54 protein-coding genes and 1 other annotated feature (2 of these 55 only partly in view) are annotated in these 56,133 nt (G+C 59.9%); of the genes, 32 read left to right on the top strand and 22 right to left on the bottom strand.

From position 1 onward, the window contains the following. The 3 genes from ACQZ6J_RS15120 to ACQZ6J_RS15110 all read left to right on the top strand — a co-directional run. Window positions 1-202: the final stretch of an ABC transporter substrate-binding protein gene (locus tag ACQZ6J_RS15120; RefSeq protein ID WP_163987158.1), read on the top strand. The gene continues 812 nt to the left of window position 1, outside the view; 202 of the gene's 1,014 nt are visible here — the last part of the coding sequence; its start codon lies beyond the left edge, outside the window; it ends in the stop codon at window positions 200-202. A gap of 109 nt (window positions 203-311) precedes the next feature. Further along, window positions 312-1,130 carry an ABC transporter ATP-binding protein gene (locus ACQZ6J_RS15115; RefSeq protein ID WP_163987157.1) on the top strand — a complete coding sequence of 273 codons (819 nt, stop codon included), beginning with the start codon at window positions 312-314 and terminating at the stop codon, window positions 1,128-1,130. 13 nt (window positions 1,131-1,143) lie between these two features. Further along, window positions 1,144-2,025: an ABC transporter permease gene (locus ACQZ6J_RS15110; protein WP_163987156.1), complete on the top strand. Its 882-nt coding sequence runs from the start codon at window positions 1,144-1,146 to the stop codon at window positions 2,023-2,025. A gap of 182 nt (window positions 2,026-2,207) precedes the next feature. Here ACQZ6J_RS15110 and ACQZ6J_RS15105 read toward each other — a convergent pair whose 3' ends face one another. The 4 genes from ACQZ6J_RS15105 to ACQZ6J_RS15090 form a co-directional block, all read right to left on the bottom strand. Continuing rightward, complete coding sequence (locus tag ACQZ6J_RS15105) at window positions 2,208-3,623, bottom strand: sensor histidine kinase (protein WP_449084647.1); 1,416 nt, start codon at window positions 3,621-3,623, stop codon at window positions 2,208-2,210. After that, window positions 3,613-4,281, bottom strand: a complete 669-nt coding sequence (locus ACQZ6J_RS15100) for a response regulator (protein ID WP_163987154.1) — start codon at window positions 4,279-4,281, stop codon at window positions 3,613-3,615. Before ACQZ6J_RS15100 ends, ACQZ6J_RS15105 begins: the two co-directional genes overlap by 11 nt. A 63-nt stretch (window positions 4,282-4,344) precedes the next feature. After that, window positions 4,345-6,138 (bottom strand): alpha/beta fold hydrolase, encoded by a 1,794-nt coding sequence (locus ACQZ6J_RS15095; RefSeq protein WP_449084646.1) that lies wholly within the window; start codon window positions 6,136-6,138, stop codon window positions 4,345-4,347. Window positions 6,139-6,148: 10 nt separating this feature from the next. Next, entirely contained in the window at window positions 6,149-7,663 is a 1,515-nt protein-coding gene (locus ACQZ6J_RS15090; protein WP_163987152.1) for a lipopolysaccharide biosynthesis protein, read from the bottom strand. Between the two features lie 189 nt (window positions 7,664-7,852). Between ACQZ6J_RS15090 and ACQZ6J_RS15085 the strand changes: the two genes are divergently transcribed. Then, window positions 7,853-8,707, top strand: a complete 855-nt coding sequence (locus ACQZ6J_RS15085; protein ID WP_449084645.1) for a glycosyltransferase family 2 protein — start codon at window positions 7,853-7,855, stop codon at window positions 8,705-8,707. On the opposite strand, the gene ACQZ6J_RS15080 is transcribed toward ACQZ6J_RS15085, so the two are convergent. Next, the gene (locus ACQZ6J_RS15080) at window positions 8,674-9,876 is read right to left on the bottom strand and encodes a glycosyltransferase family 4 protein (RefSeq protein WP_449084644.1); all 1,203 of its coding nucleotides are present in this window, start codon (window positions 9,874-9,876) and stop codon (window positions 8,674-8,676) included. The genes ACQZ6J_RS15085 and ACQZ6J_RS15080 overlap by 34 nt on opposite strands. 366 nt (window positions 9,877-10,242) lie before the next feature. Then, window positions 10,243-10,479, bottom strand: coding sequence for an Lrp/AsnC ligand binding domain-containing protein (locus ACQZ6J_RS15075; RefSeq protein ID WP_004125824.1), 237 nt, complete (start codon window positions 10,477-10,479; stop codon window positions 10,243-10,245). 207 nt (window positions 10,480-10,686) lie between these two features. On the opposite strand from ACQZ6J_RS15075, the gene ACQZ6J_RS15070 reads away from it, so the two are divergent. From ACQZ6J_RS15070 to ACQZ6J_RS15060, 3 genes are all read left to right on the top strand, one after another. Continuing rightward, on the top strand, window positions 10,687-11,970 hold the full coding sequence (locus ACQZ6J_RS15070; protein ID WP_449084643.1) for an NAD(P)/FAD-dependent oxidoreductase: 1,284 nt from the start codon (window positions 10,687-10,689) through the stop codon (window positions 11,968-11,970). A 52-nt stretch (window positions 11,971-12,022) separates the two neighbouring features. Beyond that, on the top strand, window positions 12,023-13,558 hold the full coding sequence (amaB, locus tag ACQZ6J_RS15065) for an L-piperidine-6-carboxylate dehydrogenase (RefSeq protein WP_449084642.1): 1,536 nt from the start codon (window positions 12,023-12,025) through the stop codon (window positions 13,556-13,558). Between the two features lie 85 nt (window positions 13,559-13,643). Further along, entirely contained in the window at window positions 13,644-14,633 is a 990-nt protein-coding gene (locus ACQZ6J_RS15060; protein WP_449084641.1) for an Ldh family oxidoreductase, read from the top strand. Between the two features lie 147 nt (window positions 14,634-14,780). On the opposite strand, the gene ACQZ6J_RS15055 is transcribed toward ACQZ6J_RS15060, so the two are convergent. The 4 genes from ACQZ6J_RS15055 to ACQZ6J_RS15040 all read right to left on the bottom strand — a co-directional run bounded on the left by ACQZ6J_RS15055 (window position 14,781) and on the right by ACQZ6J_RS15040 (window position 18,340). Further along, window positions 14,781-16,106 (bottom strand): glucoamylase family protein, encoded by a 1,326-nt coding sequence (locus tag ACQZ6J_RS15055; protein WP_449084640.1) that lies wholly within the window; start codon window positions 16,104-16,106, stop codon window positions 14,781-14,783. A 256-nt stretch (window positions 16,107-16,362) separates the two neighbouring features. After that, a complete protein-coding gene (locus tag ACQZ6J_RS15050; protein ID WP_449084639.1) occupies window positions 16,363-16,926 on the bottom strand; it encodes a TetR/AcrR family transcriptional regulator in 564 nt (187 codons plus the stop codon). Between the two features lies 1 nt (window position 16,927). Continuing rightward, window positions 16,928-17,392, bottom strand: coding sequence for a nuclear transport factor 2 family protein (locus ACQZ6J_RS15045; protein WP_449084638.1), 465 nt, complete (start codon window positions 17,390-17,392; stop codon window positions 16,928-16,930). A gap of 84 nt (window positions 17,393-17,476) precedes the next feature. Beyond that, complete coding sequence (locus tag ACQZ6J_RS15040) at window positions 17,477-18,340, bottom strand: DMT family transporter (RefSeq protein ID WP_163987143.1); 864 nt, start codon at window positions 18,338-18,340, stop codon at window positions 17,477-17,479. Window positions 18,341-18,463: 123 nt separating this feature from the next. Between ACQZ6J_RS15040 and ACQZ6J_RS15035 the strand changes: the two genes are divergently transcribed. The 12 genes from ACQZ6J_RS15035 (at window position 18,464) to ACQZ6J_RS14980 (ending at window position 30,148) form a co-directional block, all read left to right on the top strand. Then, complete coding sequence (locus ACQZ6J_RS15035; RefSeq protein ID WP_163987366.1) at window positions 18,464-19,858, top strand: aminotransferase-like domain-containing protein; 1,395 nt, start codon at window positions 18,464-18,466, stop codon at window positions 19,856-19,858. A 162-nt stretch (window positions 19,859-20,020) separates the two neighbouring features. After that, window positions 20,021-20,677 (top strand): response regulator, encoded by a 657-nt coding sequence (locus ACQZ6J_RS15030; protein WP_163987365.1) that lies wholly within the window; start codon window positions 20,021-20,023, stop codon window positions 20,675-20,677. Further along, on the top strand, window positions 20,674-22,050 hold the full coding sequence (locus tag ACQZ6J_RS15025; RefSeq protein WP_163987142.1) for a sensor histidine kinase: 1,377 nt from the start codon (window positions 20,674-20,676) through the stop codon (window positions 22,048-22,050). Before ACQZ6J_RS15030 ends, ACQZ6J_RS15025 begins: the two co-directional genes overlap by 4 nt. 102 nt (window positions 22,051-22,152) lie before the next feature. After that, window positions 22,153-22,836 (top strand): MtnX-like HAD-IB family phosphatase, encoded by a 684-nt coding sequence (locus ACQZ6J_RS15020; protein WP_163987141.1) that lies wholly within the window; start codon window positions 22,153-22,155, stop codon window positions 22,834-22,836. 20 nt (window positions 22,837-22,856) lie between these two features. Further along, a complete protein-coding gene (locus ACQZ6J_RS15015; RefSeq protein WP_163987140.1) occupies window positions 22,857-24,275 on the top strand; it encodes an aspartate aminotransferase family protein in 1,419 nt (472 codons plus the stop codon). A 4-nt stretch (window positions 24,276-24,279) separates the two neighbouring features. Further along, window positions 24,280-25,233, top strand: coding sequence for an arginase family protein (locus tag ACQZ6J_RS15010; protein ID WP_449084637.1), 954 nt, complete (start codon window positions 24,280-24,282; stop codon window positions 25,231-25,233). After that, window positions 25,230-25,583, top strand: a complete 354-nt coding sequence (locus ACQZ6J_RS15005; protein WP_163987138.1) for a DMT family transporter — start codon at window positions 25,230-25,232, stop codon at window positions 25,581-25,583. Before ACQZ6J_RS15010 ends, ACQZ6J_RS15005 begins: the two co-directional genes overlap by 4 nt. Further along, window positions 25,580-26,452 carry a fatty acid desaturase family protein gene (locus tag ACQZ6J_RS15000; protein WP_163987137.1) on the top strand — a complete coding sequence of 291 codons (873 nt, stop codon included), beginning with the start codon at window positions 25,580-25,582 and terminating at the stop codon, window positions 26,450-26,452. The genes ACQZ6J_RS15005 and ACQZ6J_RS15000 overlap by 4 nt, the downstream gene beginning before the upstream one ends. Next, window positions 26,442-27,254: an alpha/beta hydrolase gene (locus tag ACQZ6J_RS14995; protein ID WP_449084636.1), complete on the top strand. Its 813-nt coding sequence runs from the start codon at window positions 26,442-26,444 to the stop codon at window positions 27,252-27,254. The genes ACQZ6J_RS15000 and ACQZ6J_RS14995 overlap by 11 nt, the downstream gene beginning before the upstream one ends. Next, a complete protein-coding gene (locus ACQZ6J_RS14990) occupies window positions 27,235-28,383 on the top strand; it encodes a GNAT family N-acetyltransferase (protein ID WP_449084635.1) in 1,149 nt (382 codons plus the stop codon). The genes ACQZ6J_RS14995 and ACQZ6J_RS14990 overlap by 20 nt, the downstream gene beginning before the upstream one ends. Then, window positions 28,383-28,808 (top strand): EamA family transporter, encoded by a 426-nt coding sequence (locus tag ACQZ6J_RS14985; protein WP_204326570.1) that lies wholly within the window; start codon window positions 28,383-28,385, stop codon window positions 28,806-28,808. Before ACQZ6J_RS14990 ends, ACQZ6J_RS14985 begins: the two co-directional genes overlap by 1 nt. Continuing rightward, the gene (locus tag ACQZ6J_RS14980; protein ID WP_449084634.1) at window positions 28,808-30,148 is read left to right on the top strand and encodes a class I SAM-dependent methyltransferase; all 1,341 of its coding nucleotides are present in this window, start codon (window positions 28,808-28,810) and stop codon (window positions 30,146-30,148) included. The genes ACQZ6J_RS14985 and ACQZ6J_RS14980 overlap by 1 nt, the downstream gene beginning before the upstream one ends. On the opposite strand, the gene ACQZ6J_RS14975 is transcribed toward ACQZ6J_RS14980, so the two are convergent. After that, window positions 30,089-30,937 carry a MipA/OmpV family protein gene (locus ACQZ6J_RS14975; RefSeq protein ID WP_449084633.1) on the bottom strand — a complete coding sequence of 283 codons (849 nt, stop codon included), beginning with the start codon at window positions 30,935-30,937 and terminating at the stop codon, window positions 30,089-30,091. The two genes, ACQZ6J_RS14980 and ACQZ6J_RS14975, sit on opposite strands and share 60 nt — an antisense overlap. 426 nt (window positions 30,938-31,363) lie before the next feature. Here ACQZ6J_RS14975 and ACQZ6J_RS14970 point away from each other — a divergent pair, with 426 nt between their 5' ends. Further along, window positions 31,364-32,110 (top strand): phosphatase PAP2 family protein, encoded by a 747-nt coding sequence (locus ACQZ6J_RS14970; protein WP_449084632.1) that lies wholly within the window; start codon window positions 31,364-31,366, stop codon window positions 32,108-32,110. 36 nt (window positions 32,111-32,146) lie between these two features. On the opposite strand, the gene ACQZ6J_RS14965 is transcribed toward ACQZ6J_RS14970, so the two are convergent. After that, entirely contained in the window at window positions 32,147-32,788 is a 642-nt protein-coding gene (locus tag ACQZ6J_RS14965) for a DUF1007 family protein (protein ID WP_163987132.1), read from the bottom strand. 209 nt (window positions 32,789-32,997) lie between these two features. Beyond that, complete coding sequence (locus tag ACQZ6J_RS14960) at window positions 32,998-34,785, bottom strand: ATP-dependent nuclease (RefSeq protein WP_449084631.1); 1,788 nt, start codon at window positions 34,783-34,785, stop codon at window positions 32,998-33,000. A 429-nt stretch (window positions 34,786-35,214) separates the two neighbouring features. Here ACQZ6J_RS14960 and ACQZ6J_RS14955 point away from each other — a divergent pair, with 429 nt between their 5' ends. Together ACQZ6J_RS14955 and ACQZ6J_RS14950 are read left to right on the top strand one after the other, a co-directional pair. Further along, entirely contained in the window at window positions 35,215-36,666 is a 1,452-nt protein-coding gene (locus ACQZ6J_RS14955) for a tyrosine-type recombinase/integrase (RefSeq protein WP_449084630.1), read from the top strand. 109 nt (window positions 36,667-36,775) lie between these two features. Then, entirely contained in the window at window positions 36,776-37,354 is a 579-nt protein-coding gene (locus ACQZ6J_RS14950; RefSeq protein WP_449084629.1) for an SH3 domain-containing protein, read from the top strand. A gap of 828 nt (window positions 37,355-38,182) precedes the next feature. On the opposite strand, the gene cynS is transcribed toward ACQZ6J_RS14950, so the two are convergent. Next, window positions 38,183-38,623, bottom strand: a complete 441-nt coding sequence (gene cynS, locus ACQZ6J_RS14945) for a cyanase (RefSeq protein WP_449084628.1) — start codon at window positions 38,621-38,623, stop codon at window positions 38,183-38,185. A gap of 66 nt (window positions 38,624-38,689) precedes the next feature. Further along, window positions 38,690-39,532: a formate/nitrite transporter family protein gene (locus ACQZ6J_RS14940; RefSeq protein WP_449084627.1), complete on the bottom strand. Its 843-nt coding sequence runs from the start codon at window positions 39,530-39,532 to the stop codon at window positions 38,690-38,692. 1,029 nt (window positions 39,533-40,561) lie between these two features. Here ACQZ6J_RS14940 and ACQZ6J_RS14935 point away from each other — a divergent pair. The 4 genes from ACQZ6J_RS14935 to ACQZ6J_RS14920 all read left to right on the top strand — a co-directional run bounded on the left by ACQZ6J_RS14935 (window position 40,562) and on the right by ACQZ6J_RS14920 (window position 44,938). Beyond that, window positions 40,562-41,128: a sigma-70 family RNA polymerase sigma factor gene (locus tag ACQZ6J_RS14935; RefSeq protein WP_449084626.1), complete on the top strand. Its 567-nt coding sequence runs from the start codon at window positions 40,562-40,564 to the stop codon at window positions 41,126-41,128. After that, window positions 41,115-41,750 (top strand): NrsF family protein, encoded by a 636-nt coding sequence (locus tag ACQZ6J_RS14930; RefSeq protein ID WP_449084625.1) that lies wholly within the window; start codon window positions 41,115-41,117, stop codon window positions 41,748-41,750. The genes ACQZ6J_RS14935 and ACQZ6J_RS14930 overlap by 14 nt, the downstream gene beginning before the upstream one ends. 225 nt (window positions 41,751-41,975) lie before the next feature. Next, a complete protein-coding gene (gene nhaA / locus ACQZ6J_RS14925) occupies window positions 41,976-43,157 on the top strand; it encodes a Na+/H+ antiporter NhaA (protein ID WP_449084624.1) in 1,182 nt (393 codons plus the stop codon). Between the two features lie 192 nt (window positions 43,158-43,349). Further along, window positions 43,350-43,405, top strand: a sequence feature (sul1 is cis-regulatory element that is thought to sense ions involved in sulfur or methionine metabolism; They are found in Alphaproteobacteria). A 66-nt stretch (window positions 43,406-43,471) separates the two neighbouring features. Then, the gene (locus ACQZ6J_RS14920; protein ID WP_449084623.1) at window positions 43,472-44,938 is read left to right on the top strand and encodes a SulP family inorganic anion transporter; all 1,467 of its coding nucleotides are present in this window, start codon (window positions 43,472-43,474) and stop codon (window positions 44,936-44,938) included. Window positions 44,939-45,089: 151 nt separating this feature from the next. Here ACQZ6J_RS14920 and ACQZ6J_RS14915 read toward each other — a convergent pair whose 3' ends face one another. From ACQZ6J_RS14915 to ACQZ6J_RS14905, 3 genes are read right to left on the bottom strand one after another with little or no spacing between them, the layout of a single operon-like run. Continuing rightward, on the bottom strand, window positions 45,090-45,356 hold the full coding sequence (locus tag ACQZ6J_RS14915) for a hypothetical protein (RefSeq protein WP_400675312.1): 267 nt from the start codon (window positions 45,354-45,356) through the stop codon (window positions 45,090-45,092). A 54-nt stretch (window positions 45,357-45,410) separates the two neighbouring features. Beyond that, entirely contained in the window at window positions 45,411-46,187 is a 777-nt protein-coding gene (locus ACQZ6J_RS14910) for a molybdopterin-binding protein (protein WP_449084622.1), read from the bottom strand. Then, window positions 46,184-47,044, bottom strand: a complete 861-nt coding sequence (locus ACQZ6J_RS14905; protein ID WP_449084621.1) for a cytochrome b/b6 domain-containing protein — start codon at window positions 47,042-47,044, stop codon at window positions 46,184-46,186. The genes ACQZ6J_RS14910 and ACQZ6J_RS14905 overlap by 4 nt, the downstream gene beginning before the upstream one ends. Window positions 47,045-47,278: 234 nt before the next feature. Between ACQZ6J_RS14905 and ACQZ6J_RS14900 the strand changes: the two genes are divergently transcribed. The 3 genes from ACQZ6J_RS14900 to ACQZ6J_RS14890 all read left to right on the top strand — a co-directional run bounded on the left by ACQZ6J_RS14900 (window position 47,279) and on the right by ACQZ6J_RS14890 (window position 49,275). Beyond that, window positions 47,279-47,980 carry a DUF1223 domain-containing protein gene (locus ACQZ6J_RS14900; RefSeq protein ID WP_449084620.1) on the top strand — a complete coding sequence of 234 codons (702 nt, stop codon included), beginning with the start codon at window positions 47,279-47,281 and terminating at the stop codon, window positions 47,978-47,980. Between the two features lie 545 nt (window positions 47,981-48,525). Then, a complete protein-coding gene (locus ACQZ6J_RS14895) occupies window positions 48,526-48,846 on the top strand; it encodes a hypothetical protein (RefSeq protein ID WP_449084619.1) in 321 nt (106 codons plus the stop codon). A gap of 120 nt (window positions 48,847-48,966) precedes the next feature. Then, window positions 48,967-49,275 carry a hypothetical protein gene (locus tag ACQZ6J_RS14890; protein ID WP_449084618.1) on the top strand — a complete coding sequence of 103 codons (309 nt, stop codon included), beginning with the start codon at window positions 48,967-48,969 and terminating at the stop codon, window positions 49,273-49,275. A 268-nt stretch (window positions 49,276-49,543) separates the two neighbouring features. On the opposite strand, the gene ACQZ6J_RS14885 is transcribed toward ACQZ6J_RS14890, so the two are convergent. The 3 genes from ACQZ6J_RS14885 to ACQZ6J_RS14875 are packed head-to-tail and all read right to left on the bottom strand — an operon-like array spanning window position 49,544 to window position 52,597. After that, window positions 49,544-50,497, bottom strand: coding sequence for an ABC transporter permease (locus ACQZ6J_RS14885; RefSeq protein WP_449084617.1), 954 nt, complete (start codon window positions 50,495-50,497; stop codon window positions 49,544-49,546). Then, window positions 50,487-51,419, bottom strand: a complete 933-nt coding sequence (locus ACQZ6J_RS14880) for an ABC transporter ATP-binding protein (protein WP_449084616.1) — start codon at window positions 51,417-51,419, stop codon at window positions 50,487-50,489. Before ACQZ6J_RS14880 ends, ACQZ6J_RS14885 begins: the two co-directional genes overlap by 11 nt. Then, window positions 51,416-52,597: a COG1470 family protein gene (locus tag ACQZ6J_RS14875; RefSeq protein ID WP_449084615.1), complete on the bottom strand. Its 1,182-nt coding sequence runs from the start codon at window positions 52,595-52,597 to the stop codon at window positions 51,416-51,418. The genes ACQZ6J_RS14880 and ACQZ6J_RS14875 overlap by 4 nt, the downstream gene beginning before the upstream one ends. A 542-nt stretch (window positions 52,598-53,139) precedes the next feature. Between ACQZ6J_RS14875 and ACQZ6J_RS14870 the strand changes: the two genes are divergently transcribed. Continuing rightward, entirely contained in the window at window positions 53,140-53,553 is a 414-nt protein-coding gene (locus tag ACQZ6J_RS14870) for a response regulator (protein WP_449084614.1), read from the top strand. A 14-nt stretch (window positions 53,554-53,567) separates the two neighbouring features. Then, window positions 53,568-53,864 (top strand): hypothetical protein, encoded by a 297-nt coding sequence (locus tag ACQZ6J_RS14865; protein WP_449084613.1) that lies wholly within the window; start codon window positions 53,568-53,570, stop codon window positions 53,862-53,864. A gap of 88 nt (window positions 53,865-53,952) precedes the next feature. On the opposite strand, the gene ACQZ6J_RS14860 is transcribed toward ACQZ6J_RS14865, so the two are convergent. Continuing rightward, window positions 53,953-54,423, bottom strand: coding sequence for a MarR family winged helix-turn-helix transcriptional regulator (locus tag ACQZ6J_RS14860; protein WP_400675357.1), 471 nt, complete (start codon window positions 54,421-54,423; stop codon window positions 53,953-53,955). Window positions 54,424-54,825: 402 nt separating this feature from the next. Here ACQZ6J_RS14860 and ACQZ6J_RS14855 point away from each other — a divergent pair, with 402 nt between their 5' ends. After that, a protein-coding gene (locus tag ACQZ6J_RS14855) for a chloride channel protein (protein ID WP_449084713.1) crosses the window boundary here: on the top strand, window positions 54,826-56,133 show its 5' portion. It continues 42 nt past the right edge of the window; the window shows 1,308 of its 1,350 coding nt (coding positions 1-1,308); it begins with the start codon at window positions 54,826-54,828; its stop codon lies beyond the right edge, outside the window.

Below are 56,133 nucleotides of genomic sequence, written 5' to 3'. Positions count from 1 at the left end.
GGATTTCTACGTCGGCGACAAGGACGGCTACATCAAGGCCCTCGACGCTGGCAAGGAAATGTTCACGCCGGATGGCGTGATGCCGGAAGATGGTCCGAAGACCGTTCTCGCCGTGCTCTCCGAGTTCTCCAAGAACGTCAAGGGCAAGACGATCGACCTGTCGAAGACCTACACGACGGAATTCGTCAAGAACGTCAAGTAAGCAGTCATAACGCCGCTTCCGGCGAATGCTGGAAGCGGCAGTTCAAGGGACTTTGCAGTTCACTGGGCTTTGCGTGCACGCCCGAAAGGCACGCGTCAGGATCAGCACCATGCAACAGGATGGACGCCGGACGCCGGCGATCGAGCTTATCAATGTCAGCCGCCGTTTCGTATCGCCGACCGGCAAGTCGCTGACCGCACTGCGCGATTTCAACATGACCGTCGAGCGCGGCGAATTCGTTGCCGTCGTCGGCCCGACGGGCTGCGGCAAGTCGACGACCCTCAATCTCGTCACCGGACTTGCCAGGCCCAGCGCCGGCGAAGTCCGCCTGATGGGCGGCCCGGTCAACGGCATCGACCCGCGCGTCGGCTTCGCCTTCCAGACGGATGCGCTCTTTCCCTGGAAGAACGTCATCGAAAACGTCATGGCCGGCCCGCTGTTTCGCGGCAAGTCGAAGGCCGAGGCGGAAAGAAGCGCCAAGGACTGGCTCGCCCGCGTCGGGCTGTCGAAATTCCTGCATCACTATCCGCATCAGCTCTCGGGCGGCATGCGCAAGCGCGTGTCGCTGGCGCAGACCTTCATCAACGAGCCGGAAATCCTGCTGATGGACGAGCCGTTCTCCGCGCTCGACGTGCAGACCCGCACTGTCATGCATGAAGAGCTCCTGAAGCTCTGGGCCGAACGCCAGGCCTCCGTCGTCTTCGTGACGCACGATCTGGAAGAGGCCGTCGCGCTCGCCGACAAGGTCTATGTTCTCACGGCCGGCCCGGCGACGGTGAAGTCGGTCTACACGATCGACCTGCCGCGCCCGCGCGTCGTCTCGGAAATCCGCTACGAGCAGAACTTCATCGATTATTGCAAGACGATCTGGGACGACCTGCGCGAAGAGGTCGAAACCAGCTATCGCCGTGCCGCGGAAGCGGCATAAGGGAGGATTGATCATGGCAAACACAGCTCTCGAAGCAGGCAATGCCCCGATCTTCCGCGCCGGCACCTCGGATGCGGAAATCGAAGCCGCGGCGCTGAAGGCACTGACCCGCCGCAAATACGTCGTGCTGGCATGGCAGATCGGCATTCTCGCCGCCATCCTCGGCCTCTGGCAGCTCGCGTCCGATCTGCACTGGATCGATCCGTTCTTCTATTCCAGCCCCTATGGCATTGCGTTGCGCCTCTGGGAGTGGATCACCGAAGGCACGGAGAGCGGCTCGCTCTGGTATCATCTCGGCGTCACCATGGAAGAAGCGCTGATCGGCTTCGTCATCGGCTCGGTGACCGGCGTTCTCGTCGGTGTCGCTCTCGGCCGCAACAAGCTGGCTTCCGATATCCTGTCGATCTACATCAAGGCGATCAACTCGATCCCGCGTGTCGTTCTTGCGCCGATCTTCGTGATGATCATGGGTCTCGGCCTGCCGTCCAAGGTGGCGCTCGCCTTCATCATGGTGTTCTTCGTCGTCTTCGCCAACGCCTTCCAGGGCGTGCGGGAAGCCGATCGCAACATGATCGCCAATGCCCGCATTCTCGGTGCTTCGAACTGGCAGGTCACCCGCAACGTCATCCTGCCGTCGGCGATGAGCTGGATCTTCGCCAGCCTGCACGTTTCGTTCTCGTTCGCCATCATCGGGGCGATCGTCGGCGAGTTCGTCGGCTCGCTGGCCGGCATCGGCTACCTGATTTCGATCGCCAAGGGTACCTATGACGCAGCCGGCCTCTACGCCGCAATCATCCTGGTGATGGTGGTGACGCTCGGCGCCGAATACGTGATGACCCTGATCGAGAACCACATCACCCGCTGGCGTCCGCAGCAGAGCCTCGACACGCATTAAGCAGCCATTTTACTGGCACCTCCCAAGCCGGGGGCCGGGCATCTTGCCCGGCCTTTTTTTATCGGCAAATGAGACCCCTTCTTCCCTTGGGGAGAAGGTATATGCCGCATCGACCGGCGCATATGTGACGGCCCTGCCGCGAGCGGGAGGGAACTATCTTGCAATTACCGCACTTCGCGCTCTCACACAGCCGGCAGCCGCACGTTGACCAGCAAGCCGCCGCCGGCCGCTTCGCCGAGCGTGACCGAGCCGCCGGCGCCGTCGACGACTTCGCGGACGATGGCGAGCCCCAAGCCGCTGCCTTCCGGTTCCGTGCCCATGATGCGATAGAAGCGTTCGAATACCTGGGCTCGTTCGGCCTCCGCAATGCCCGGCCCGTTGTCCTCGACCCATAGCAGAGCCGTATCGCCTTCGCGGCCGATGCCGACCGTCACGCGGCCGCCCGCCTGCGTGTAGCGCAGGGCGTTGTCGACGAGATTGACCAGCATCTCGCGCAGCATGGTGCCGTCGCCCTCGATATGCACCTGCGTTTCATCGGCCTCCAGCCCGAGATCGATGTTGCGGCGCAGGGCTTCCTCGGCAAGGGTTTCCAGCACTCGCCGGGCAGTCTCCGCGAGATCGATCGTGTCGTTTCGCGGTCGCCGGCTGCCGGGTTCGGCGCGCGAAAGCGTCAGAAGCTGGCTGGCGAGCCGGGTTACCTGCCGTGTGCTGGAACGCAGCGCCGTCAGCGCTTCGTCGCGCCGGCTATTATCGGCTTCGCGGGCAGCAACGCTTGCCTGCGTCGAGATCAGGGCCAGCGGCGTGCGCAGCTGATGGGCGGCATTCGAGACGAAGCGGCGTTGCGCCGCCATCTGGTTCTGCACCCGCTCCATATGATCGTTGAGGGCATGGACGAGCGGCCGAAGCTCGCTCTGCACCATATGCGGGTCCAGCGGATCCAGACGCTCGCGGCCGCGTTCGCGCACGGCGTCGCGCAGCCGCAGCACCGGCGCAAGGCCGCGCTGCAGACCGATGATGGTCACCAGGCCGGCAAGCAGGACGAGCGCGAGCTGCTTGGTGAAATCCGACAGCCACAGCCTGCGGCGCATTGCATACTGGCTGTTGTGGGTGACGGCAACGGCGACGGAAATCGTGCTGTCCTGATCGAGGCCGACCACGGGATGGCTGAGCATGAGCACGCGGACGCCATCGGCCCGAAACGTCCGGTCTTCGCCGATGAGGTCCCGCTTCGGCCGAGGCAGGTCCGGGAAGCCGGCGACCAGGTTTCCCCATGCGGTCACGACCTGATAGAAGACGCGGTCGCCATAGCCGGTATCGAACATTTCCAGCGCGGCAGGCGGAATGTCGATTTGCACCGTGCCGCTGGCATCGACATGCACGGCTTCCGCAATGACGCGTGCCGAAGCGAGCAGGGTGCGGTCGGTGACGAGATTGGCCGTGGCGTCCGCCGAACGGAAACTCAGATAGAGATTGATGCAGATCGCACCGATGAGGGTCAGCACGACCCAGGCGAACAGTTGCGCCCGAAGGCTCGTCGTCAGCGCACCGACGGCGCGGCCGAGAACGCTTTGGGGCGGGGACACCTCGTCATTGCGCATGGCGAAGCAGGTAGCCCAGGCCGCGCAGGGTCGCGATTTGCACGGTGCTGCCTTCGAGCTTCTTGCGAACGCGATGCACGTAAATCTCGATGGCGCTGGTATCGGCGAGATCGTCGAAGCCGAAGACGCTTTCCGACAGCGTCGCCTTGGTGACGGTCGTGCCGGCCTTCATGACCAGATGTTCGAGCACCGCATGTTCGCGCGGCGTCAGCGCCAACGCCTCGCCCGCCAGGTAGAACTGTCGCGTCCCGCCGTCGAGCAGCAGGTCGCCGACGGCGATCTCGGGGGCCGCATGGTCGTGGCCGCGGCGCACGGCGGCACGGATGCGGGCCTCCAGCTCGGCGATCTCGAAGGGCTTGGCGAGATAATCGTCGGCACCGCTGTCGAGGCCGGCGACACGGCCGTCAAGGCTCGCATTGGCCGTGAGGATGATGACCGGCACCTTGTTGCCGCTCTGGCGCAGACGCTTCAGCAGCGTCAGCCCGTCCATTTTCGGCAGCGACAGATCGAGGATGACGATGGCATAGGCCGCGACTTTCAGCATGTGCTCGGCATCTTCGCCGTCATAGGCGATATCGACGACATATTGCGCCTGACGCAGCGCCTTGCCGAGCCAGGACGCCAGTTCGCGGTTGTCTTCGACGATCAGGAGCCTCATTGGGCAACTATACAGCAAGTATCGGAAATGGCGAACATTTCCGGTGGTTTTCAAGTCGGGGCGTCATCGGTTGGCGAGCCTCAAACCCATCTCCCTGACCTCCCGGAGATACACCTTGCGCGCATAGGGCGGGGTCAGATTGTGGTCCGCTTCGGGAATGATGGTCAGGCGTATGTCCGGAAAGTGCTTCAGGCCGGCGCCGTTCTCGCCGAATTGGTCGTGCAGGTGATCGAGGCCGATGTCATGGGCGCTGTAGATCAGCGACATGTCGACGCCGCGTTTCGCAAGCGTGCGGAAGCCGCCAAGGACGGGCCCTTGCGCGGCGGCGAAGAAAGGGAATGCACCGAGCAGCCGGCGGCTCGTCCGCATCCCGCGCCTGCCGAGTCCCGTGGCCATGTTGAGCATGGCGTTTTTCGCATCGATCTTGCCGCCGAGGAGTCGCTTCAACGTCTCCATCTGCAGGAGTTTGCGACCGTAGGTTTCCAGCGAGCGGGGAGCGAAACGCAGCGCCTCGTCGACGGATTGGCTCTCATCCCAATGGAAACTGTAGGGGTTGACGGTCACGAGACCATCGCACCGTGCGTCGCGCACGGCGGCCTGGAAGGCGAGGTAGCCGCCGCTGCAGCGCCCGACGAGATAGGCCGGCAGCAGCTCTCGTCTCTCCAAAAAGTCCAGCGCCTCCGTGACATCCCGATGCTGTTCGCGGGAATAGAGCACCTGGTCTGGCGCGCCGGAAAGCGGCGGGCTGTCCCCGACATTGGCGGTGTCGAAACGCAGCGAGGCGATGCCGTCGCGGGCGAGCGCGCGCGCCATGGTGACCGACATCCGGCCCCAGCCGGCATGTCTGTCATAGGCGGTCGTCAGTATCAGTGCGGTTGCGCCTGTGCGGTCGCCCTCCGGCTCGCAGAGGATGCCGAACATGCGCTCGCCCTGGCCGAAGCGGACGGGCGTCTCGCGAAAACCGTCGCCGGCGAGAGGTTCCGCAGCCGGCGGTTTGGCGACGGCCAATGCGGCCGTCTCGGACTGGGCGGCGATCGACCGGACCCACTCGACTATTCTCCGGCCGGTCGCCGTCGGCATGACGGCAACGGTGGGGTTCGAGACGAGGTCGTCGTAGCCTTCGTATGGAGCCTGCTCGACATGCGGACCCAATGTCTGGAGGTGATGTGCGAAATCAGCGTCTCCCGGACGGCCGGTTCGCGTCAGCACGAGGCAGTTCGGTGCGTCGAGCCGGTCGAGCGTCATGAAATTCAGCTTCTTGACGACTTCGGCGACACCATCCGGCATGCGCAGGCTGGCGACGGTGACACCCTCCGTCAGGCGCAGCGCCTCCGAGAGACCCATGCCTTCATCGATCATCTTGGACCAGACGGTCAGTTCGCGCAGATAGGCGCGGCCGGAGATGACGGGCGCGAGAAAGGCGATGCCGGCGATGTCGGGAATGCGTTCGGCGAGCGCGGCGGCGATGGTTCCGCCCAGGCCCTGGCTGACGAGGATCAGGCGGTCGCAGCCGGAAAGCGCTTTCAGCTTCGTGGTGGCGGCAAGCGCTGTTTCCTGCCACGGCGTCAGGCCGTTGCCTTCACCGGCAACACCATCAAGCGCATCGCCGGTGCCGGCATAGTCGAAACGCAGGCTGGCTATGCCGATATCGGCGAGATCTTCCGCCAGAACCCGCCAGAACTTGCGGACGCACATTTCCTCGAAGCCCCAGGGGCTGAGAAACAGGACGGCAGTGCCATGCGAGGGAGCAACGGCCGGCGCAAACAGGCCGACCGTGCCGGCGAACGTTACCGGTGTCGCTGCCGATCTTGTCTGTTTGCCCTTGTTCTGTTCCTCGGCGGCTCCCCAACCAGCCATGACAATCTCCTCACATTCGGCGTGGCGCCAGTAGAGCCAGAGCCTGAGTGGCAATTGGATGAGCCCGGGCAGGCAGTCGCGTTGCGACTTTCTGCAGAACTTCGATATCCTCGTCCGGAACGGCTTTCAGCAATCTGAGCGCGATGCCATAGGCCAAGGCGCCGGCGATGACGGCGCCCACAAGACCAGCGACACCGGTCAGCGCCTGCGTGAAACCATAGGCTGCAACCGCGCACAGAATGGCAGCAACCGTAACTTTTGCAAGGTTGGTCAGCATGCCTCGCGTCGATCCCTCGAACTCCATGCGGCGTACCATCAGCAGGCACAGGGAGGTATAGGCCAGAAAGCGGACCAGCGCGGCACCTTCGCCGCCGTAGAAGGGCACCGCGATCAGACAGCCGCCGACCATGACGGCGCTGGCGATACCGCCCATGACGGTGCGTTCGCGCACGCGGTCGAGCGAATAGAGATATTGTGTGCATATCAGCATGAAGACATAGGGCACGGCGGTCAGCGACAGCAGCGCCACCATGTTTCCGCTCGGAGCGAAGGGCGCGCCGAAGATCGTCACCACCAGCTCGGGCGCGATCGCCGCAAGGCCGAAGCTCATCGGCAGCGTGATATAGGCTATGCTGCGCGCCACGCCGGCAAAGACTTCCACCGGCAGCTTGTCCGACGCCCGCGCGTGCATCTGTTCGGAATAATAGGGCAGGAGGCTGCCGCTCAACTGCACCGGCAGCTGCAGCGCCAGATTGGCGAGCGACAGGCCGACGGCGTAGAAGCCGACCGCTTCGATGCCCCAGTACCGCTGCAGGAACAGCAGCTCGATGCGATTGAGGAAGATCGAGCTGTTGATGAGCTCTATCGAGAGAATGAGCGATGAGCTGACGAGAGCGGAAAGGCCGACGCCGCAGCTGTTCCTGCGCGCAATCGCGATCCTGAGGGTCGCGATGAACATGGGCAGCTGGCCGATCGCATAGCCGGCCAGTGCGCCGCCGACGCCGAAGAATATGGCTCCCAGGAGGACGGTGGCGAGCTGCAGCACCGAACTTGTCACGGTAATGCGCAGGAACGCGCCGAGCTGCTGCTCGCCGATCAGGTAGTTCTTGCTATAGGCGCCGAGCGACTGAAGAACGAAGAACACGCCGGTAATGGTGATGACGTAGGATGCGTCGCCGGCCCAGTGCAGTCGCTCCGCATCCCAATAGTAAGCGACATAGCCGGCGAGCAGGATCAGGGTTGCGAGGATCGTCGGCTGCAGGAGATAGGCGGCAAAGCCGCGCCGTTCCTCGGTCGAATAGCCTTGCCCCTTCAATTGCGGCAGGACGCGCAGCAAGGTGACACCGGCGCCGAGTTCGGCGATGAGCGCGCCCGTCGTCGTCAGCCACAGGGAGAAGGCGATGATGCCGTTGGCCTCCGGGCCGAGCAGGCGCGCCGCGATGATCGAGCAGACAAAGCCGGTCGCGAGCAGGGTCAATCCCGCTGCCGCGTTCAAGGCCGAATTTGCCATTATGCTCTTCGACATGAAGACAGACTGCTCCTCAAATTGCCGGAACTTACCGCACTGATCCGGCTTTTCGCGGGGATAGCCTCAGCTCTATTTCATATGCCTTAATATTTAGGGTTTAATGCTGCCCTAAGTTCATTTTTTACTTCGGCTAATATTCTTTCTCTCTGATATTGGCCGCCCCTGGGGCTTGTGCGGAGGGTTTCATTGTTCAGCCTCATCGTCTGCACGATCGATCGTTTCGATCAGCTGGAGCGGCTATTCCGTTCGTTGGCCGGGCAACATCACAGGGATTTCGAAGTGATCGTCGTCGACCAGAACGCGGACGACCGGTTGCGCGCGCTCATCGGCAGCTTTTCCTCCTCCTTCCCGATCCGCCACATTCGCTCGCCGAAAGGGCTTTCGCGGGCGCGCAACAACGGCATGGCGGTCGCCGAAGGCGAGTATGTCTGCTTTCCCGATGACGATTGCTGGTACGAGGCGGATACGCTCGCCAAAGCCGAGGCGCTGTTTGCCGCTCATCCGGATCTGGCCATCGTCACGGGCCGCACGCTCGACGCCGAGGGGATACCCTCCGTCAGCCCGACGGGCGAGACACGGCTTGCACTCACCCGCTGGAACTATCTGAAATGCGGCAACTCCAACGGCATCTTTGTCCGTCGTGCGGCGCTGAGCGATATCGGCGGTTTCGATGAAGATCTCGGCGTCGGCTCGGAATCGCCTTTCCAGAGCGGCGAAGAGGCGGATTTTCTGCTACGCGCGCTCGCTGCAGGCAAAGGGGCGATGTTCTTTCCCGAACTCATCGTCCATCACGATCAGGTCACCAGCGAATACGGGCCGCGACAGGTGGAGCGCGCGCGCAAATACGGACGCGGCTTCGGTGCGCTGATGCGCAAGCAGGCCTTCCCCTTTTACTACGTCGGGTATCGGCTGTTCCGGCCGGTCGCCGGCTGGCTGGCGGCGCTGGCGCGCTTCAACCTCGATGCGGCCCGCTACAAGCGCGCCTGGCTCACGGGTATTCTCGAAGGTTATGCCGCCTGGCCGCGCTGGCGCAGGAGCTGAGGCGACTTGCCTTTCGGCGTCAGCGTTTCGTCGTAGACGTCCATATAGCGCTGCGCGACCTCGTCCCATGCGTAAGCGCGGGCGTCGCGCAACAGCTCCTGCCGCAAAGTCAGGTCATCGGCCTGAAGGCGCTCGAACGCGGCGGTCAGTGTGTCGGCTGCCGCTTCCGGATTGGAGAAATCCGAGAGCATGAGGGCCGGATGGGTTTCGGCCATCGCCTTGTAGGCTTCGTTGGTGTTCAGCACCGGCAGCAGGCCGGCGCTCATGGCCTCGATCGCCACCAGGCCGAAGCCTTCGTATTCGGAAGCCGAAGCGAAGAGCGAGGCGCGGGCGATGATGTTGCGGATCGCGCAATCGTCGACCGAAACATGCAGCGCGACATTGCGTTCGATGCCGCGGGCGGCGATTTCCTTTTCCAGCGTCGCGCGATTGAGGTCCGACTCGGCGCCGATGATATCCAGATGCCAGTCGGCATCGCGGGCGGCCAGCACCTTCATGGCATCAAGCAGATGATCGAGCCGCTTGTTGACCGAGAAGCGGCCGATGGTCACGATGCGGCGGCGTGCTTCCAAGGCAGCGCAATTGGAGAACTTGCCGACGTCGGCGCCGTTTTCGATCAGGCGCACGCGGCTGTCGGCGATCCGGGAAAAGAGCCGCGCATCGGACTGGCTGCAGCAGATGAGCGAATGATAGCCGAGCGCGGACAGCCGCGTTGCGGTATTGAACCAGATCTTCTTGATGGCGGCGTATTTCTGGGTGTGGAAGAAGCCGCCATGCGTGGTGGCGACCATGGGGTGCCCATGCATCAGCTTGCCCCATGCGAGCGCGTCGAAGAAGAAATCGACGGCGTGGACATGAACGAGATCCGCGTCGGCCAGATGGCGGAAGACCTTGGGGGCCAGCGGATAACGGCTGGAGCCGGACCAGGGGATGCGGACGATCTCGATGCCGTCGATGGTTTCGTGTTCCGCAAGCTCCCGGCCGGGATCGGAAAACAGGCTGTTGCAGGTGACCACGCGCACGCGATAGCCGCGGGCGACCAGCTGACGGCAGAGATTGGCAACGACGTCTTCCAGGCCGCCCTTGTTCGGCAGGAACTGGCGCACGACATGGACGATCAGCGGCCCGGCCTGCTTGTTTGCCTGAATGTCCGCAACCGCCGATGTCATCGATCCACCCTCGATCCCTATGCCGCGCCACGCGCCCGCAATCCGGCGCTACAGCGCGCCGCCCGTTGATCAGTCGGCAAAGGAGATCATCGGGGCGGTTAAAAAGCGTTTAACCGTGGGTAGAAAACCAGGAGGTTTTGAGCAAGAGGGTTAATGTTGGGGGCGTTGAGCAGCTGCCCCTCACCCTAACCCTCTCCCCGCGCGCGGGGAGAGGGGATCAGTCCGGCGATTGCCGCGTGCTCTTTGTGTCGCCCACAAAATTCAATGAACTCCCTCTCCCCGTCGAAACGGGGAGAGGGTTGGGGTGAGGGGCAATTCCACCAACGCGGGCTTAATTGTGATGCTCAGACCCGAAATCCGGCTTTCTCAAAACGCTCGGAACGTCAGGGTGGTCAGCGAGCGGATGATGCCCGGGATATTGGCGATGTGGTCGTTGATGAATTTGCCGATATCCTGCTCTTCGGCGATGTAGACCTTCATCAGCAGGTCATATTCGCCGCTGGTGGAATACAGCTCCGAAACCAGCTCCGTCTGGTAGATGGCGTCGGCGACCTCGTAGGTCTTGCCGGGAGCGCATTGGAGCTGAACGAAAATGGGCTTCATGAGTGTGTCCTGCTTCTGTCCGCAGCCGCGATGGTGGCGTGGTTTTATCCGCGGCTACGATGGTGGCCGGCCTTTCCTCTATAATGGCCGAAAGCCCGGTCGCCATGCAAGTTTTTCTCTGTCCACCGGATATCGCTCTTGCCGCTTCCGCACTTTCCGGCGTAGCGCTAGATTGGCGCGATTACCTCTGTCGATCGGACCGGTTTCATGCTGAATGACCCTCGCTCCCATGGTCTTTGGGAAAAGACCGCCCCACCGCCGCCGGCAACCAGGCCGCTTTCCGGCGAGCTTTTTGCCGATGTCGTGGTGGTCGGTGGCGGCTATACCGGCCTTTCGACGGCGCTGCATCTTGCGGAAGCCGGCACGAACGTCGTGCTGCTCGAGGCCAACGAAATCGGCTTCGGCGGTGCCGGGCGCAACGTCGGCCTGATCAATGCCGGCATGTGGGTGATGCCGGACGATCTCCCCGGCGAGCTCGGCCCGGTTCATGGCGAGCGGCTTCTCGACCTGCTCGGCAACGGGCCGACGCTGGTCATGGAGCTGATCGAGAAGCACGGCATCGCCTGCGAGCTCGAGCGCAACGGCACGCTGCATTGCGCCGTCGGGCCGGAGGGGTTGAAGGAAATCGAGGAGCGGGCGCGGCAATGGAGCAAACGCGGCGCGCCGGTCACGGTGCTCGATGCGCGGGAGACGGAGCGCCGGATCGGCAGCTCTGCCTATGCGGGCGCGCTGCTCGACATGCGGGCCGGTACGCTGCAGCCGCTTGCCTATGCACGCGGCCTTGCCCATGCCGTGGTGAAGGCGGGCGTTGCCGTTCATACCGGCAGCCGGGTGATATCGACGGAAAGAAACGGGGCGAAGTGGGTGGTTTCGACCGATGGCGGCAAGGTCAGCGCCGACTGGATCGTCGTCGCGACCGACGCCTACAGCACCGGCCCCTGGGAGAAGGTGCGAAAGGAACAGGTGCATCTGCCCTATTTCAATTTCGCCACCGTGCCTCTCGGCGACAATCTGCGCAAATCCGTTCTGCCCGGACGCGAGGGTGCGTGGGACACCAAGGAGGTGCTCTCCTCCTTCCGCATGGATCAGGCCGGCCGGCTCGTCTTCGGCAGCGTTGGCGCGCTGCGCAATACCGGTCTTGCAATCCACAAGAGCTGGGCCCGCCGTTCGCTCAGAAAGCTCTTTCCGCAGCTCGGGGACATTCCCTTCGAATGCGAATGGTATGGCAAGATCGGCATGACCGACAACGCGCTGCCGCGTTTCCACAAGCTGGCCGAGAATGTCGTCGGCTTCTCGGGTTATAACGGCCGCGGCATCGCGCCGGGCACCGTGTTCGGCAAGGTGCTTGCCGGCCATATCCTCGGGCAGATTTCCGAGGCCGATCTGCCGCTGCCGGTGACCGATATCGTCGAGCCGAGCTTCAGGGCGGTGAAGGAAATGTGGTACGAGGCCGGCGCCCAGGCGGCGCATTTCGTTGGCGCCAGAACTTAGAAGCCAGAATTCAAAAGAAAGCCGTATCAGCATTACGGGAAGAGGAAACGACATGACCACGACACTCGATCTTGCTGCCGAGACCAAGGCAATATTGACTGATATCGGCGTATCGGCCGATCGCTATACAGGCGGCACGCTTGCCGTCACCTCCCCGGTGACCGGTGCCGAGATCGGCCGGCTGAGGGAACATTCGACGAGCGAGGCGAAGGCTGCGATCGGGAACGCGCACGAGGCGTTTCTTGCATGGCGCAACGTGCCGGCGCCGAAGCGCGGAGAGCTGGTCCGCCTGCTCGGCGAGGAACTGCGCGCCGGCAAGGCCGCCCTTGGCCGCCTCGTCTCCATCGAGGTCGGCAAGATTACCTCCGAGGGCCTCGGCGAAGTGCAGGAGATGATCGATATCTGCGATTTCGCCGTGGGGCTGTCGCGCCAGCTTTACGGCCTGACCATCGCCACCGAGCGCTCGGAACACCGGATGATGGAAAGCTGGCATCCGCTGGGGGCGATCGGCATCATCTCGGCCTTCAATTTCCCCGTTGCCGTCTGGTCGTGGAACGCGGCGCTTGCCATCGTCTGCGGCAATTCCACCATCTGGAAGCCGTCGGAAAAGACGCCGCTGACGGCGCTCGCCGTGCAGGCCCTGTTCGAAAAGGCGCTGAAACGCTATGTCGCAGAAGGCGGCGAAGCGCCGGCCAATCTTTCGACGCTCCTGATCGGCGGCCGCGATCTCGGCGAGCTGCTGGTGGATCATCCGCAGGTGCCGCTGGTTTCGGCGACCGGATCGACGGCCATGGGTCGCGCGGTCGGTCCGCGCCTGGCCGGCCGTTTCGCCCGCGCCATTCTCGAGCTGGGCGGCAACAACGCGGCCATCGTCTGCCCGACGGCCGATCTCGATCTCACCTTGCGCGGCGTCGCCTTTTCCGCAATGGGCACCGCCGGCCAGCGCTGCACGACGCTGCGCCGTCTCTTCGTTCACGACAGCGTCTACGACCAGCTCGTGCCGCGCCTGCAGAAAGCCTATGGCTCGGTGACGATCGGCAATCCGCTTGAGGCGGGAACCCTCGTCGGTCCGCTGATCGACGGGCAGGCTTTCGACCGGATGCAGACGGCGCTTGCGGCAGCGAAGGCTGCCGGCGGCACGATCACCGGCGGCGAGCGTGTTGGAAACGGCTTTGGCGATGCCTTCTACGTTCGTCCGGCCTTGGTCGAAATGCCCGAGCAGACCGGCCCGGTCGAGCAGGAAACCTTCGCGCCGATCCTTTATGTGATGAAGTACAGCGACTTCAATCAGGCGCTGACGCTGCACAATGCCGTGCCGCAGGGCCTGTCGTCCTCGATCTTCACCAACGACATGCGCGAGGCCGAGACATTCGTCTCCGCGCGGGGTTCGGATTGCGGCATCGCCAATGTCAATCTCGGTCCCTCCGGTGCCGAGATCGGCGGCGCATTCGGCGGCGAGAAGGAAACGGGCGGCGGGCGCGAGTCGGGATCCGATGCCTGGAAGGCCTATATGCGCCGGGCGACCAACACGATCAATTACGGTCGCACGCTGCCGCTGGCCCAGGGCGTCAAGTTCGACGTGGCGTGACACCCGAGCTTTGCTGCATTGCGATAGGGAGGAGGAAGGCGTAGAAACCTTTGTCCTCCCTGGTTCTTTTTCAAGGTCTTGCCTCATGCACCTGTCGCTTCCCGAAGCCGAGACGCTGGTCGCGGAGGCGCTGCAGCGAAACAGGGTAAGCGTCGGGAATGCCCGTTCGGTGGCGATTGCGCTCGTGGCGGCGGAAGCTGCCGGGCAGGGCGGTCACGGGCTGCGGCGTGTCGCCGCCTATGCCGGGCAGGCCAAGGCGGGCAAGACCGATGGTTTCGCCGTGCCGCAGGCGAGCCGGCCCTTTCCGGCCGTGCTGCGCATCGATGCCGGCAATGGCTATGCCTATCCCGCGCTCGACCTCGCCATTGCCGAACTTCCCGCGATTGCCCGAGAGCAGGGGATTGCACTCGCCGCCATCAGCCGTTCGCATCATGCCGGTGTCATGGGCCTGACGGTGGAACGCTTTGCCGATCAGGGGCTTGTGGCGCTGATGGTCGCCAATGCGCCGGCGGCGATGGCGCCCTGGGGCGGCAAGACGCCTGTTTTCGGCACCAACCCGATCGCATTTGCCGCGCCGCTGCCCGATGACGAGCCGATCGTGATCGATCTGGCTCTTTCCAAGGTAGCGCGCGGCAAGGTGATGGCCGCGCGGCAGCAGGGAGCGCCCATTCCCGCCGACTGGGCGTTCGACCGCGAGGGGAGACCAACCACCAGTGCCGAGGAGGCCTTGGCCGGCACGATGATCCCCACCGGCGATTCGAAAGGGGCGGCGCTCGCTCTCATGGTGGAAATTCTGGCGGCGGGCCTCACCGGCGCCAATTATGCCTTCGAGTCCTCGTCGCTCTTCGATGACAAGGGTGCGCCGCCGGCACTTGGCCACACGATCATCGCGATCAATCCTGTAGCGACGAGTGCCACCGAAACGGCGCAGCGGCTGGCCTTGCTGGCCGCCGAAATCACCCGCGACCCGAATGTCCGCCTGCCGGGCCGGCGCGGGCAGACCGCACGGCGCCTCGCCCTCAATAAGGGCATCACCGTCGAGGACGAGGTGATTGCGGCGATAGAGAGGCTTTGAGGCGCGGACGATGATGGCCGGTGAGTTCGTTCTGCCGCACTCGCATGCACGGTCCCTCACCCCAGCCCTCGCCCCGTTTGGGGAGAGGGGGCCGGCACATTCTTGCGACATTGACGGAGACGCCTGACGGCCCCCGGGATCCATCGCTCAGGCGATGGCGGGTTTTGCCTTCTTTTCGTCCAGCCAGCCGCCGGTGAAGCCGGCGCGTTCCAGGCCGCTGCGAAGGATCGGCGACTGCCGCATCAGGTTCCAGATCATCCCGGTGCGGGCGTTTTCGATCATCATGACCAGCAGCCCCTGGTCGATGGCGACCGAGCGATCGTCCACCCAGCCTTCCGGCCCAGTGCCCTTGACGCTCGGGTTGAAGCCGCCCGGGAAGCGGCCGTCGAGCAGCAGATTCGGATAGGTCGACAGCAGCGCCTTCGTGCCGTCGAGCGCGGCCTGGCGGTCGAAGGCGAGGCAGGACAGCGGCCCCCAGGGGGCGATGGTGCCGTCATCCGGGCCGAGCGGAGCGCCGCGCGCGGCATAGCCGAAGACCTTCGGGGCGTGGCGGCGGCTGTGCTTCGTTCCCGTCGGGTTCGGGCCGTCACAGGCAGAGAGGCCCCAGACATCCTTCGTATAGCCGACGAAATGGCCGGGATTGCGCTCCGTGTAGTCGCGCTGCACCGCGATCGCCGTCTGCGTGTTTCGGAAGTAGTCGGTATCCTTGTCGGCCACATGCTTGTCGCGGATGTCGCGGAAATCGATCCAGGCATGCGAGAAAAGATGGATGAACAGCGGCCCGGCATAGAGGAAGGGCGCATCCTTGAACATCATCCAGGTATAGGTCGAGGCAAAGGCCTCGTAGCTCGAGGATGGGATCGCATGCGTGGGCGAGGCCAGCGCCAACACGTAAAGGAAGATCGCCTCGTCATAGCCCTGGTAGCGCCAGCGAAGGAAGCCGCTGGCCGGCTTCCAGCCCATGCTGATGGCCTGCCCCTTGTTCAGGGCCCAGTGCCAGTCGCAGCGCTCATACAGGAACTTCGCCTGCTTGCGGATGTCGCGTTCGGCCTGGGTGGAACCGTTGAAATAGGCGGCCGCCGTCAGGACGCCGATCAGCAGCAGACCGGTATCGATGGTCGAAAGCTCGCTGTTCCAGGCGCGGTTGCCGGTCTCCATGTAGAGGAAATGATAGTAGAAGCCGCGGTGGCCGGTGGCGCCGCGCTCGGTGCCCTGCTGGCTGTTGGCGAAGAAATCGAGGGTCGTCAGCACCCGCTTGGCGGCATCGGCGCGGCTGATCCATCCGCGCTCCACGGCAACCGGGTAGCTCGACAGAGCAAAGCCGACCGCCGCTATGCTGCAATGGCTCGTCTTGATGGAGGTATCCGCCACCAGCCCGTTTTCCGGATTGGTGTGGAGCATGAAATAATCAAACGCCGAACGTTGCAGTCGATCGATCAGCGCGTCGTCGGTCTCGTTTACCTGCTGCAGCATCGTCTATCCGTCTCCTCGGCGCTCTCGTTCCCTGCTGAGCACGAGAGCCTGGATAGTTGCAAATCAAACATGGTTAATATTGCCACGCATTTATGGAGGATTGTTTAAGATCAGGGATTTACGCGCTGCCCGCGGTCAATTCCCGGTGTCCGCCATATGCTTTTCAGCAATTCACGGTCCGCCGAACCGGGCGAATCATCCTCCTGCGCCATATTCGGCGAAGCGACCGGCGGTGATTCGCGTTGGCCAGACGGTGTTATCCGAGCGCGGATTCCACCGTCTGGCTCAGCCTTGCCAGAGTTCTGCCGAAAATCGCGTCGTCCCCCAGTGCCCTTGCGAGTGTCAGGGCACCCTGAATGCCGACGACGGCCTCCTCGGCCAGCGTTTTCGCTTCCGCGTCGGGCAGGCCGGCTTTGACCAGAGCGCCGGCGAGCGCGTCGATCCAGCGATGGAAATAGCTTCTGATAGCGGCGGGGAAGCGCTCGCGCGTTTCGTCGAGCGCAAAGGCGCCGATCAGGCAGACGCGGCGGCCGGAACGGAAGTAGCTGTCCGTCGTCTGCCACATGCGGGCAATGGCAGCGCGCGGTTCGTCGTCCTCGAGCGGCTTGAACATCTCCGTCACGAACCAGGCGTCGATATGGGCCATGATTTCCGCCGCCATCTGCTCCTTGCCGCCGGGAAAGAAGTGATAGAGGCTGCCCTTCGACAGTTTCGTGCGGGCGGTGATGTGGCTCATCGACGCCCCCTCGTAGCCGAGTTCGCGAAAGACTTCGGCAACAAGGGCGATGGCGTCGGACTTTTCGAAGACGGTCCGCACCATTTCAAAGGCCGAGGTCGGACAGGCCCGGATGATCGTCCGGCCGGCGGCCGAGCGGCCAGTGGAATTTCCGGTCCTCCTGCCTGATCGGCATGTCGTTGATGGAGGCGAAACGGCGCTGCATCAGTCCGTCCGCATCGAACTCCCAGTTTTCATTGCCGTAGGAGCGGAACCAGTGGCCGCTGTCGTCGCGCCATTCATAGGCGAAGCGCACGGCGATGCGGTTGCCGTCGAATGCCCAGAGCTCCTTGATCAGCCGGTAATCCAGCTCCCTTGCCCATTTGCGCGTCAGGAACTCGACGATTTCCTTGCGGCCGCGCGGAAACTCGGCGCGGTTCCGCCATTGGCTGTCTTCGGTATAGACCTTGGAAACACGCTCCGGATCGCGGCTGTTCCAGCCATCCTCGGCCAGGCGGACCTTGGCGATGGCGGTGTCGCGGGTGAAAGGCGGGACGAGAGGGGTCGGCATGATGGGCTCCTTCTAAACTGATTGGTTTTTAATAGACTGATCGGTTTAGAAGGTCAAGCGGCAAGGCGCTGCAGGGTCGATATCTCAGTGCGCGAATTTCCGTGCCCCGGCGACGCAGGCGACGACGCCGATCGTCACGACGAGCATGGACCAGCTCACACTTTCCTTGAGGAGCGCTGCGGCGAGCGCGAAGCCGAAGAAGGGCTGCAGGAATTGCAGCTGGCCGACGGCGGCGATGCCGCCTTGCGCCAGTCCGCGATACCAGAAGACGAAGCCGATCAGCATGCTGAAGAGCGAGACGTAGGTGAGGCCGAGCCAGGCCGGGCGACCGATGCCGTCGATGCTGTGCGGCATGGTCATGAGGCAGAGTGCGATGGTAACGGGCAGGGACAGGACCAGCGCCCAGCAGATGACTTGCCAGCCGCCGAGCCGGCGCGACAGCACCGCGCCTTCGGCATAGCCAAGGCCGCAGACGATCACGGCGGCGAGCATCAGGAGATCGCCGACCGGCGAGGCCGATACGCCCTGCGCAAGGGCATAGCCGCTGACGAGCGCGCTGCCGATGGCGGAGAATATCCAGAAGGCCGGCCTCGGCCGCTCGCCGCCGCGCAGCACGCCGAAGATGGCCGTTGCCAGTGGCAGCAGGCCGATGAAGACGATCGAATGGGCTGACGTGACGTGCTTGAGCGCCAGCGCCGTCAGCAGAGGAAAGCCGACGACGCAGCCGAGAGCGACGATGGCGAGCGAGGTGATGTCGCCGCGAGCCGGGCGCTTCTCACGAAAGGCAAGCAGCAGGCACAGGCCCAGCAGGCCGGCGATCACGGCACGGGCGACGGTCAGGAACAATGGATCGAAATCCATGACGGCCACGCGCGTTGCCGGCAGCGAGCCGCTGAAGATCACAACTCCCGTCAAACCGTAGATCCATCCCGTCGTTGCCTTGTCCATTGCGCATGCTCCTTCTTGCTCCTCGCGGTATCGGCGTATTTGTCTGGCCAAGCCAGAGACGGTGCAGTACAATTTTCGCGAACTGTTATGGCTGAAGGTGCAGTACGGATGGACAATCTTTCGATGGCCGGCATTGCCGGCAGCACGCGTATCGATGCGGTGATGACAGCGGTTTCCGATCGCATCGCGAACCGCAGCCTGATGCCGGGGGCACGGCTTCCCTCCGTGCGCAGCTTCGCAAAGACCATGCAGGTGTCGGTTTCCACCGTGGTCGAGGCCTATGAGCGGCTCGCCGCCGAGGGCACGATCCGCTCACGGCCGGGCTCGGGATTCTATGTCTGCGGCCCGCTGCCTCCGCTTTCGCTGTCCGAGACCGGGGCCAGTTCGGACCGCAATGTCGACCCGCTGTGGATATCGCGGCAATCGCTGGAGGTGGGCGAGGACGTTCTGAAGCCCGGCTGCGGCTGGCTTCCGCCTTCCTGGCTGCCGCAGGCGGCGTTGCGCCGGGCGCTGCGAACGCTGGCGCGGGGGGATATGGGCGCGCTTGCCAATTACGGAACGCCGCTCGGCCTGCCGCCGCTGCGCCAGCTGCTTGCCAGGCGCCTTGGCGATCACGGCATCACGGTGCCGCCGGACCAGATCCTGCTGACGGAATCCGGCACGCAGGCGATCGACCTTCTCTGCCGCTTCCTGCTTGAGCCCGGCGATACCGTGCTGGTGGACGATCCCTGCTACTTCAATTTCCATGCGCTCCTGCGGGCGCATCGCGCCAATGTCGTCTCGGTGCCCTTCACGCCGACCGGACCGGATGTCGAACTGTTCGGGCAGGCTCTCGAACGGCACAAGCCACGCCTCTACATCACCAATTCCGCCATTCACAATCCGTCGGGCGCCGTGCTTTCGCCGGTGACGGCGCATCGGTTGCTGAAGCTGGCGGATGCGTCCGGGCTCATCATCATCGAAGACGATATCTTCGCCGATCTTGAGGATGTTCCGGCGCCGCGCCTTGCCGCCTATGACGGGCTCGACCGGGTGATCCACATCGGCAGCTTTTCGAAGACGCTCTCGGCCTCCGTGCGCTGCGGCTTCATCGCGGCGAGGCGGGACTGGATCGACGGGCTGGTCGATCTCAAGGTCGCCAGCAGTTTCAGTTGCGGGCAGTTGTCGGCCGAGCTCGTTTATCTCTCGCTGAAGGACGGCAGCTATCGCAAGCATGTGGAGGCGTTGCGCGTGCGGCTCGCCAAGGCGATGGCGGAAGTGTCGGCCCGGCTGGAGGCCATCGGCATCGTGCCGTGGCTGAAGCCGCAGGCCGGCATGTTTCTCTGGTGCCGGCTGCCGGAGGGGCTGGATGCGGCCGATGTCGCCCGGGCTTGCCTTGCCGAAGGGATCGTCCTTGCACCGGGGAATGTCTTCAGCCTGTCGGATACCGCCGGGCGCTTCATGCGCTTCAATGTTGCGCAATCGACCGATGCGAGGATTTTCGAGGTGCTGGAAGCATCCATGAAAAAGCTGCGCTAGCGTCTGTGGGCGACCGGATTGCGCATCGTTTTCGGCAAGGTCTGCAAATCGCTGGAAAGAGCCGCTCTTGCCAGGCGGAAATGATCCGTCATAGCTTTGCCACATGGCCGTTCCAATTGCGGCTCACATTGCCCAAGAAAATTCGGCTAGATGAGGTCGGTCGTGCGCGTTCTGCTGGTTGAAGATGACAATATCCTCGGATCATCGCTCAAGAAGGCGCTGGAGAAGCACGCCTACGGCGTCGACTGGATGCGCGACGGCGCATCCGGCCTGGAGGCTGCGGAGCATTCGCATTTCGCGGCGATCGTCCTCGATATCAACCTGCCGCAGTTGAGCGGCATGGAGGTGCTGCGGCGTATCCGGCAACGGGGGAATTCCGTGCCCGTGCTGCTGCTGACGGCGATGGATTCGGTTCGCCAGAAAGTCGAGGGCCTGGACGAAGGCGCCGACGACTATCTGGTCAAACCCTTCGACCTGGACGAGCTGCTGGCGCGTCTGCGCGCGCTTATCCGCCGGCGCGACGGCCGGACCGAAAGCGTCATCCGCTGTGGCGACGTCGAGGTCGATCCGTCCGCCATGGTGGCCCGCAAGGGCAGCGCGCAGGTGCATACCACCGCGAAGGAATTCCATCTGCTGAAGCTGTTGATGGAGCGCAGCGGCCGCTACGTAACGAAGAACGATATCGAATATGCGCTGTACGACGCCGAAAACACCGTCGAAAGCAACACGATCGAGGTGACGATCTACAATCTGCGCAAGAAGCTCGGCACCGACTTCATCAAGTCGATCCGCGGCGTCGGCTACATGATCGAGCGATGAACAATTCCACGCTTACCCGCAAGCTGTTTCTGCGCATTGCGCCGGTCGTCGTGGTGACGATCGTCGTGATCGCCGCGTTCGCCTTCAACAGCGCGACGCGGGAAATCAACAACATCTACGACGCCCAGCTCATCGACGATGCCAACGTGATCTGGAGCCTGCTGCGCCGACCTCTGGAAAAGACGCCTGGCCACGCGGCCAAGCAGATCGACGATATCGACTTCAACATGGACAATCAGCTGGCCTTCAACGAAGACGCCGACGATTATGCCGATGCGCACATGTTTCGCGCCTGGGTCGATGGCAGCATCCGCTTCTACAGCAGCACGGCCTTCCTTTCGGACGTACCCCAGCAGAAGGTCGGCTTCACCACCCTGACCTATGGCGGGGACGAGTGGCGCGTCTATTCGCTGCCGATCCCGAACACGACCATCGTGATCGAGCTTGGCGAAAAGATCGCGCTTCGCGAAACGCTCGTCTCCAACATCCTGCTCAATCTCTTCTTTCCGCTGCTGATGCTCGTGCCGGTCATCGGCTTTCTCATCTGGCTCGGCATCAACAGCGGCCTGCGCACGATCCATGGCGTGGTTCGACAGATCCGCACGCGATCGCCCGACGATCTCTCGGCCATTCCGGTCGAAGGGCTGCCGCGCGATCTGTTGCCGCTTGGCCGGTCGATCAACCAGCTGCTGGAAAAGCTCGGCCAGTCGCTGACGCTGGAGCGGCGCTTTTCCGACCTTGCCGCGCATCAGCTGCGCACGCCGCAGGCAAGCATGAAGCTTTTGCTGCGGATGCTCGAGCACAGCGACAGCGATCACGAGCGGCAGGCGATCGTCGCCGACCTCGTCGCCAGCAACAACCGCACTATCCATCTGATCGAGCAGTTGCTGCGGCTGGCAAGGGTCAGCCATCACCCGCTCAATCTGACGTCGGTGACGCTCTATCATTGGGTGGCGTCGCTCATTGCCGAATTCGGCAATATCATCACCAGCCGCGAGCTTGAGGTGGTGCTGGAAGGCGACGAGAAAATCCAGGTCACGACCGATGAATCGCTGCTGCGCATGATGGTCACCAACCTGCTTGACAACGCGATCAAGTACACGCCCGTCGGCGGGGAGATCACGGTTTCTGTCTCTTCCGACGACGGTTTTGGCCGTATTTCGATCAGCGACAGCGGTCCCGGCATTCCGCCCCATGAACGGGAGGCGGTGTTCCAGCGGTTCTACCGCCTCAATACGCTTCACACGGAAGGGGCCGGCCTCGGCCTTGCCATTGTCGCCGACACCGCGGATCGTCTTTCGGCGACGGTCGAGCTTTCCTCGTCACGTCAGGGCAACGGTCTCCGCGTCGATCTGCGATTGCCTTTGAACTAAAATCGACGTCTCGCCGTTTTTCATTTTCGCATCATTTTCCGCTCATGCCCGGCTCATCTGAGGTTGTTAGACGCAACTTAGGATATGGCGAAAGGGTGCTGCATGCAGGTGTTTTGCGATTTTGATGGAACCATATCCATCGAAGACGCGACGGATATGGTGCTATCCCGTTTCGCCGGCTCAGAGTGGGAAGACATCGAGCAGCTGTGGAAGCAGGGGCAGATCGGCTCCGGCGAGTGCATGCGCCGGCAGATCGCCCTCATTCAGGCAAGCAGGGCCGAACTCGACCGGTTTCTCGACACGCAAGCGATCGATCCGGGTTTCGAAGGCTTCCTGTCCTTTTGCAGCCGTGGCGAACTGCCCGTCACCATCGTCAGCGATGGCGTCGACTACTTTATCCGCCGCATTCTGGCACGCCACGGCATCGAGGGTCTTCCCATCGTCGCCAATGTGCTGACTTGCAGCGTCGCACAGGGCCGCGAGTCCTATTCGCTGTTTCCGCCGTTCGCCACGACCGGCTGCGTATCCGGCGCCGGCGTCTGCAAATGCCGCGTCGTCGATAGCGCCGACCTGCAGGTCTATATCGGCGACGGCCGCAGCGACTTCTGCGTTTCCGACAAGGTCGACCTCGTTTTCGCGAAGGCCAAGCTTGCCGACTACTGCGAGGAACACGGCATTCCCTATGTCGGTTTCGAAGACTTTTCCGACCTGCTTCCGAAGATGGAAGCCGTTCTCCCGAGCGTCGAACGACGCCCCCGCGCGCTGCCGCAGTTCAAGACAGCGTGAACCAGACCGAGAGGCATTGAATGAAAACGAATGTAGCCGAAGCCTTCAGCGGCGAGACCGAGTCCGTCCGTTCCGAAGAGGAGCTGCGCGCCCTTGAGGAGGCCTATTGCTCCCATGGCGACACGGTTCACTACACGGCCAACCCGAAATTCTTCGAGGAATGCGAAGGCTCCTTCGTCTACGACCGGACCGGCACGCCCTTCCTCGATCTGCAGATGTGGTATTCGGCCGTCAACTTCGGCTACCGCAACGAGCGCCTGAACGAGGCCGCGCATCGCCAGCTCGACCGCCTGCCGCAGGTCGCGTCGCAATATCTGCACCGCGAGAAGGTGGAGCTTGCAGCCCTGATCGCCCAGGATGCCGAGCGCAAGTTCGGCTACAAGGGCCGCGTCCACTTCAACGTCGGCGGCTCGCAGGCCGTCGAGGATTCGTTGAAGCTCGTGCGCAACTACACCGGCGGCAAGAGCCTGATGTTCGCCTTCGAGGGCGGCTATCACGGCCGCACGCTCGGCGCTTCGGCGATCACCTCGAGCTATCGCTACCGCCGCCGCTATGGCCATTTCGGCGACCGGGCGCAGTTCGTCGAGTTCCCCTATCATTTCCGCGGCCCGAAGGGCATGTCGAAGGAAGAATACGGGCATCATTGCGTGCAGAAGTTCGCCCGCCTGTTCGAGAGCGAATATAACGGCGTCTGGGACCCGAAGGCCGGCAAGTCCGAATTTGCCGCCTTCTACATCGAGCCGATCCAGGGCACCGGTGGCTACGTCATTCCGCCGATGAACTTCTTCGTCGAACTCAAGAAGGTGCTGGACGATCACGGCATCCTGCTCGTCGTCGACGAAATCCAGATGGGCGTCTACCGCACCGGCAAGCTCTGGTCGATCGAGCATTTCGGCGTTTCGCCGGATGCGCTGGTCTTCGGCAAGGCGATCACCAACGGCCTCAATCCGCTGTCCGGCGTATGGGCCCGCGAAGAGATGATCAACCCGACCATCTTCCCGCCCGGCTCCACGCATTCGACCTTCGCCAGCAACCCGATGGGAACCGCCGTGGCGCTCGAGACGATGAAGATGCTCGAGGAAGAGGATTTCGGCGCGTCGGTCATGGCCAAGGGCGCCCACTTCCTCGATGGGCTGAAGCAGCTGGAGAAGCGCCACGCCATCGTCGGCGAAGTCGACGGGCTGGGCCTGGCGCTCCGGATGGAGATCTGCAAGGACGACAGCTACACGCCCGACAAGGCGACGATGGACTGGATGTGCGACGAAGGCATGAAGGGCGACATGCAGGTCGGCGGCAAGACCTACGGCCTCGTGCTCGATGTCGGCGGCTACCACAAGAATGTCATCACCTTCGCGCCGAACCTGCTCATCAGCTACGAAGAGATCGACCTGGCGCTTGCGCTCCTCGACCAGCTTCTGACGCGCGCTGCCCGGAGATAAGACCGTGCAGCTGCTGCTTCTCCATCTCGACGACGCATTGGAGTTGCAGCCTGATTTCGTGCGCGCCTGCAAGTTTGCCGGCGCGCACCAGTATTTCGGCAAGAACGAGGGCCGGCAGGTCCGGCTTTGGGGCAAGCAGAGCGCGCTCGACGATCTCGGCCGGGAAATCGTCAGGAACGGGCCTGCGGCGGGCAAGGATCCGCAGCTGTGTTTCATGGGGTCCGGCGACTTCCATCACATCACGGCATTGTTGCTCGAGGGAGCACTGGAGCGGCAGCCCGGTCCCGCCACATTGATCCATTTCGACAACCATCCCGATTGGGTCAAGTTCGACGGCGGCATGCATTGCGGCTCCTGGGTCAACAGGGCCCTTGCCAATCCCAATATCCAGAAGGTCATCACGATCGGCGTCTGCAGCAGCGATCTTCGCAGCCCGGAGCGCAAGGGAGCGAACCTGCACTGGCTCGGGGACGGCAAGCTGGAGCTTTACCCTTACGAACATCCGCCGAGCCGCGTGCTGGCCGACTACGGCAATGGCGCCAGCTATCAGCAGGAAAAGGGCGCGCTGCACTGGAAATCGATCGCGGAGATCGGCGAGGACAATTTCATCGACCGGATGCTCAGCCGCATACGCACCGAGGCCGTCTATGTCACGATCGACAAGGATGTCCTGGCCGCCGACGATGCCGTCACCAATTGGGATCAGGGCCGCATGCGGCTACCCTATCTTCTCGCTCTGATCAGCGAAATCGGCAGCCGTCACCGCATCATCGGCGCCGATGTCATCGGGGATTATTCGACCCCGAACTATGCTGGTAGCCTGCGGACGCAGTTCCTGAAGCGCGCGGAGATCTTCATCGACCAGCCGCGCATGCGCCAGGGCGCGGAAACGACGAGGAACATCAACAGCGCCGCCAATCACGCGCTGCTGGAGGTTCTCGCGGAGTATATGGAATGACCGGCAGCCTGACACTTCCCATGCTTGGGCTCATCCTGTTCTGCGTGCTCGCGGAAACCGCCCGCGAGGTCTGCTTCAAGCAATCGGCCAGCGAAAACGCGCTGCTCGCGGCGCTGGCCAAGCCGGTCACCTGGCTCGGCATTCTGTTCTGGGCCGTCGAGCTTCTCGCCTGGACGGCCGTTCTCGAGCATGTCCCCCTGACCATCGCCTTCCCGCTGATGGCGCTGAGCTACGTCGTCATCGTGTTCGCCGGCGCCGTCATCTTCAAGGAAAATATCAACCTGCGCCATGCAACCGGCGTGTTCCTCGTCACCGCCGGCGTGGCCTGTGTGGGAGTTACAGGATTATGAAAATCTTTGCGCACACCCGATGGGATCTGGCACCGGTTCTGGCCGCCGTCGCCCATCTCGCCTTCGACGTCTACCTGATCGTCGGCTTCGAAAGCCGGCCGCTCTGGCTCTCGGCCGTCCTCGGCTGCCTCTATGCCGTCTCGATCTCCTGGAACATCAACAGCATATCGCACAACTTCATCCATACGCCCTATTTCAAGCCGCGCTGGATGAACTACGCCTTCAGCCTGTTGGAGTCGGTCGCGATCGGCTTCTCGCAGACCTATTATCATTGGGTGCACATGCGCCATCATTCCGGCAACAGCGACCGTCCCAACGAGAAGGGCGAGACCGTCGATCTCCTGTCGATCTATCGTCACGGCCATGACGGCCAGCCGGAAAACGTCTGGTCCTACACGTTCCTGAGCTTCTTCCGCGACAGCCTCGGCGATATCCACAAGGCCATCGCCCGCAATCGCCCCTTCGATGCGGCCTGGGGCCGTTTCGAGCTCTATTTCTTCCTGGGGCTTGCGGCGCTCGCGCTCATCTATGACTGGAAGGCGGTGCTGTTCTTCGTGCCGTTTTACTATATCGGCAACTGCCTGTCGTCGCTGAACGGCTATTACGAGCATCTGAACGGCGATCCGGACGAGCCGATCGCCTGGGGCGTGTCGAGCCACAAGTCCTTCTACAACTGGCTCTGGTTCGGCAACGGCTACCACGCCGAACACCACTATCGCCCGCGTACGCACTGGACGAAGCTCCAGTCCCTGCACGAGCAGATCAAGGAAGAGCAGGAAAAGAACGGCACGCATGTCATCAGCACCTGCCATGCGCTTGGCTTCATGGCCAAGGAAAACCGGCCGTCGGAGCTGTCTCATGAAACATGATGAGCTGAGCTTCTTCATGGAGGGCTCAAACGGCAAAGGCGTCCTTCTGATCCATGGTCTGACGGGCGCCCCTGCCGAGATGAAGCTGGTGGCCCGGCATCTCAACCGCAGGGGCTACAGCATCCATGCGCCGCTGCTGGCCGGTCATGGCGTCGATGCGAAGACGCTGCGCCAGACGCGCTGGGAGGATTGGCTCGGCTCTGTCGTCGAGGCATCGGAACTGCTGGCATCGAGAACGCAGGAGGTCTTTGCCGCCGGCATCTGCGTCGGCGGCAAGCTGGCCATGCTGGCGGCCGAGCAGAAGAAGGCGATCGGCGCGGTGGCGATCTACTCTCCCTGCTTCAGCTACGACGGCTGGGACGTTCCCTTCTACTATCCGCTCCTGGCGTCGCAGATCGGATGGCTATCGCGCATTCCTTTCCTCGATCGCCTGAGCTTCAGCGAGACGACGTCGCTCGGCATCAAGGACGAGCGCATGCGCCGGCTGATCGAGGGCATGGCCAGCGAAGGCGTCCTGGAGAAATTTCCCGGCAAGGGCCTTGTCGAAATGCATCGGCTGGGCAAGGCGCTTCGCGGCATGTTGCCGACCATGCAGACGCCGACGCTGATCCTGCATGCCGAGGACGACGATCTCGCCAGTCCGAAGCACGCCCGCTACATTTCCGAGCATATCGGCGCTCCGCACGAGCTGAAATGGATAGCGGACAGCTATCACATGATCCATGTCGACCGGCAGCATCGCCAGGTGGCCGATTTCACGGCAGATTTCTTCGAGGCCCGCCATGTCGCAGCCGCTGCTTAAAGCGCTGCCGATGCCGGCAGGCAACCCGGTGGCCGAGGTCCATTTCAGCATTCGCGCCATCGGCCGCGATGCGTGGAACGCCTGTTTCCAGGACCAGGTCGAGGACTATGATTGCCTGCTTGCCATCGAGGAGGCTGGTCTCGATGGTTTCGAATGGCGCTATATCACCGTAACGGAAGACGGGCGCGTCTGCGCCGCCATGCCGGCCTTTCTCTGCCTCTATGCCCTCGATACGACGCTGGAAGAGGGGTTCCTGCGCAGGTCCGTGCGCAGCGTGCAGCGCCATTTCCCGAATTTTCTGAAGCTGCGCCTTGCCTGCCTTGGATCGCCCTGCACCGAGACGGGGGCAATCGGCTTTCGTGCCGACGTGTCCGGCGAGCGCCGCAGCGTGTTGCTTGGGGAGTTGCTGTCCTTCTTCGAACAGCTTGCCGCCACAGAGAATTGCGCGCTGGTCGGCCTCAAGGATATTCCCGAGCAGGCTTCGGCGGAGTTTGGCGATCTGTTCGTCGCCCGCGGCTATGCCTCGATCGGCGGGCTCCCGACGGCGTGGCTCGACATCGATTTCAAGACGATCGACGAGTATCTCGCCAAGCTTTCATCCGGCACCCGCAAGGATATGCGCCGCAAGCTGAAATCCTTCGAGCAGGTCAGGGTGGAAATCAGGACGGATTTCGGCGAGTTCCTGCCCGAGGTGATGGCGCTCTATCACGACACCCGCAACCGCAGCGAATGGCAGTTCGAAGAGCTCACCCCCGCATACTTCCAGGGTGTTCTCAGCCGCATGCGCGGTCGCTCCTTCTGCGCCTTCTACTTCGTCGAAGACAAGCTGCTTGCCGCCAATCTGATCGTGCATGACGAACACGTCGCCATCGACAAGTTCTTCTGCATGGATGGCGAAAAGGGGCGACCCTACAACCTCTATTTCCTGAGCTGGTTTACCAACCTGCGCTATTGCCTGGAGCATGGTCTCAACCGCTATCAAAGCGGTCAGGCCTATTATGAGAACAAGGTGCGTCTCGGCAGCAAGCTGACGGGCAATGCGATGTATTTTCGCCATCGCAACCCTTTCTTCCAGAAGTTGCTGCGGCTGGTGTCGCCGCTGTTCTCGACAGACGAGGCGGATGCGTGATGCCGATGCGTTTTTCCTGGCTCGCGGTGCCGGTGCTGAACACCCTGTTCCAGTTCTTCGTCAAGCATGGGGCGGAGCAGCTGAGCGACGGCGGCGCGGAAGGATGGCTCTGGCAGGCGCTGTCGTCATACTGGATCCTGGCGGCGATCGCCGTCGAGGTCGCCTGCTTCTTCATCTGGATGAACGTGCTGGCCGAACTCGACCTCAGCCGCGCCTTTCCGCTTTCCGGCATCAGCTACGTGCTGATTATCGCTACGGGTTGGTTCGTCTTCGGCGAGCGGGTCGTCGCGCTGCAGGTGATCGGCAGCGGATTGATCCTGGCGGGCGTCTGGCTGATCGCGAGCGCCAATGTGGAGACGGAGGATCACGGAGACTGGCACGCCAAGCGTGACGGTCTGCAGAGTGGCGCCGGCAAGGATGGATGATGCCCAGTTCTCACGATGAAAATCGCCGCAACGGCAAAAGCAATGTCCTTTTCTCAGGCCTCGCGGACTGGTGCGTGAAGCGGGCACTGTCGTCCATCGTCACGCGGGGCGCGCTGACCGTGACGACGGCGAGCGGCCGCATCCTCACATTCGGCGACGGCACCGGCGAGCCCGTTCATGTCCGCTTCACCGACGGCCGGGCTGAATGGGCGTTCCTCATCGATGCCGATCTGCGGCTTGGCGAACTCTACATGGACGGCCGTTTCATCGTCGAGCGTGGCACGCTCTACGATTTCGTGGCGATGATGCTGCGGGAGGCGCAGAACAGCACCCACCCGCTCATTGCCCGCATCATCGATCATGCCCGGACCAGGCTGCGGATTTTCCGCCATCGCAATCTGCCTGTTCGATCGAAGGCCAATGTCGCCCATCACTACGATCTCGACGGCCGTCTCTATGAGCTTTTCCTCGATCCCGACCGGCAATATTCCTGTGCCTATTTCGAGCATGCCGGCCAGTCGCTGGAAGACGCGCAGCTTGCCAAGAAACGGCATCTCGCCGCCAAGCTCCTGATCGAGCCGAACGACAGCATTCTCGACATCGGCTGCGGCTGGGGCGGCCTGGCGCTGCACATGGCGGAGCATGCGCCCGGCGGCTATGTGCTTGGCGTCACCCTCTCCGAGGAGCAGCACGACTATGCCTCGAAGCGCGTGGCCGACAAGGTCGGGGGAATGCCGGCCGAAGTTCAGTTCGCGCTGAGGGACTATCGCAGCCTCACCGGCCATTTCGACAGGATCGTCTCGGTCGGCATGTTCGAGCATGTCGGGCTGGCATCCTACCGCACCTTCTTCCGGAAATGCGCCGAGCTGCTCGAGGATGACGGCATCATGGTGCTGCACACCATCGGCTGCTCGGCGACACCCGGCTTCACGACGCCGTGGCTCGACAAATACATCTTTCCCGGCGGCTACATTCCGGCGCTTTCCGAAATCGTGCCCGAGATCGAGGCGGCGGGGCTCGCCATTACCGATGTCGAGGTGCTGCGGCTGCACTACGCCAAGACGCTGGAAAGCTGGCGCGCGCGTTTCATGGCGCGCTGGGACGACGCGGTAAAGCTTTACGACGAGCGCTTCTGCCGGATGTGGGAATACTATCTTTCGACGGCGGAGGCCGCCTTCCGCTACGAGGATCTCGTCGTCTTCCAGATCCAGATGACCAAGCGAAACGACGTCATCCCGCTGACGCGCGGCTACATCGCCGAGAATGAAGCGCGGAGCGCCTCAGAAGTTGATGTTGAACGTTCTGTTCAGCGTGAAGCCGATGATGTTCTGGTCGGGTGAGCCGAACTGCGAGGTGACCGGGCTATCGGCCGCGTCGCCCACCAGGCGGTTGTATTTCTCGTAGACCTGCATGCTCCATTCGGGCGAGATCGTATAGGTCGCCGCCACTGCGAAGCCGACCGATTTCACGCCGGCGCCGGCGTCGAAGGCGCTGACATGGCCATGTTTCACAGCCTCGTTTTCCGAGATACCGAAGTTGGTGCGCATATAGATGGAGTTCGCCATCGACAGGCGAGGTCCGGCGGACAGCAGCCATTTGTCGCCGATGGGCTGAAACCAGTCGAGTGCCAGATCGCCGACCAGGCCATCGCCGCCCCAAAGCGATTGACGCACTTCCGTGCGAAACCGCAGCTGATTTTCCATCAGCCAATACTGGGCAAAGCCACCGGCATCGAAATTCCAGCGCACCCTGCGCTGGCTCTGCAGATGCAGGTCGTTGAGGTCGAAGCGGTCGTCCCGCAGGCCCACTACGGGGCCGACTTCGAGGCCGTGGAGATCGAACAGCTGATAATCGAAATTGTCGTCGGGAGCGCTGTATTCCTGCGCTTCGCCGAGCCGGTGCAAATCGAAGGAAGGCAGGGCGCTGAAGGAATGGTGCTTCGATCCCTCGTAGCTGGGGCCGTACTCCACGGTCGCCCCAAGGGTAACAACCCAGGTATCGGACGAGGATTTCGGGGTGTCTTCCGCTCTGGACGATGCGGGAAACGTAGCCGCTAAGGAGACGGCCAGCAGACCCATTCCGGCAAGCGTCGGCAACCGGGCGGAAAAAGATGTCCCAACACTTAACACTCTGACAACACCCGGTCCCTGATCGCCCTTGCCGCACTACTAGCACAGCTCAAGGTTCCAGAAATAGCAGAAAATTTGAGACCGATCATTGCGCCTGCCTTGCGGCAGAACGGTTTTTGCACCGTTTGCGGAAGCAAGGCGCGGGCACTCCTTTGGTCCATCTGTCGCAACCCCGATATTCGATCTCTTAACGACAATGATGCGGACTATATTCCTCATTCGCCGTTGCCGGCGATTGCGGGAAATGCGCGCAAGGATAGAGATACAACATGTCATGAACCTGAAGCGCCTGCCGCTTCAAACGCGCGGTTTCGGATTTCGTCGCGGTTGGATGCCGCGAATTTTATCCCTAGATAGGCGTTGTCCCGTTTCGGGTTCCGAAGGTGTAAGTAGCGGCATGAAAGCACGAGAAGCGGGTTTCGGCGCATGAAGAATCAGCCATTCGGCAAGTCGGGCATACCTGGATGGCTGAACCGCTATGAGCCTCTGCTGCTCGTGATGTTCGCCGCCCTTTCGGGTGGAATTCTTCTGTTCATCTACCTGACGGGAGAGGTGCTCGAAGGAAGCACGAGGGGCTTCGACGAGGCGATATTGCTGGCGCTTCGCCAGCCTGGAAATCTTTCGGTGCCGATCGGGCCGGGATGGTTGACCCATGCGGTCAAGGACATCACGAGCCTCGGCGGGACGACCGTGCTGGCGTTGATGACGGTTCTGGTGACGATCTATCTGCTGCTGGACCGGCAGCGCGCCATCGCCGTCTTCGTCCTTGCCTCCGTGCTCGGCGGGTGGGGGCTAAGTGCCGCCCTGAAGATCGGTGTCGCGCGGCCGCGGCCGGATATCGTGCCGCATCTGGTCGAGGTTCACGATCTGAGCTTTCCGAGCGGTCATGCGATGGTGTCGGCGGTGACCTATCTGACCCTTGCCGCGCTGATCTCGGGCACCCGCCCCCACCGCTCGACGCGCATCTTCACGGTCGCGGCCGGCATCCTGCTGACATTGATGATCGGAGCGAGCCGGATCTATCTCGGCGTCCATTACCCGACCGATGTTCTCGGCGGCTGGTGCGCCGGCGCGACCTGGGCGCTCGGCTGCTGGATCGTCGCCCGCCGCTTCATAGCGCTTTCCCGAAACGGCAACGGTCCGGCAGGAAGCGATGCCACGCCTTTCGAATGAACCCGGCGTCAGGCTACACGGATCCCCTGCGTGGGGTCAGCACTGGACTTCAAGCCGTGTCGCCACCAGCAGCGAGTAATCCGTGCCCTGCGGGTCGCTGAAGAACATGCTGGTGAGCGCAGCCTGGTTCTCCGCCATGACTTCCTTGGGGTTGGGCCTGACCACCTTGCTCTTGCAGCGCCCGAAGGCCGACCCCGAAGTGGCCATGTCGTTGTCGGTGTTGAAATCGACGGCGGTGTAGAGCGTCTTGTCGTAGATCCCGAAGATCGTGGTTCCCTTGAGGAAGGTCTTCTGCTCCGGCTTCAGCGAAAAGGTGAGGATCAGCGAACCGTCCTTGTAATCGGCCTGGATCGCATCCGGCTTGGCCATGGGCACCGCTTTGCCGTTGCTGGTGACATTCGTATAGTAACCGTATTGCGCAAGCGAATCCCGGACCGTCTTGCCCACCGCCTTGAGCTCGGTCGGCGTCAGCGTCTGATTGTCGCCCTTGTCGAAATCCATCAGTACGGAGGAGGAAAACACCTCGTCGAAGTTCCAGACGTTGCGCAGCTCGCTGATGGAGCCGTCCGGCGCCGCGACGACCTGGAACTTGGCGTCGATGAAGATATGCGGATGGGCGAGCGCGGGAACGGGCAGAAGCGACAGCATCGCAACCAGCAGGGACGTCTTTCTTTTCATGCGAGCCAATACCGCGTTCCGTCGATCGATATGATGGGCAGACCTGAACGTCAAATGAGACTGATTTGAGACCCCGGCCGGGTGGCGCGGTTGCATAGGTATGAGAAGAAAGAAATGCGCTGATCTTGAGCGATTGGCGATCATGATTGATACGTCGGCCAAATCCCGAATCTGACCGCCTCGCTAGCAAATTAGATAATGGTACTAGGCTAAGCCGCCTCAGCATCTCCGACTATCGTCGGGGCGCACATATCTTCGATTTGCTTAATCAGGACCTTTATGTCTTCCGGAATTTCAGCTGGGTGCATGGCTTGTGCGATTTCAGCCGGTGTGACACCGAATACTTGCTTAATTGATCGATGGCCTTTCTGAGTAAGTTCCTTGCCTCTTGCATCAATCATCGCCTGGGCGACATCTCGAGATGGAAAGTCTACCGGAACGACAATGGCATGTTCCGCCATAAACACTGTAACCTCATCCAAAGGTTTTTGGGCGGCCCTTGCGATAGCCTCAGGCCACAGCAAATAGCTTTCAATGTGTCTGCGTCTCCAGACCCGAAGCATCAGATTGACTTCGGCGTTGTTGACCGACTTATCTCGAAGGGTGTTTTTATCGACGTTCTCCAATTCTAGATCGTCGCGATCTCTCAGACTAAGTGCCTTGAGATCGGGAATTTCCGCTTTTAATTGGAGAAAGAGCTGCTTACGTTCGGCACTCCCGCCGGTCCAAGGCCATATCACGAGTCCCTTGGGCCATTCTTTATTCAATGTTGCCGCGAAAATCTTAAGGAGCCTTGCGTCACTGTCATTCTCAACAATTAGCATGCATTTTGATTTTCGTAGGGGATCGATTTTCGGAGCGTAATCACTCCCGAGGCCAATGAACAAACTGATCTTTTGTTCTTCATGCGCTAGATAGCGAGCACTATTTCCGTTGAATGCGAGTACTTTTGTGTGGTCAGCCCATCGTAAAATTTCTGTGCTGTGGGTTGCCATCAAGACCTGCTTTCCCGACATCCCAACGATCTCCTCCAGCGCATCAACTAGTTGGGATTGGAGTGACGGATGTAGGTGAGCGTCTGGCTCATCAAGTAGAAGAGTTTGCACATTCGGGCTAAGCGCAAGGGTGTACACGCTTAGCCACTGTAAAAAGCCGCTACCCTCTGCCATCAAATCGCGAGGTTGGAAGTTTGGGAACCGGGTAAATTTCCTTTCATCCCAAGTTCCTTTGATGCACTTCACGCGAATATAGCTATGGTAGAGCTCATTGAATGGATCTACGTCAAGTTGCGTTCCAAATATGCGAGCCATGGTAGCTTGAAGAATTTCCCATGGGTCCTCTCTTCGCAGCTTCGCAAGATCTGAGTTTTTGATCTTTGTTTTACCGGCCTTTAAGCGCACTCGCTCTCTTTGGTTTGCCTTATACATATCAAGTATCAGATTGCGGATTACCCCACCCGCCAAACCGCGGCCTATCATGCTCCGCCGCTCCGCGCCGGACATCTGGTTTTCACGACTCACGATGCCAGCAAAGGGAGGCAAGTAGGCTACGCTGGGCAACTTGTCGTGTGTCGTGAGATTCGTGTCGGCAGTTTTGATAAACAGGCGGTCGTTGGTCAATGCAAGCGCCAATTTCAGCCGCTTCTCTGCGGCGTTTCTATCGATCCATGTGCACTCAATCGCCAACGAATAACCTTCTTCCCCCGCGATCTGAGATTTTAGATTGGTCCACAGATGTTTCAGACTTGCAACGGCAATAGGAGAAAATTCGTCGTCGGAGAGGCCGAGCCCTTGTCCAGGGAAATTCGGTAGCAAACTTTCTCGTCCCTTCTCCATCTCCAATACGAACCGACAAAACTCCCATACTGCTATTGCCTGCAGCAGAGTAGATTTTCCTGAATTGTTACCGCCAGCGAGAAAGGAAAGCCCTTTTGGATGCAGCTCAATCGTCGTGTTACTAAAACGTTTAAATCTTGTTAGACGAATGCTTTTGATCATGAAATATTCCTGCCTACTCGGAATAGTGGCACTTTCCCAAGAAAGTGCATAGTTCATGATCGCAATTACTAACAAAAGAAGTTGCAGAACATTTAAATACTGCAGGAGCAATCAAAGTGTAATCTTGCGGTAACCGTGTTCAAAAAGCGGCAGTGGCTGCTCGTTATTTTCAGCGCGATAGAAACACAAAAGCCCCGGAAAACCGAGGCTTTGAAGATATTTTAGAAAACTGGAGCGGGCGAAGGGATTCGAACCCTCGACCCCAACCTTGGCAAAGTTGAGTATGTCTTACGCTGTGGTATCCGATAATGCGACATTATAATATTATATCAAATAGTTAAGTTGACTTTGGTGCCAACTAAACGCTACGATATGCTGGGTGTTTTCCATCGTGGTGGTATCTCAGTGGTATCCGGAGGTCGAGTCAAAATGGGCAAACGAAGTGATGTATTGCTGACGAAGCGTGTCGTCGACGGCGCTAAGCCGAAGGACAAACGCTATCACGTATGGGACTGTGACCTGCCCGGATTTGCCCTGCGTGTTGAGCCGACGGGTGTGAAGACGTACGTCATCAAATATCGTGCCAACGGCGGTGGTCGTTCCGCCACTCAACATTGGTTCATGATTGGACGCCATGGCCCCCTGACCGCCGAACAAGCCAGGAAGCTGGCGAAGGCCAAGCTCAGCAGTGTTGTCACCGGCGCAGATCCAATGACCGAACTTCAGGCAAAACGTCGTGAGATGACGATGAACGCTCTCGTCGATCTCTATGAGAAAGAAGGATGCGTCATTCAGCGAGGCAAGCGACAGGGCGAGGCGATGAAACCTCGGACCAAGGCCTATACCATTGCACGCCTTCGCCACCATGTCGTGCCTCTGCTCGGCAATCGCAGGGCGCCGGATATCAACGCCGGTGATATCGAACGGTTCGTGGCCGATGTCACAGCTGGAAAGACGGCACGTGACGATAAGATTGGGCCACGCAAGCGCATTATCGTGCGAGGCGGGGCGGGAGCCGCGCGCAAGGTGGTTCGGGATCTGTCGGCGGTGTTTAGCTTTGCTCTTCGCAACGAAATCGTCGCACGCAATCCGTGCGAGAATGCTGCCATACGCAAGACGGATAATCAGAGGACGCGATATCTCACCTTGGAAGAGATTACGCGCCTGGGTGCGGCTCTGGACGAGTTAGAGATGGAGGGCGTGAACCGCAAGGCAGTCAACATAGCCCGCCTCTGGGTTCTGACAGGTTGCCGGCGTGACGAGATTGCCGGGCTCAAATGGTCTGAGGTTAATCTGTCGGAGGGTTTGCTCGAACTGGACGAAAGCAAGACTGGGAAGTCCATCCGTCCCCTCGGTGCCGCAGCCGTGGCTTTGCTAGGCTCCCTGCCGCGAGAAGAGAACAAGCATTTCGTGTTTCCGGCCGAGCGCGGTGATGGTTACTTCCAGGGCACCAAATCGGTTTGGTTTAAGGCGCTCAAGAAGGCTCAGCTTTCAGGCATCACGCCACATACCCTCAGGCATACGATTGGTTCGACTGCCATTTCGAGTGGCGAGGCGCTTGCCCTGACTGGCGCGATCCTTGGCCACTCAAACCCACGTTCCACCGCTATATATGCGCATGTGCAGAATGATCCGTCTCGCCGTGCGGCCAATCGTGTGACCAAGAAGATTGCCGATGCGCTTGCGGGCAACGTTGCAAATCGCAGTGCCCGGCTGAGGAAGGCAACGGACAATGCTTCACCACTCCAGCCTAATGCTTTACGTCGAACCTTCGTACGGCGTCTCGTAGCAGAGGGTATCGACGTTGCGCGAGCTGAAGCGATCGTCGTTGAATCAATGGTTGGTCTGCAACGGAAGAAAAGCTCACTGAGTCCTTCTTAACTCTCTGGTAAGCTTCCTGGGTGCCTATCTTCTCACAGGAACACCTCCTCAATCCACCAATCCCCGTTTTGGTAACAGCTTGGGGTGCGAAAGAACTCGGCAGCATTCAATGAGAGCCAAGCATTCCGAACACCACGGTCGCTGGAAGATCTTGCTATCGATTTGCTTCTTTGCGATAGCGCTGCCTTATACAGCGACAATCGCCAATGCCTTACCAAAAGCACAGGCTTTGCCGATAGGTTGGAAAAAAGGCCGAGAGACGGGCCTGCCGATTCCACGCTTCGTATCGTTGAAGGCCAGGAACGCACGAATGCGAGTCGGTCCTTCCTTCGACTATGCGGCAAAATGGGTTTATGTTGCGCCTGGATTGCCTATGGAAATCATCGAAGAGTACGGCAACTGGCGTGAAGTCAGGGATTCCGATGGCATTTCCGGTTGGATGCATCGCTCGCTTTTGTCCGGCCAGCGAACCGCGATGATCGGACCTTGGGAAAAAACTGATATTCCTTTGTATTCATCGGCGAACTCGAGATCCGAAGTGGAAGCACTTTTAGAAGCGCGCGTCCGCATGAGCATAAAGTCTTGCAGAAACCAATGGTGCTTTGTCGCGGTCCACAATCAAGACACATCAGGCTATGTGAAAGAGTCAAGCCTTTGGGGTGTCTATCCGACAGAACTTGTGAATTGACCTCCCATGGACGGCTGGCACCAGGTTGCGCGCGCCAAGCAAATCGTCTGTCTTCGGCGCAAAACGGCAATCATCACCGACGTCGGCGGCAAATTGATCTCGCTCTTAATAGTCTTCTGAGCATTCGCCACCGAGATCGATCCCAATTTTGCGATGTGCGGTGAGTACACACCGCGGCTCTTCGGCTTTCGCGGAAGTGCAAGGTTGGGAGAGGCTTCTTGCTATCGGCTCAACTGCAAAAATCTCGTTCATCCTCCTTGGGGGCAAGCAATGGGTATCCCAATGTGTAGCATACGAGACGAAATTATCTACAAAACCTAGCATGGCTTTGATAGCGATGCGGCTCCAGTAGGGCCATGCCGTCGGCGAATTACCGGAATATAATTTGTAATTTGGTGGCGCATCTGTCGCAATGATTCTGGCCGGACATGATGATCGGCCTGGGGCTCGCAGCGGCCATACCCCCAGCGCCGTAGCGAGCCCCTCTTTTGATAAGCAAAGTAGAGCGCGATCGACCGCACTAAAATACAACGCGATCTATTCGTTCCGAAGTTACGATATTGAAGCCCGACTGTGCGGGCGGCCGATCAGTTAGAATAGCTCCAAAGCCTCGGCCAACGATCACAACTGATGAACTTTGCAGCTATTCTTCAGTACTAGGCGGCGTGGCTCCATGAGATAGTGGTTGCATTCGGGTATTTTGCGATGTGGCAGGAGACATTTTCCGACAATTGAGCGCTCTCCTTTGGTTTTGCGATAATTGCGAGTTTCATGGTCAACTGCGATGTCCTTTGCGCCCATAACGCAAGCCCGCCGGCGCTTTCGAAGTTACCAGCGATTGTAGGGGAGAAATTTCCCGCTCATTCTGATTTCGATCCGGTCTCCTTTGGGATTGGGAACTTTCTCAACGCTCATGTCGAAGTCGATGGCACTCATGATGCCGTCGCCACCCTTTTCCTGAATCAGCGCCTTGAGCGTCTCGCCGTAAACACCGATGATTTCATAAAACCGATAAATGCAGGGATCCGTGGGTATTTGCTGACTGAATATCTTTGTTGGAAACTCGGAGAGCACAATGGCTGCTTCCTGGGGCAACCCCAATGTTTCCACCAGTCGATCTGCCTTGTCGCGCGGCAATGAATTCATGCCAAGGCATGCCGATGTGGTGAAAACATCCGACAGATCGATGGCTTCAGCGATCTCGGCCCAAGTCAAGCCGCTGGATCGCTTTCGTTCAATAATCATTTCAGTTACGTCGACTTTGTTCATGACCCGCCTCGTTGTTCCACGTATGGGAGATAGGTTCCGAACGATCCGGAACCTCAGGATGCCGGGTTACTCGGCTGCGGCCAGGGTCGCCGTCTTGATCTGTGGCTGACGCTTTGCGGCCGTGCGAGCGTGTGTTGCGTAAAGCGTCAGGCCAACAAATGTAATGCCGCCAACCAGATTGCCCACCACTGTGGGGATCTCGTTCCAAACGAAGTAGTCCCTAATGGAGAAGTTTCCGCCCAGCATGAGACCAGAGGGAAAGAGGAACATGTTCACGACGGAATGCTCAAACCCCATATAGAAGAAGAGCATGATCGGCATCCACATCCCGATCACCTTGCCGGACACCGAGGTCGACATCATCGCGGCCACGACGCCAGTTGAGACCATCCAGTTACAGAGTACGCCACGAATGAAAAGCGTCAGCATACCGCCGGCGCCATGTGCTGCGTAGCCCACTGTACGGCCTTCTCCGATGTGACCGATCGCCTGTCCGACCGCATTTGGTTCTGTAGTGAAGCCAAAGGTAAACACGATAGCCATCATCGCAGCCACGGTCAGCGCACCAGCAAAATTACCCAGGAAAACAAGTCCCCAGTTGCGCAGTACCCCGCCAACCGTGACGCCAGGCCGCTTATCAATCAGTGCAAGCGGCGCAAGCGTGAATACCCCCGTCAGAAGATCAAATCCCATCAGATAAAGCAGGCAAAAACCGACCGGGAAAAGAACTGCGCCGGCCAGCGGCTGTCCTGTCTGGACATTGATGGTGACCGCGAAAACGGCGGCCAATGCAAGGATTGCCCCCGCCATATACCCGCGGATCAGAGTGTCTCGCGTTGACATAAATACTTTGGACTCGCCGGCATCGATCATTTTTGCGACGAAGTCAGTTGGTGCAACATAGGCCATTTGGGTTCCCCTTGCTGTTGTTACTCGCGACCCGAGGGAGCGTTGCCGTCGGCAATTTGAGCACAAAAAAAACGCCGCATGGAGCTTGCGTCCGCGGAAAGAAATTTCCGGACTGCAAAAACCTTGCGACGTCAGTGTCTTTGTAGGCGCTTATCGCGCGCCTATTCATCCAGATCTCCATTGATCCGGACACTCTACAACAAGCAAACTGCGTGCCAGTTTAAAGGATGGGCTCTAGAGGATTGTTTTTAAGCATGAATGACGTGCTTTTGATTTCGGCCGATTTTGATCTATGCCGATAACAGCTCAAGAAATAAGCTCCCATTGTCGTCCGGATGCACGGTCCCGACGAGCCAATTCCATGTGTTTGCAGTCAACAATTCAAAAAAAGATGCCCCGCATCAATACGGGGCAAACTAAGAGCGGAACCCTTCGAAAAACGGGGGAAGGGCCTAAGTTCATTACACCACAGAGTGTCTATTTCCACAAGACTCGGGGAACTCCGCCTATCGTGCGGTTTCGTGCCGGACCCCACAATCGTACCATCACGGACTCTCGCGCAAGCAGGCAGAGTGACACAGATGCTGCCACCGACCGAACATCTGCATGATCAGGCCTGGCTGAACACTACCGCGGACGAGAATTCCAGGTTTCGATGGAAGCATTTTGCAATCGACAGGCGGGGTTGGCCGTTTGCCCAATCTTACGTCGTCTTAAGCCTTCTACGACTCTGCTCCGTGACCATGACGGTCGGGTCCAGCATACCCCTTGGACGATGCTCTTGATGCGATCTGAGAAATGCCAAAGCGAGATCAGAGGGCGGGGCGAGCCACGGCTGGCTTGCTTTGTGGGCAACTGAGCAGTGACGGCGGGTGTTACAAGGGCCTGTTCGATTTTTTCGCATGCGCCCTTGCCGTTTGCGCGCTTGCAAGCGAAAAACCTGAACACAAGGATGTTTGTGACTTTCGCAAAATTTTTATACCGGCGCGGTAACAAAATCGTGTGCCTATCCGTAGAGGACTATGTTGGGTGAAACATTCGGCGCGTGAGGAAGAATGGGCAGGCTGGATGCGCAGCGCCGTGGAAGGCGACAAGCGGGCCTATCATCGCTTTCTTTCCACCGTGACGCCCCATCTGCGCGCCATCGCACGGCGGCGTTGCGATCAGTTCGGCGCACCGGTGAGTGACGTGGAAGATGTGGTTCAGGAAGTTCTGCTCGCCGTCCACTTGAAGCGCGGAACGTGGGATCCGGTGCGTCCAATCGGACCATGGCTGTCAATGATCGTCCGCAATAAGCTGATCGACAGCCTGCGCCGCCGGGGCCGTCATGTCGATGTGCCGATCGACGACGTGATGACAACGTTGGAGGCCAGCGAGCAAGCCGGCAGTTTGGATCGGCTTGAGGCTGAGCATATGCTGCAGCGTCTGAGGGATCCGCAACGCGATATCGTCCGTTCCATTTCTATCGAAGGGGCGGAGATACGTGAAACGGCCGTGCGGCTGAAGATGACCGAAGGTGCGGTTCGCGTCGCATTGCATCGCGCGCTGAAGTCGCTGGCAGCCTCATACCGGAGTGAGATGAGTGAAGACCAATGACCTGATCAGTTTGCTTGCGGAAGACGCGCCTGTCCGGTCCCTTCTTGGGCCGATGCTCCTGCGCGCGCTTCTTGCCGGGATCATCATCTCCGCCCTTTTGCTGCTTGCGACCGTCGGCGTCCGCCGCGACATGGCAAGCGCCATAGAAACAGCGCGGGTCCTCTTCAAGATATTCACAACACTGGCGCTCGCTGTCACGAGCTGTGGCTTGGTCTTTCGTATTGGCCGGCCCGGCGTACCACTCAAACTCTCGGCGCTCTGCCTGCTCATCCCGCTACTACTGCTGATTGGGGGCGTCGCAACCGAATTGACCGTCATCCCGGAAGGTGCCTGGCGCGCAGCGCTGCTTGGTCGCAATGCGGGCTTCTGCCTGTTCTTCGTCCCAGTGTTGTCGCTGGCTCCACTTTCAGGTTTTCTCTGGGCGCTCAAAAACGGCGCGCCAGCGCATCCCGCGCTCGGCGGTGCCATTGCCGGCCTTGCCTCCGCGGGGCTGGCAACCGCGCTTTACGCCTGGCATTGCCCGGACGACAGCCCGCTCTTCTTGGCGACCTGGTATACGACGGCAACAGCCGCAGTCACCGCTCTTGGCGCAGTCGTGGGATCGCGATATCTGAGGTGGTAGAGGAACGTAACGCGTGTCGAGTTGCCGCTTTTATCGGTTCGGACGCCGCCATCCATGCACGATATCGACGTTTGATTTACTGCTCATCGAGTTTGCTCACGAAGAGGTAGCAAAGATCGCTTCATTGCTTATAGTATGCGCTTAAATGGTCGTGTGCTGCGTGCGACAGGGTTCAATCAGCCATCAACGGAGACTAAGGAAACCTCTTTCGAGAAATGAACAGCCATGTCCAAAATCCTGCCTGTCGGACGTATAAACTCTACGCTCAGGCAGTTTCTCGATAGCGAGGCATCCGGCGGACTTGTCTTGATGTTCGTGGCAGCATTGGCAATCGCGACGGCGAATTCATCGCTGGCCTCCAGCTACTTCTCCACCCTTCATGCCCATATCGGCCCGCTCAGCATCCTGCACTGGATCAATGATGCTCTGATGGCGATCTTCTTTCTGCTGGTTGGCCTTGAGATTAAGCGAGAAATGCTCGACGGGCAGCTCTCCTCGTGGAGCAGGCGTATCCTCCCTGGCGTCGCTGCGGCCGGCGGAATGCTGGTGCCGGCCGGGATATATGTCGCGGTCAACAGCGGCACCCCTGATACTCTTCGAGGCTGGGCAATACCAACGGCGACCGATATTGCTTTTGCCCTCGGCGTCTTATCACTTCTGGGGTCTCGCGTCCCTGCATCGCTCAAGGTCTTCCTGGCCGCACTCGCCATCATCGACGATCTTGGCGCGGTCATTGTTATCGCCTTGTTCTATAATACCGGCATCTCAATACCCGATTTAATCGGCGCTATGCTCGTCCTTCTCATCCTGTTCGTGCTCAACCGCCGCAAGACCAATTCGCTCGTGCCCTATCTGCTGTTGGGGGCTGTGCTTTGGGTCTTTGTCCTGCGGTCCGGGATCCACGCAACATTGGCCGGCGTATTGCTCGCGCTTTTCATCCCCATCACCGTCACGCGCGGGAAACCAGAAGCAACTGATGACGCATCGCCCTTGCATCGCCTCGAGCACCTTCTCGCGAAGCCAGTGGCATTCGTGATCGTGCCAATATTCGGTTTTACGAATGCCGGCGTATCGTTTCAGGGAATTTCGCCCACAGTGATGGTTGAGCCGGTCACGCTTGGCGTTGGACTGGGCCTGATCTTGGGAAAGGTGACGGGTGTGTTTGGCGCTGTGCTTTTGATGGTCAAGCTCAAGCTTGCCGATCGTCCGGCTGGTGCCAGTTGGGGACAGGTCCTCGGTGTTTCCTTGCTTTGCGGGATCGGCTTCACGATGAGCCTGTTCATCGGCCTGCTTGCTTTTAATGATCCCCTGTTCCAGGATCGCGTCAAGATTGGCATTCTTGCGGGTTCACTTACCGCCGGCGTGCTTGGTTACATAGGACTTCGCTGGGCGGCGCGCCGCGAATAACACTTCGGCTCGGAAGACCGAGGAGGAGAGGCGCAGCCAGGTCGAGCAATGAGCACCTTTCTCTCAGGTGGCCAAGCTTGATGGCGATTTTCTCCAGTTGCCACATGGCCGCAACCCTCCATCACTTGGCAACTGAAATAACGGCGCAGATATTGCCCTTCATCAACAATCACGCCTATAAGGGCGCACTCGACTGGACCCGGTGAGAATCCGGGTGGCTATTCCGGCCGCCGATCCGCCGGACCACGCAAAACCTGTATGCCGACTTGAGGCCTCGCCCCCGAGGTCAGGCTTCCTTTGCGAGAATTCACCAGATGTCACTATCTTCCATCCGCCGGGAGTGGCTTGCCAATCCTACCCGTGAGATGCTCGCCGGAGCTGTCGCGACCTTCGCCCTCATTCCCGAAGTCATCGCCTTCTCGTTCGCGGCCGGCGTCGATCCACAGGTTGGATTGTTTGCGTCTTTCGTGATCGGGATTGTCATCGCCTTCAGCGGCGGGCGTCCCGCTATGATCTCGGCCGCGGCCGGATCCGTCGCTCTTGTCGCGGCACCTTTGGTTCATGCCCACGGCTTGCCCTATCTGCTCGCCGCCGGGCTTCTGGCAGGTATCATGCAGATCGTCTTTGGCCTGCTGCGTCTCGGCGTGCTGATGCGCTTCGTGTCGAAGTCGGTCCGGACCGGGTTTGTCAACGCGCTTGCGATCCTCATCTTCGGGGCTCAGGTGCCCCATATCATCGGCGGGGGCGTCGTCGGCTATGCCTTTCTGGCCGCAGGGCTGATGTTGATCTATCTGGTGCCGCGGATCACGACGGCACTGCCATCGCCTCTGATCTGTGTTGTCGTCCTGACGGTTGCCTCAATGATGCTGAAGCTTCCGGTGGTTACCGTCGCCGATCTTGGGCGTCTTCCCGATTCTCTCCCTTTCTTAACATGGCCGGATGTTCCGCTAAACGTCGAGACTCTCCGCATCATCGCCGGTCCGGCCTTGGCAATCGCCATGGTCGGCCTGCTTGAATCGATGATGACGGCCAGCGTCGTTGATGACTTGACCGACACCCCAAGCTCCAAGAACCGAGAATGCGCGGGTCTTGGCTTAGCCAATGCCGCATCGAGCCTGTTCGGTGGCATTGCCGGGTGCGGCATGATTGGCCAGACGATCAGCAACGTGAAGTACGGCGGTCGGGGTCGTCTGTCGACGCTGTTTGCGGGTGCTTTCCTGTTAGTCCTGATGGTTCTGCTCAAGCCCTGGGTGTCGCAGGTTCCGGTAGCTGCGCTGGTGGCCATCATGATCATGGTCTCGATAGACACCTTCGATTGGTCGTCGTTGCGCAAGCTGGTTGTCCATCCGAAGATATCGAGTGCCGTAATGCTTGCAACCGTCGTCGTTACGGTCGCGACCTCCAATTTGGCGCTCGGCGTCACGGTCGGGGTACTCTTGAGCGGCGTGTTCTTCACCTTCAAGGTTGCCGGTCTGTTGCATGTCGAGAGGGAGCTGGATGCCCAAGCCAGGCAAATTCTCTACCGCGTCTCAGGCCAGGTATTTTTCGCGTCAGCCGACCTATTCGTCGAGGCATTCGACATGCGTGACGCTGCCGACATGGGCGTTACCATCGATGTCTCCCGGGCACATTTCTGGGACATCACTGCGGTGACTGCCCTGGAGAAGGTCGTCCAGCGCTTTAAAGCGCACGGCACCAAAGTTGACGTGATCGGGGTAAACGAAGCCAGTTCGACGTTGATAGAACGGCTCGACTCATCGGTTGCCATCGGCGAGGCATAACACTAGTGGCTATGGCCGAGGGAACCAGCCAACTGTGGAGAGATGCGTGAATGCGAAGGCTCGCCTTTGCGAAGTGCTACACACGAACTGAAACGACGGCCCGGGAATGTGGATGTGGCGACCGGATACTACCGGCCGCCACGGATCATTGCTACATCTTGCCCATGCTCTTCATGGCCTTGTCCATGTGCATCTTGCAGTCGTCCATCTTCTTCGCTTTCATCGCCTCCTTGGCCATCATCATTTCCTTGGAGGCCATTTCCTTCTTCCCCTTCATCATCGGATCCTTCATGGCATCCACTTCGCTCTGCGCCTTCATCATGGAAGCATCGTCGCACTTCATCATTGTGTTCGCCGCGTAAACTGGCAGTGTGAACGCCGAGATCAACAAGGCGGCTGCAATCGTAACTCTGAACATTTTCTTCTCCTTTTGATGGGCATCATTGCCCGCAGTGAGGCGTTTTCCAGACGGCTATATTCCCGCGTACCATTCGTAGCCGCGGTCCTCCCAGAAACCGCCCTTGCCACCCCAAAGGCTGGCGAAGCTGTCCTTGATTTCGATGCGCATGAGGTATTTTGCGTGCTTGTAGCCAAGATGGCGTTCCACTCGCAGTCTGAGCGGTGCGCCATGAGACACTTCGAGGTCTTTGCCGTTGAGCTGATAGGCAAGAATTGTCTGAGGATGAAAGGCATCAATCAGATCGATGCTTTCGTAGTACGTGCCGCTGCCGTCGATGGTCTGCTCGAGCTGGTCCGCGCAATAGAACACGGCATAGCGGGCTCCCGGCTTCAGGCCCGTATTCTGCAGGATGGGTCCAAGCGGTACGCCCGTCCATTTCCCGATGGCGCTCCAACCCTCCACGCAATCATGTCGGGTAATTTGCGTGCGCGATGGCAATTTTTTCAAATCCGCCAGTGAGAGCTCGACCGGATGCTCGACCAAACCGTCGATCTTCAATCGCCAGTCCGCAAAGCCCGTCGCTATCATCCGGGCATAGTCCTCGCTGTCGGGCTGGCTTGTGCCGTTCGGCCTGAAGGTCGGCGAGATGTCCGCCTCGGAGAATTCACGAGCCAGCTTGTCCTTGGGGACGAGAAGCCGCTGGCTTTTCATCGTCAGTCTTTCCGCCATCGCCAGTACGTTTTGAACCTTGGCGTTTTGGACGACGTCGTCGCAGCCAGTCAGGCCGATTGCACCCAGCCCAGCGGCTGATCCGATTAACAGGCGGCGGCGTGTGATGAAGAATGTCATTTCCGGACCCCTTCGCTTTCGATCCTGTAGCGGCCGGTGATCATCGAACGCATGTTGTTCCAAAGCCCGGAAAGGATGACCATGGTGACATGCACCAGAACGAAGAGCACGATCGACCAGGCGCAAATGAAGTGGATGGAGCGTGCCGACTGTCGTCCGCCGAAGACATCGAGCAGGAAGGGGAAACCGGCATCGATGCCCGGCGACATGGTCAGCCCCGTCGCGAGCATCAGCGGCAGCAGAATAAAGATGACGATCAGATAGGTGAGTTTCTGGAGAGCATTGTAATGCCGCGCCTTTTCCCCTTTCGGGAAGCGCAGCCGCGCGTGATCGACAATCTCCTGCTTCAGGTGGCCCGGTGAGAGCTCTTCTGCGCTCGGCGCGAGATCGCGCCGGAAATGACCGCCGACAAAACCGTACAGCGCATAGATCAATCCGTTGATCACAAAGAGCCAAGCAAAGAATAGATGCCACCGGCGGCCGGTCGCGAGATCCTGATAGCTCGGGATGGTCGCCCAGGTTGGAAAACCGCGCTCCGTCAGCTCGCCGCCTTCCCGCGAGACGCCGAGAATGCCTGTTGTCACGATGGACAGGCGGCCGATGCGGAGGATGCCACGGCTGCTGTCTCCATCCTGGACGGACCCGATCGAGAGCCAAGATGGATCGGCATTGGCACCGTACTGTCCCCAATAGAGCGAGGGATGGGCATTGAATATCTGCAAGCCACTCATCAGAAGCAGGCTGAGACAGACAACGTTGAGCCAATGGGTGATCCGGGTGACGAGGGAATGCCGTCGAATGAATACTCGTGTCGGTCCGGTCGGCGGTGATGTGTCCAGGTGGTCCACGGTGGCCATGGTCGCTCCTCGCGCGCCAGCCAAACGGCTGTGCTGCTAGAGAATACGAGCGGCGAAGCGTGGTTGTTACAGGTGTGGCGAAATAATTTCGGGCGGCGACACCCGCCACTCCGCCTGAACGCTCGGGAGCTAGCCGGCCAGAGACACCTGATGCAGGCGGTCACAAAACTGTGAGCCTGTAACAAACGGCTACTTCGTTGCGAAGCCGATGATGAAGCCATTGGGAGAGAAGCGATGAAGCAACTGACGAGACTATTGATCACCGGAGCAGCCGTGTGCGTCACGGCGAGTGTTTCGTATGGCGCATCAATCGATAACCGCTCCCCCACGGTTGTCGAACTCTTCACGAGCCAGGGATGCTCGTCCTGTCCGCCTGCGAACGCCAACCTCATAAAGCTCAGCAAGCGCGATGACGTCCTCGCCTTGAGCTTCGCCGTGACATACTGGGACTATCTCGGCTGGAAGGATATTTTCGACAAGCAGGAATTTACAGACAGGCAGGTTGCTTATGAGGCCCCGCTCCGTCAGTCAGGGCCCTATACTCCTCAGATGGTCATCAACGGTACGAGGACCGTGGTTGGAAACAACCTCGCCGAGTTGACTCAGCTTCTGGCAACCGTCTCTGCCTTGAAGGGACCGTCCATTGCCTTTCGCCAGGACGGCGCTCGGATAGGGGGCGGTGAAGCCCCGAGATCGGCAGCGGACGTCTGGTTGATCCGATATAATCCGAACGTCGTCAATGTGCCGATCGATCGTGGCGAAAACGCCGGCAGCACTTTGCCCCACACTCACGTCGTCCACGCGCTGAAGCATCTCGGGCAATGGGATGGAAGGCCTGTCACCTTCGATTTCCCTAAAGCACCGGATCAGCTTCGCACCGCAATTCTGGTTCAGGAGCAACATGGTGGCCCCATACTCGCGGCAGTGACGGACTGAACAACATCGTGCAAAAAAACGCGCCTTCCTTCATGTCAATGAAGGCTGGAAAACTGGAGCAACAAGGCGCGGGTCGATAGCCTCAAAGTGACACCGATTTCCTAGTAATCTGAGACCAATGCAAGTGTGAGCCGACGACACGACGCATCCGTTGGACGCATATGCATCATGGCACGACATAAAGTCCAAAGGATGAGAAGAATGCCGAGATCGATCAAGCTGACTTGGTACACGCCAGTCTCGCGATCATGCTAGGGGAATGAGGGATCCTTGTTGGATGGTCATTGACAATGTGTCTGAGGTTGCATCTTTCAACACAGTCGAGATTGCTTTCCTCAGGATAGCTATTCTACAGCCCACCATCGACCTTTGATCTCTGAAAACTTTCGTCTTCCAGTGAAGGTGCGAGGACCAATGTGAAACGAATAGCTGCACCAGTAGCCAGAGTTTTGTCTGGCTGTCGTACAGCGCGCATCAGTCGCTTTCACATCTATCGCCGCTGAGATTTCATCGACTGATGGGCCCGCCGAAAATGGCCGCCAATCATGCCAAATAAATATAACTGCAATGGCAGCTACAATACCGATCGTAATGCGGCGGAGCTTCATCATCCTTCCAATCACATTGCCGGACAAGTCTTGCGCCGCCAAGCTATGACGGAACAATACTGCGTCGGTTTAGCGGAGCGAGATTGCGACAAGAAGGACTGCGAATTTGCTCCAGAATTATTTGTCGCTGTCCACATTCTTTTGGAGACTTTATATCACAACATGATATATATCGGTAAAATTTGTTGGCCAGTTCTGGGATGTTGTTGGACTGCGATTTTAATGCTGCTGATGACAGGGGATCGACAATTCCCTTAGGGTCAAACGGCTCGCAGGAGGGGGCGAGCTTGGAAGTGGCGATAGGTTGAGTTTTGGTTGTCGGAATGGTGTCCGCAATGAAGAGGAGATGGTGTTTGATGGAGCGCCATAGTTGATGCAATGGGCGATGTCGTAAAATTCAAATCTGACAGGATTGGCGGTCAACGCCTGATGCGAACAGCGAAGCTTGAAGAGGAACTGAGACTAAGCTTTCCTTCGGCACCAAAGTCAGCCCACAACGATCGCAACCCGCTGATCGTAAAGTATCATCAGAGATCGGCGGAACCAGAGGTCGGGTTTCCGCTGCTTGGTATCGCAATCATGATCCTGGCGATCGCGGTCTATGCGCTGGCTGCATTTCATCTCACGGACCAGCCGCACTACTCCGCCCGCGCCAATCTTCTTCCGCCGCTTATGGCGCAGCAATAGCGCGCGAATCCTCTCAGCAGGCGCGAAAGTCCGCTCCCCGGTCGTCTTGGCGCGAGTGGTTGGGGAGCGTCACAAGGCCAGTTGGTATGAGGGCGTATCAATTGCCGCCGATTTAAATGAGATAGTGCGATAAAGAAATACGTCCGTCGGCGGGGGAATGTTTCTTCGCTCTCAGCCATCACCGTCGTATTGAAACGGATCAGTGCCTGCAATCGAGGTCGAATGGTTTTTCTCACTCGACAACTGCCGAGCTGATTGTGGCATCTGCCTATGCCCTTATCTCCTGCCTTTGGAATACGACATAGGCGATCGTGTAGACGAGCAGCATGGCGGCAATCAGCCCCGAGAATTGCGGCCAGATCAATAGGATGCTTTGATCGAAGGGCAGCGGCGCTCCAAGCAGGGCTCCCTGGAGCTGACTGACGAATATCAGGCCCAGCGCCCTGGTTGCGGGATTAAGAAGCGCAAGCGTTGCCTCGCCGAACAGCGTGTTGGGAGACAGCCGCGCAATGGCATGCGCGATTTCCGCCTGATGCACCGCCGTCATCGGATCGAGGGGATCGACAGGCGCTATCGCTCCAGCGAGAAGCGGCCCGATCATGCTCCAGAAGATCGTGAAGACGAGCCAGAGCGTCAACCCGGCAAGCGCCGAAGTCGCGGGAGCTCGAAAGAGCGTCGAAAACAGCATCGAAATCGCGAGCCAAACACCGGCATAGGCAAGCGAAGCGATCAGGAAGGCCACACCGCGCATGATTTCCTCCCCCGACGGCGGCAGGCCGAGCATCAGAATCCCCATGCCGGTGACGAGCAGCCAGAGCGTGACTAGGCAAATCCCTATGACCAGAAGCCCACCGATGAATTTTCCGGCGAGCAGCGCATCGCGATAGATCGGCTGGGACAGGATACGGCTCATCGTGCGGCGGTTATACTCGCCGTTGATCGCGTCGAAGCCGAGCGCTATTGCCACCAGCGGCAACAGGAAGCCCAGGAAGGCGACGAAGGACGGCAGCGGCTCGCGGGCCGTTGTGAAGATGCGAAGGAAGAGGAACTGATCTTCGCTGAGGGTATTCTTGATCTCGCCGATTGCCGCATAGATCGAGCCGAAGGCGGTGAGGAGCACGAGCAGCATCACAAGATGCATACGCGGGCTCGTCATGTGATCGGCTGCCTCCTTCATGGCGACAGTGGAGAGACCGGCAAAGGGGGAGCCTTCACGCTGCATGATCCACCTGTTCGAAATAACGCACATAGACTTCGTCGAGGCTTGAGCGATCCATCGACAGTCGCTTGAGACGGCCGCCGGCCGAAACGATCCTGCTGGCGATTTCGGGGCGAACATCGATCTCCGCGTCGATACGGGTGACGTCCGATGCCATTGCGGTCATTCGCGTAATCCGTGGGACATCCGCAACTATCTTGGCGGTATCGCATCCTTCCGCTTCGACCTCGATGATGTACGACCCGCCAAGGACCTGACTGGCGAGATCCGCAACGCGGCCGACCAAACCGACCCTGCCGCGATGGAAAAGCGCCACCCTGGAACAGATCGCCTGGACCATCGACAAGAGATGCGACGACAGGACGATCGTCATGCCTTCACCGGCGAGTTGCACGATGAGATCGAGCAATTCCTGCGTCGACTGCGGATCGAGACCTGAGGTCGGTTCATCCAGAATGGCGACTTCGCTTCCCTTTGCCAGCAGATCGGCAATTCCGAGGCGCTGTCGCATGCCGCGGGAGAAGGTCGATACGCGGCGATCGGCAACCTCCGTGAGGCGCACGCGCGCCAAGGCGCTTGCAATGTGCTGCTCCGCATCGGCAATGCCGGCCAGGCGCATGGTGTAACGCAGATTCTCCCAGGCGCTCATGCTGTCGTAGAATCCGACGGCATCCGGCAAATAGCCAACCCTGCGCTTGACCTCCAGCGGCTCACGCAAGGGGTCATGACCCAGCACACGTACGCTGCCGCCATCGGGTTCGGTCAGTCCGAGCAAAAGCAGGATCGTCGTCGTCTTGCCGGAGCCGTTCGGACCGAGCAGCCCAAAAATCTCTCCTTTATTGACCACCAGATCGAGACTTTCGACCGCAACAGCGCGGCCATAGTGTTTGGTGAGGCCCTTTGCCTCGATGACAGGCGTATTCATCGGCGTCCATACCTCGTGACTGCCATGGCGAGCACGATGACGGCGGCGCCGATCACGCCGAGACCGGCGGCTCCCCAAATGGTTGACGTTGTCACCGTGACACGGAAGTCCGCATTGTCGGATGCACCACTACCGTCCGCCCTTATGCTGACCATGTAATCGCCTGCAATGGCATTGTTCGATGGCGTCATGTGCACGGCAACCGTCTGCTGTGCACCGGGTGCGATGGTATCGAGCGCCTTCGGGTCAAGCTGAACATTCCAGCCACTGGGAGCACTTGCCGAAAGCTTGACCTCCGTCGCAGGTGCCGTTCCGGAATTGTTGATGGTGAAGTTGAATATCTGTTCCCTGCCGGCCACGGCCCTGCCGGAAAGCCGGCCATCCGGGCCTGACAGGGATATCGACGGCTGACCGGTGACATCGAGCACCAGCTGCGTCTTGCCCTCAACCTTCGGGCTGGACGCTTCCACCATGACTGGATACTTGCCGGCGGCAACATTCTGTGGCGGCTTTACGGATACCTTTACGGTCTTGGTTTCACCTGGCTTGAAGGGAAGGCTGGTCAGTTCCTGGCTGCCGTATTGTTCTTTGAACGTCGCGGCAAAGCCGGACGGAGCATCCGAAACGAGATTGAGGGTCTCGTTCTCCTGGCTGTCATTCTTGATGGCGACATCGAAATCGAAGTTCGAACGAGGCGTTCCCCTGAGTGCCGGCAGGCTCGGCGTCAGCGTCACCTTGTCTGGCTCTGCGGCAGCCAGCGTCATCGAAATTGGTAGTTGCAGTGTCTCGTTGGTGTCGGAGGTGCCGCGAACGGTAAAGTTATAGGTTCCGGGCTTGATGGAACCAGGTGGCGTAATCTTCAAGGTCAGCCTCTGGCTGTCATCGGAACCGACGATCGCGGCTCTGACGGGCTTGCCCGCTCCATCCAGCTCCCATTTCCAGCTGTCCGGCAGACCGTTGACGGAAAAGGCGATACGCGCGGGCGGCAGGTTAGAATTCGAAAGGGTCAAGGACAGGCTGGTATCTTCACCGATACGTTCGGTCAGGACCGGAAAATCCGTCGTCAACCACAAGCCCGTGGGTTTGGCTGGCGCCATTTGCGCGCAACCGACAGAGGCATACGAAACCATCCCGCCGGCAAGCACTATGGCCGGCAGGAAATGACGAAAGCGACTCATCGCATCACTCCCAAATCAATAATGGCACGCTTGGCTTGGCTGCATCCGATGCGCCAAGACCCTGGAACGATCCGGCGCAATTGCGACAAGAATCGGGCAAAGACATTAAATCTTCTTAATATGCCTTCTCGATCCAGAGTGCTGGCATCAGGGCGCTGCAACGACGCCGATCAAAGTTTGGGGAAGGACATCTTCCTGAATAGATCAGATTTCCGGACATATCGTTAGGAAAAACAGATGCTTAGTATTCTTCCGAAGTAGTGGAGAATTTTGGCGGAACTGCATTTCAGCGCTGCTCTGCGTCGTGCGCCCGCTGGCGACGGCCGATTGCTTCCTACTCGTATTTTCTGTCATGCTATGATATTTTGATCCGGAGCGGACTAAGGTGATTCTGAATGAAGGATGAACACATGGAAGATTTTGAGGTTTTTATGAGGCTATATTAGCACTTTTTATTCCCGTTGGAGCATTGGGTGCCGTACCCAGAGACTGCGGACGCAACGATTTTGGCAAGACTGTAATTGATAGCTGGGGGATGATTGATGAAACGCGTTCTGATTGTTGAAGATGATCCGTTAATCGCGATTGATCTCCAACACATCATCCATGATCTCGGCTATGAGACCTCGGGTATCGCCAATAGCTTTGAAAGCGCAAAGCGGCTCGCGCCGCATTCCGACCTCGCCCTGGTGGACGTCAATCTGGTCGACGGAGCGACCGGACCCCGCATCGGGCAATTCTTGGCCGGCGAATTCGGTGTCTCGGTCGTCATGGTGACGGCCAATCCGGAGGTCGTCGCTGATGGGATTTCAGGGGTGATCGGCGTCATCTCCAAACCCGCGCAACCGGCCACAATCAAGCAGGTGCTGGAGTTCATGTTGAATTACAATGATCAACTGTTGCCCCATCCTCCGGCACTACGTCTGTTTTCGTCTGAAAGACGTGGCCACATCTAGGGAGGTGCAGCAGGATGGAAAACCGCGAGCCCCTCTGCCTTCTGTCACTACGCCTAGAGAAGCTGCTGCAGCGTCATGGTGTCCTGGACGACCAGAGCCAGATGGGAACCCCGAAAGCCGGTGAAATACCGGCTGAGCTTCAACAGAGACTGACAGGGCTCATTGAAAACATGGCTGAGCTTAGAGGGCTGATCGACGTCGGCCAGGATGCTCGCCGTGGCAAATCGCTCTCCCTGGCGGTGATGCACGCCGCCTACGTCATGATGGAGGAAGTCTGCGGCGCATTGGAACGCAGCGAAGAAAAGCAATAGAAGTGCTTCCCGTTGCACGCCCGAAGGCGCGGATGTTGCGCTCCGCCGGAGCGAAACTATCGAGCACAAATCTCGATTTTCGCTACGGTCAGTCGGATCGCGACAGGCGCCGGAGCCGCCTCAAGGATTCGACCAGGAGTTTCTCATTCTCGAACATTCCGTTGAGATGGATCCTCGCCAACTGCTCCAGCAGTTCTTCGCCCACCTCAGTCAGGCCGATCAACACGCTGCGCTTGTCTTCCGGAGAAGGCGTGCGCACTGCCAAGCCCGCAGCCTCCAGCCGATTTACCAGCTGGACTGCACCATTGTGCTGTAACAGCATCTGTTCAGCCAACTCTCGCATCATGACCTGCCGCGCTGGCGCGACCTTGATCACAAGCAGGGCTTGATACTGCTGTGACGTTACACCAACTTCGGAAAGCGCGGCCTCGCTAAAGGAAAGAAACCGCCGCATGGCGAGGCGCACCCCCGCCAGACCGTGATAGACATCAGGATCCAGAGGCTCGGTCACGTCAAATTCACGTCTGTGAGATCGTCTGGGCCGCTTGTCCGGGTGCATTCACATCATCCTCTATCTCTAGCGAGACGATATATTTTAGACACGCCCCGACTGGCAAGCATTTAGGGTAGACGTGACATTTGGCCTGCGTGCGGATGCCGTTTGCATTGCTTTCAGGAAAGCCCCCGACCTGCTTCTCGACAACTTAACGCCATTCGTCATGCGTCTGAGGCGGATGAGCGATACGGGTCGCCTCCTCTGGCAACATTCATCATTCCCCTAAAAGGCGATTCACTCGTCGGAATATTTCTACTTATGCTCCGGTTCGCATTTGCGATCCTTCGATCGGACAACTTGGCGAGACTAGGTCGATGTGCTTTCGGCAGCTCAATTAAATCTCGTATTTTATATCACTACATGACATATAGCGTTAGGAGATTTTCACTATCACTTAGGCAAATGATGTCATCGCGCTTCCGTAAACCAAAATTACTCCGTCGCTCCCGCGTTGTCTTGGGCTCGATCAATCTATGGCGGCCGCGGCTGGTGTTCTGGACGGGGGCGCTGGCGATCGGCGTGATTAGTGTCGGCTTTGCCAAGCTTGCCGATCTAGCACAACGCGCCTTTGCCGGAGTAACGAGTTCCGGGGAGTGGGGCTGGCTGCTGCCGCTTGCACTGACGCCGCTCGGCTTCATGCTTTCTGCCTATCTGGCGGCGACCTTGTTTCCGAATTCTCAAGGAAGCGGCATTCCCCAGGCGATTGCGGCGCGGCATCTACATCATGACGAAGATCGCACGAAACTGTTGTCGCTAAAGGTCGCTCTCGGCAAGATCGTGCTAACCACACTGGGGCTCTTTTGTGGCGCCTCGATCGGCCGCGAGGGGCCGACGGTGCAGGTCGGCGCGTCCTTCATGCTGGCGGTTGCCCGGCTCAGTGGCATGGCACAGGCGAAGGGATTGATCCTGGCGGGTTCCGCCGCAGGCATCGCGGCCGCATTCAACACGCCTCTTGCCGGCATCGTCTTTGCCATCGAGGAAATGAGCCGCGCCTATGAATCGCGCGCCAATGGCCTGGTACTGATGGCCGTCATTCTCTCCGGTCTCGCAGCACTCGGCCTTTCCGGCAGCTACAATTATTTTGGCACGGCCGATGTTGCGCCGATAGTGCTCAGGGACTGGATCGCCATGCTGATCTGTGGCGTCGGCGGTGGTACGCTCGGGGCTGCCTTCAGCGGCCTTGTCCTTTACAGCGGTATTCGCATCCGCCGCTGGGCTTTGCCGCAGCCTCTGGCACGCGTCGTCATGTTTGCTGGCCTATGCGGTCTTGCCATTGCCATTATTGGCGTCGTGTCGGGTGGCAACACTTTCGGCACCGGCTATGAACAGGCACGTGGTGCAGTCGAGGGCCATGCCCTGCCCGTGTTGTTCTTCGCCGAAAAGCTGCTGGCGAGTTTCCTATCGATGATCTCGGGTATTCCGGGTGGCATCTTCGCGCCGTCTTTGGCCGTTGGCGCCGGTCTCGGCAGTACGGTTGGCTCATTGCTCGGCACTAGTATCGCGCTGGCGGCGATCCTTGGCATGGCGGGCTACTTCGCGGGCGTCGTACAGGCGCCGATGACCGCCTTCGTCATCATATTGGAAATGACTGGCGACCATCAGGCTGTCATCCCGATTATGGCCGTGTCGATGATCGGCTATGTGACATCGCGCTTGCTATCGCGCGAGCCCTTGTATCACGGGCTGTCGCGCGTCTTCATCGCCGCAGCGATC

Source organism: Rhizobium sp. A37_96, assembly GCF_053521765.1.
Note: the sequence above shows the minus strand (reverse complement) of the source record. Positions and strands in the feature narration are given on the sequence as shown.

Bases quoted from the DNA above. Each gene is read 5' to 3' on its own strand.
- ACQZ6J_RS15100 (WP_163987154.1), bottom strand. From the start codon at position 4,281: ATGAGGCTCCTGATCGTCGAAGACAACCGCGAACTGGCGTCCTGGCTC.
- ACQZ6J_RS15055 (WP_449084640.1), bottom strand. From the start codon at position 16,106: ATGCTGCAGCAGGTAAACGAGACCGACGACGCGCTGATCGATCGACTG.
- ACQZ6J_RS14910 (WP_449084622.1), bottom strand. From the start codon at position 46,187: ATGACATTCTTCATCACACGCCGCCGCCTGTTAATCGGATCAGCCGCT.
- ACQZ6J_RS14905 (WP_449084621.1), bottom strand. From the start codon at position 47,044: ATGGCCACCGTGGACCACCTGGACACATCACCGCCGACCGGACCGACA.
- nhaA (WP_449084624.1), top strand. From the start codon at position 41,976: ATGTCCAAAATCCTGCCTGTCGGACGTATAAACTCTACGCTCAGGCAG.
- ACQZ6J_RS14870 (WP_449084614.1), top strand. From the start codon at position 53,140: ATGAAACGCGTTCTGATTGTTGAAGATGATCCGTTAATCGCGATTGAT.
- cynS (WP_449084628.1), bottom strand. From the start codon at position 38,623: ATGAACAAAGTCGACGTAACTGAAATGATTATTGAACGAAAGCGATCC.
- ACQZ6J_RS15045 (WP_449084638.1), bottom strand. From the start codon at position 17,392: ATGCCGACCCCTCTCGTCCCGCCTTTCACCCGCGACACCGCCATCGCC.
- ACQZ6J_RS14890 (WP_449084618.1), top strand. From the start codon at position 48,967: ATGGGCGATGTCGTAAAATTCAAATCTGACAGGATTGGCGGTCAACGC.
- ACQZ6J_RS14860 (WP_400675357.1), bottom strand. From the start codon at position 54,423: ATGCACCCGGACAAGCGGCCCAGACGATCTCACAGACGTGAATTTGAC.
- ACQZ6J_RS15025 (WP_163987142.1), top strand. From the start codon at position 20,674: ATGAACAATTCCACGCTTACCCGCAAGCTGTTTCTGCGCATTGCGCCG.
- ACQZ6J_RS15110 (WP_163987156.1), top strand. From the start codon at position 1,144: ATGGCAAACACAGCTCTCGAAGCAGGCAATGCCCCGATCTTCCGCGCC.
- ACQZ6J_RS14985 (WP_204326570.1), top strand. From the start codon at position 28,383: ATGCCGATGCGTTTTTCCTGGCTCGCGGTGCCGGTGCTGAACACCCTG.
- ACQZ6J_RS15015 (WP_163987140.1), top strand. From the start codon at position 22,857: ATGAAAACGAATGTAGCCGAAGCCTTCAGCGGCGAGACCGAGTCCGTC.
- ACQZ6J_RS14880 (WP_449084616.1), bottom strand. From the start codon at position 51,419: ATGAATACGCCTGTCATCGAGGCAAAGGGCCTCACCAAACACTATGGC.
- ACQZ6J_RS15005 (WP_163987138.1), top strand. From the start codon at position 25,230: ATGACCGGCAGCCTGACACTTCCCATGCTTGGGCTCATCCTGTTCTGC.
- ACQZ6J_RS15090 (WP_163987152.1), bottom strand. From the start codon at position 7,663: ATGTCGAAGAGCATAATGGCAAATTCGGCCTTGAACGCGGCAGCGGGA.
- ACQZ6J_RS14895 (WP_449084619.1), top strand. From the start codon at position 48,526: ATGCCAAATAAATATAACTGCAATGGCAGCTACAATACCGATCGTAAT.
- ACQZ6J_RS15080 (WP_449084644.1), bottom strand. From the start codon at position 9,876: ATGACATCGGCGGTTGCGGACATTCAGGCAAACAAGCAGGCCGGGCCG.
- ACQZ6J_RS15060 (WP_449084641.1), top strand. From the start codon at position 13,644: ATGCACCTGTCGCTTCCCGAAGCCGAGACGCTGGTCGCGGAGGCGCTG.
- ACQZ6J_RS14900 (WP_449084620.1), top strand. From the start codon at position 47,279: ATGAAGCAACTGACGAGACTATTGATCACCGGAGCAGCCGTGTGCGTC.
- ACQZ6J_RS15095 (WP_449084646.1), bottom strand. From the start codon at position 6,138: ATGGCTGGTTGGGGAGCCGCCGAGGAACAGAACAAGGGCAAACAGACA.
- ACQZ6J_RS14955 (WP_449084630.1), top strand. From the start codon at position 35,215: ATGGGCAAACGAAGTGATGTATTGCTGACGAAGCGTGTCGTCGACGGC.
- ACQZ6J_RS15105 (WP_449084647.1), bottom strand. From the start codon at position 3,623: ATGCGCAATGACGAGGTGTCCCCGCCCCAAAGCGTTCTCGGCCGCGCC.
- ACQZ6J_RS14885 (WP_449084617.1), bottom strand. From the start codon at position 50,497: ATGCAGCGTGAAGGCTCCCCCTTTGCCGGTCTCTCCACTGTCGCCATG.
- ACQZ6J_RS14915 (WP_400675312.1), bottom strand. From the start codon at position 45,356: ATGTTCAGAGTTACGATTGCAGCCGCCTTGTTGATCTCGGCGTTCACA.
- amaB (WP_449084642.1), top strand. From the start codon at position 12,023: ATGACCACGACACTCGATCTTGCTGCCGAGACCAAGGCAATATTGACT.
- ACQZ6J_RS14970 (WP_449084632.1), top strand. From the start codon at position 31,364: ATGAAGAATCAGCCATTCGGCAAGTCGGGCATACCTGGATGGCTGAAC.
- ACQZ6J_RS15000 (WP_163987137.1), top strand. From the start codon at position 25,580: ATGAAAATCTTTGCGCACACCCGATGGGATCTGGCACCGGTTCTGGCC.
- ACQZ6J_RS15070 (WP_449084643.1), top strand. From the start codon at position 10,687: ATGCTGAATGACCCTCGCTCCCATGGTCTTTGGGAAAAGACCGCCCCA.
- ACQZ6J_RS14965 (WP_163987132.1), bottom strand. From the start codon at position 32,788: ATGAAAAGAAAGACGTCCCTGCTGGTTGCGATGCTGTCGCTTCTGCCC.
- ACQZ6J_RS14940 (WP_449084627.1), bottom strand. From the start codon at position 39,532: ATGGCCTATGTTGCACCAACTGACTTCGTCGCAAAAATGATCGATGCC.
- ACQZ6J_RS15075 (WP_004125824.1), bottom strand. From the start codon at position 10,479: ATGAAGCCCATTTTCGTTCAGCTCCAATGCGCTCCCGGCAAGACCTAC.
- ACQZ6J_RS14980 (WP_449084634.1), top strand. From the start codon at position 28,808: ATGCCCAGTTCTCACGATGAAAATCGCCGCAACGGCAAAAGCAATGTC.
- ACQZ6J_RS14960 (WP_449084631.1), bottom strand. From the start codon at position 34,785: ATGATCAAAAGCATTCGTCTAACAAGATTTAAACGTTTTAGTAACACG.
- ACQZ6J_RS14950 (WP_449084629.1), top strand. From the start codon at position 36,776: ATGAGAGCCAAGCATTCCGAACACCACGGTCGCTGGAAGATCTTGCTA.
- ACQZ6J_RS14875 (WP_449084615.1), bottom strand. From the start codon at position 52,597: ATGAGTCGCTTTCGTCATTTCCTGCCGGCCATAGTGCTTGCCGGCGGG.
- ACQZ6J_RS14995 (WP_449084636.1), top strand. From the start codon at position 26,442: ATGAAACATGATGAGCTGAGCTTCTTCATGGAGGGCTCAAACGGCAAA.
- ACQZ6J_RS15115 (WP_163987157.1), top strand. From the start codon at position 312: ATGCAACAGGATGGACGCCGGACGCCGGCGATCGAGCTTATCAATGTC.
- ACQZ6J_RS15050 (WP_449084639.1), bottom strand. From the start codon at position 16,926: ATGGTGCGGACCGTCTTCGAAAAGTCCGACGCCATCGCCCTTGTTGCC.
- ACQZ6J_RS15035 (WP_163987366.1), top strand. From the start codon at position 18,464: ATGGCCGGCATTGCCGGCAGCACGCGTATCGATGCGGTGATGACAGCG.
- ACQZ6J_RS14920 (WP_449084623.1), top strand. From the start codon at position 43,472: ATGTCACTATCTTCCATCCGCCGGGAGTGGCTTGCCAATCCTACCCGT.
- ACQZ6J_RS14990 (WP_449084635.1), top strand. From the start codon at position 27,235: ATGTCGCAGCCGCTGCTTAAAGCGCTGCCGATGCCGGCAGGCAACCCG.
- ACQZ6J_RS15040 (WP_163987143.1), bottom strand. From the start codon at position 18,340: ATGGACAAGGCAACGACGGGATGGATCTACGGTTTGACGGGAGTTGTG.
- ACQZ6J_RS14865 (WP_449084613.1), top strand. From the start codon at position 53,568: ATGGAAAACCGCGAGCCCCTCTGCCTTCTGTCACTACGCCTAGAGAAG.
- ACQZ6J_RS15020 (WP_163987141.1), top strand. From the start codon at position 22,153: ATGCAGGTGTTTTGCGATTTTGATGGAACCATATCCATCGAAGACGCG.